This is a genomic window from Streptomyces flaveolus, from assembly GCF_000716535.1.
Taxonomy (GTDB): Bacteria; Actinomycetota; Actinomycetes; order Streptomycetales; family Streptomycetaceae; genus Streptomyces; species Streptomyces flaveolus_A.
In genome coordinates, this window is the sequence record NZ_JNWV01000036.1 from 1 (window position 1) to 56,931 (window position 56,931).

The following is a 56,931-nucleotide window of genomic DNA, read 5'->3' on the forward strand; positions in this document are numbered from 1 at the left end:
AGCCGGTGGCCGTTCTTGTATCCGGACTCTCACTCCGACGCCGGGGCAAACGCCCGGATCAGGTGGGAACCCGTACACCACTTCTCAGGACGCAACCCCCTGAGCGCCCCGCCACTGCCACAGGCTGAATCCCGGAGAATGCGTGTTTTCCAGGCGGTGGGTGACCACGATGATGACGCGGGGGCTGCGGCCATGGCCTCGATCTGTTCGAAGTTCTGGTGCTCGCCGCGCGGGCCCATCTGGAAGGTGGGCTGATTGACGATGAGAAGTTGGGGCTGCCGTTACAAGGCTCTGGCCTGCTGAGCAGCCGTCAGGTGAATCGGTGTCCCGGGTGTCCCCGGCCTCAGGGTACGAAATTTCCTCGGACGCCCCTCTGTACGCCTCTTCCACTCCGGAGTTACGGTCGGGCATCGGCAACGGACTGAAACGATTCAACCCCACCCCCTCGGTGCTCAGGGAGGCTTTCATGGCATCCACGTCCGCTCCACACGACGGCCCGCGCAGACGCTCCGTCGTGGCGGCAGGGGTTCTCGGACTCGGCGTGACCGGCGCGACGAGCTGGCCCGCGTCCGCCGTGACGGGCCTGGCGGAGGCGGCCGAGGCGGGGGAGGCCGCCACGGTGCCCACGCGCGCCGCCACGGACTGGCACCGCTACGTCCAGGCGCCCACGGCGGGCACCGTACGTCCCGTGAGCGTGGTCGCCGTGACCGGCGACGTGACCGACGCGCAGGCCCTGCTGAAGCCCGGCGGCGCAAGGGCGGTGCTGCGCCGCCCGCGGCCCGCCCCGGCACCGCGCTGGCCGGAGGGGACCACGGCCCAGGCCTCCTCCACCCATGCCGGCAACAATGGCAACGACGGCACGCCTCGCACGTACGACGCCGCCCACACGGTCGACGGAGACCCGGACACCTTCTGGAACGACGACACACTCGGCGCCTTCCCGGACACGCTGACCATCACCCTGCCCGGCCCTGCCGAGCTGCCGGGGATCACGGTGCTGTCCAACAGTGACGGCGTACCCACCGACTTCACGGTCGACGTGTGGCGCGACGGCGCGTGGCAGACCGCCGCCACAGTGCGAGACAACGATGTCATCCAGTGTTCCGTACCGTTCGCCACCCCGGTCACCACCGACCGGCTGCGCATCACGGTGACCGGCGTCCAGGACACCCCCCGCGGGGCGTTCACCCGTGTCAACGAGGTCTGGCCCGCGCCGGTGGCCCCGGTCGACGTCCCCGGGGTCACGCTCGACTTCGGCAAAGTCGTCGTCGGACACCCGCGGATCAGGTTCACCCGGGCCTCGCCCGATTCGCCGGGCGTGCGGCTGGCGTTCTCCGAGACGCGCCGATTCCTCACGGACCGCTCCGACTTCACCCGCTCCGATCAGGCGGGTGGGGCCGGCCGGGGCACCGACCAGTTCGCCGTTCCCGCCGCCGGCGCCGACTGGCTCGACCACAAGGGCTACCAGGCCGGGGACAAGGTCTACGCGGACGGCCTGCACGGATTCCGCTACCTGCGGATCACTCTCGACGCACTGCCCTCCGACGCCCCGGCCGCCCAGCCGTGGGGAGAAGTCGAGATCGACTCCGTCAGCCTGGAGTTCAGCGCCTACAGGGGCACGCCCAGCACCTACCGCGGCTGGTTCCTGTGTTCCGACGACGACCTGAACCGCTACTGGTACGGCGCGTCGTACACCAACGAACTCGTCACCGACACCTTCCGGCAGGACGACGTCGACCCGCGCGGTGCCTGGAGCGCCACGCTGGAAGGCAAACTCGTCCTGCACGACGGCGCCAAACGCGACCGTGACCCGTACGTCGGCGACCTGGCGGTGTCCGCGCGCACCCTCTACCTCACGCACGACGACGCCGTCGAGGCGGTGCGCAACGTCCTGGCCGACCTGGCCGACCACCAGCGCGCGGACGGCTGGATCCCCCCGGCCTCCATCGCCGGGTACACCCTGCCCCTGTTCGACTATCCCCTGTGGTGGGTCGTCTGCAGCTGGGACTACGTCCTCTACACCGGCGACCGGGCCTACGCCTCCCGTTACCTGCCGCACCTCGTGAAGGTGCTCGACAGCTGGTACCCGAGCGTCACCGACGACGCAGGCCTGCTCAGCAAGGGCCTCAACGGGACGGCCGGCTACGGTGATTACGCCTTCCTGGGCCGTACCGGCCGCGTCACCTACTACAACGCCCTCTACGTCCAGGCACTGAACGACGCCGCCCGGCTGGCCCGGTTCCTGGGGCGCGACGCGGACGCGGACCGCTGGGTGCGGCGCGCGCAGAAGGTGGCGGCGGCCGTCAACTCGCTCCTGTGGGACAGTACCGCCGGCGCCTACCTCGACTCCGCGACGGGTCCCGTGCGGCACGCGCAGGACGGCAACGCGCTGGCCGTCGTCGCGGGGATCGCCGACGCCGGACGGGCGAAGTCGGCCCTCGCCCATCTGGACGCCACCACCCGACAGCCGTACGGCAACGCGTTCATGGACAACGACACCCTCTTCGCCGGGGCGGCGCAGCGCGTCTACGCCTTCACTTCGTACCCGGAGATCGTGGCCCGGTTCGAGAGCGGGCGGGCCGACTCCGCGCTTGACCAGATACGGCGCACCTACGGGTGGATGGACCGCCACGACCCCGGCATCACCCACTGGGAGGGCATCGGTCCGCAGGGGGAGCCGTACGAGGACGCGTACACCAGCATGGCGCACGGGTGGTCCACCGGCGTTCTTCCGGCGCTCACCCACCAACTCCTGGGAGCCGGGCCGGTCTCACCCGGCTACAGCGCGTGGGAGGTACGCCCCCACCCGGGCGGGATCGCCTGGGCCGCGGGCAGGCTCCCCACGCCGTACGGTCCGCTGACGGTCGAGTGGGAGAACACCGGACGGGCCTTCACCCTCACCGTCCACGCGCCCGAGGGCACCGGCGGCCGGGTGGCCCTGCCCACGGACGGCAGCGCGGTCGTGGTGCGCTCCGGCCGACGCGTGCTGTGGGACGGGCGCCGGGCGACACAGCCCGGTGTGCGGGTCGACGCGGGAAGGGTGACCGTCTCCGGACTGGGCGACGGTACGCACAGCTTCGTCGCCGTGCGCTCGGACTGATGCGGTCCTCCTGGCGGGTGCCGGGATCCGACGCGTCGCTGCCTCGACCCACCTGACACGTTCCCCGCAGGCGGCAGCGGCCGCTCGGCAGCGTCGCGGCCCGGGTATCCCCGACCGGGCCGCGGCGGCACCGGCCGGTGCCCCGGTGGCCGCCGTCCAGCGATCCACCTCGCGGTGGCCCTTCTCTCCTCGAGCAACGGCGACCGCGCCCCGCCTCGCTTTCGCCGATCGTTATGCATATTTAATCTTCTGTTAGCTGGTCGTGAGGCCTACGTCACGGCCCGTGCCGGACCTGGATGGTTTGATGCGCAACCGACTTGTTCTCGCACTGTGAAGAGGGAGCAACGGCCGTGTTCTCGTTATCCGCACATCAGACCCCAGCGGACATGGGCGCGCGATCCGTCGAAACCTTCGCCCAGCAGATCTTCGGATACCTGCCGCGCGCCGATCAACGCCGATGGGCCGGCACCTATCTGAAGGGACTGCTGCTCACCGACGGCAAGAAGTCCGTGCGCCGACTGGCCGGGTCCGTGTCCGACTCGCCGACCGTCTGGTACTCACTGCAGCAGTTCATCAACAGCAGCCCCTGGGACTGGGAGCCGGGCCGCGACGCGCTCGCCAGATGGATCGGACGGCGCTCGTCCGTCCGGGCGTGGACCGTCACCCCGGTGATCCTGCCCAAGCGTGGGGACCAGTCGGTGGGCGTGCACCAGCGTTTCGACCCCTTGTCCGGACGCACCGTCAACTGCCAGATGGCGACGGTCCTCTTCCTGTCGTGCCCGGGGGCCAACTTCCCCGTCGACTGGCGCCTGTTCCTGCCCCGGCAGTGGGCCGACGACCCCGGACTGCGTCGCCGTGCCCGCATCCCCGAGGCCGAGCACTTCCGCCCGCAGTGGCGGCACACCCTGGACCTGATCGCCGACCGGGCCGGCCGCACCGGCTCACCGCAGGTGCCGGTGGTGGCCGACATGACCGAGGCGCCCGACGTGACGGAGCTGACCGAACTGCTCGACGCCACCGGCCGGGACTTCGTCGTGGCCGTTCACCCGCGTGCTCTGTCCGCGGGCACGGGGCGGGCCGGCGAGCGGAGCCCGGCCGGATATCCGCGCGGGGCGCTGCGGGGGCGGCCCCGGCGCGGGCCGGGAGGCGTGGCAGGCGGCGCGGCGGGCGCGGGCGCGCCGCGGATATGGAACCGTCATGCCGCTGCCGTCACCGGCTCCGACGGCCGCTTCCGGCAGGCCCAGGTGCTGTCCGCGCTGATCTGGAGGCCCGTGCGGGAGGGAACGGGGACGAGCGGCGAACGGCGGGCCTACCGGCTGTTCAGCGAACTGGGCCCGGACGGGGCGCCGGATTCCCGGCTCTGGCTCACCAACCTCGTGCACCACCGCCTGGACGAACTCCTTGAGCTGGCCCGCTGTTACGTCAGCTCGCTCGACACGACCGAGTGCCTGGACGGTCGGTACGAACTGCTGGACTTCGCCGGGCGTTCCTTCCCCGCCTGGCACCACCACATGACCATGGTGTCCGCCGCGTACGCCCATCTGCGGCTGGTCGGCTCCGCCCGTCCGTCCGTGCTGGTGCCGACCGGGCGGCGTCCCGCCTGAGCCGGGGCCGCCCGCACCGGATCGTCTCGTCCGCGCCGGCCGCCTGCACCGGACCGTCGGCCCCGCACCGTCCACACCAGGTCGCCGGCAACGCGCCGCCAGCCCGCCGGGCCGGCCGGTCCGACCGCGGGCGGGCGCCGTCAGCGCCGCGCGGCCGCGGAGACGTCCTCGTCCGTCGAGCCCTCGGAGGCGGCCACGCTGCCCAGCAGGCGCAGCGCCGCCTCGGAGGGCGAGCCGGGCTCGGCGGTGTAAGCGATCAGCCGCTGTCCGGACGTACCGGGGATGACGAGGTTCTCGAAGCTGAGGTCCATCGCGCCGACGAGCGGATGGTGCAGCCGCTTCACGCCCGAGGTGCAGGTACGCACCGGGTGCTGAGCCCAGCGGGAGGCGAACTCGTCGCACTGGACGGTGAGCCGGCCGACGAGCTCGGCCAACCCGCGGTCGTCGGGGTGGCGGCCGGCCACCAGGCGCAGGGAGGCGACGGCGAGCTGCGCCTCCTCGTTCCAGTCGGTGTACAGCTCGCGGTACTGCTCGTCCAGGAAGAGCATCCGCGTCAGGTTGGGGCGGCTGCCCGGGGAGTCGGGACTGTCGGACGGCAGGTGCCCGGCGAGCAGGGCGTGGCCGAGTACGTTCCAGGCGAGGACGTCGTTGCGGCGGTCCAGGACGAGCGCCGGCACGTCCGTCATCGCGGCCAGGAGCTGGCGTGCGGAGGCGCTGGCGTGTTCCACCTGCGGCGCTGCCGGGCGGGACGCCTCGGAGGGGCGGGCAAGGTCCTTCAGGTGCGCGGTCTCGTCCTCGGTGAGCCGCAGGGTGCGGGCGATCGCGTCCAGCACGGCGTCCGACGCGCTCGTGACGCGGCCCTGTTCCAGGCGCGTGTAGTGGGTGATGCTGACGCCGGCGAGCATGGCCAGTTCCTCCCTGCGCAGCCCGGTGACGCGGCGGCGGGTCGGATGCGGCGTGATGCCGACGTCCTCGGGCCGTAGTGCGGCACGGCGGGACCTGAGGAAGTCTCCCAGCTCGGACGGAGCGTCCATCGATGCCTCCCGTGTCGTAGGTGCCCGGCCGCACGGCCGCCGGGCAACGGTGCTTGCTGTGGTGAGCGGCTCTCCGTCCATGATGCCCGCAGGTCACGGCAGTCGGGAGCGGTAAGGGTGGTCATGAGATGACCACCCTTGCGCTGACTGTGCGAGACAGGGTTCTGGCTGACCTTCCCGACGCGGACGAGTCTCTTTCCCGAGCGGCGCGCAAGACGCCCGCGCTCGAGAGAAAGGGATATCGACCTCATGTCCATCACCGATGCGGAAACCGCCGGTACGGCCGGTACTGCCGGCGCCCCCGGTGCGGCCGCCGGTACGGCCCCGGCCGTCCTCACCCCCCGGCTGCGGCTGGTGCTGGTGCTGTTGCTCGCGGCCCAGTTCATGCTGGCCGTGGACTTCTCCATCCTGAACGTCGCCCTGCCGGTGATCGGCGAGGGCCTCGGCTTCTCCCTGGCGCACCTGCAGTGGATCGGGACCGCGTTCGCCCTGTGCGCGGCCGGCTTCACCCTGCTGTTCGGACGTGTTGCCGACCTGTTCGGGCGTCGGCGGCTGTTCCTCGGCGGCCTCGCGGTGCTGGGCGTGGCCTCGCTGGTGGGCGGCCTGGCACAGAACCCCGAGGTGCTGATCGCGGCGCGGGTCTTCCAGGGCCTGGCCACCGCGGCGGTCACCCCGGCCGGCCTGTCTCTGCTGACCACGTCGTTCCCCGAGGGGCCGCTGCGTGAGAAGGCCCTCGGCCTGAACGGCGCGCTGATGTCCGCCGGGTTCACCACGGGCGCCATCCTGGGCGGTCTGCTGACCGACCTGCTGTCGTGGCGATGGGCGTTCTTCATCAACGTGCCGGTCGCCCTCGCCGTCCTCCTCGTCGCACCGACCGTCATCAAGGAGTCCCGTCCCGACGAGCGCCCGAAGCTGGACGTGCCCGGCGCCGTCAGCGTCACGCTCGGTCTGCTCGCCATCGTCTTCGGCCTCACACAGGCCGGCGAACACGGCTGGGGCTCGTCCGCGGCGCTGCTGCCCCTGGCCGCCGGTGTCGTGCTGCTCCTGGTCTTCTACGCCGTCGAGCGCAAGGTGACGGCACCCCTGGTGCCGCTCGGTGTGCTCGGCAAGCGGTCGGTGGCCTGGGGCAACCTCGCCGGTCTGATCGCCTTCCTCACCGAGACCTCCCTGGTCTTCCTGCTCACCCTCTACCTCCAGGAGGTCCTGGGCTTCTCGGCGCTGGCCGCGGGCCTGTCGTTCGGCGTGCTGGGCATCGGCACGGTCGTCGGCGGCTCCATCGCCCCGAAGGTCATCGGGAAGATCGGCAGCAAGAGCACGCTGATCACCGGCGGGCTGCTGCAGACGGTGTTCACAGCCGCCCTGCTCGGCCTCGGCGACGACCGCGGGTGGATGTGGCTGCTGCTCGTCGCCACCTTCGCCGGCGGCGTCGGCAACATGCTCGTCATCGTCGGCTTCATGGTCACCGCCACCTCCGGGCTGGCCGACCACGAACAGGGCCTGGCCACCGGGCTCGCCACCATGACGCAGCAGATCGGCATCACCATGGGCACGCCGATCATGAGCGCCATCGCCACCGCCGCGATGACCGGCACCGGCGCCTCGGCCATCCTCGGCGGCCTGAAGGTCGCGATCGCGGTGAACGCCGCGATCGTGCTCCTGGGCGCGCTGACCAGCGCCGTCTTCCTGCGCGGCGCGGCCTCCCGTGCGCAGTAACGCCCGGCGGTACGCGCCGCACGACGACCGTCCGGGCCGCCGCGAGGCCGTCGCGGCCCGCCCGGACGGCCGTCGGCCTGGCGGGCCCGCCTGGGAGGCACTGTGGCTCGACGCCGGGACACACCGCATCCCGGTCCGGGTCTACCGCCCCGGCGCCGACGCCTTCGGCTGGCTCGTCTGGGCCCACGGCGGCAGCTGGCAGGCGGGCTCCCTGGAGCACTGGCACCAGCCGGTCATGGACCTGGCGCGGGTGTCGGGATGCACCGTGGTCAGCACCGGCTACCGCCTCGCCCCCCGCTACCGGCACCCGGCCCAGCTCGACGACCTGCTCACCGCGCTCGCCTGGGCCGAGGAGCAGGCGAACGACCAGCCGCTGGCGGTCGGCGGGGACAGCGCGGGCGGGACGCTGGCCGCCTGCGCCGCCCTGGCCCGGCGCGACCGGGACGAGCCGCTGGCCGCGCAGGTGCTGGCCTACCCGCCGCTGGACCCCGGCTGCACCGCCCCCGCCTACACCCGCGACCCGGGCGCGTTCCCCGCCGCGGACGACCTGCGGCGGGCGTGGCGGATGTACCGCGGCGGCGCGGGTACGGCCGCACGGGGCGGGGTACCGCTGTACAGCACCCCCCTGGAGGCCGACCGGCTCACCGGGCTGGCACCGGCCGTCCTCGCCGTCGGGGACCTCGACCCGGTCCGCGACGACGTGACGGAGTACGCCCGGCGACTGCGCGAGGCGGGCACCTCCGTGCGGCTGCGGGTCTTCCCGCACACCCCGCACGCGGCCTTCCTCGCCGGTGACGGCCCCGGTCAGGGGAACCCACGTCTGCGGCGCTGGCTCGGCACGACCCTGCGCCGGCACCTCACGCCACCGAAGGAGACGACATGACCACCGCACACAGCGAGACCGAGCTGCCCCATCTCGCCGCACTGGCCCGGCACTTCGCGGACCTGCGGGACGGAACCCACGGCGAGGGCGGCGACACGGTCACGCGCCAGGGCAAGGAACGGCACTTCGAGCGCGCCGTGGAACTGCTCCACCCCCACGCCGTCCAGGTCCTCCGGGAGTTCGACACCGCCCTGCTGCTGAACACCGGCGAGGTGACGGCGAGCGGCGTGCGGCGCACCACGGACGGAGGCCTCGCGGCCGAGTGGACGCTGTCCTGGCCCGAACAGCGGGAGGCCGGGATCGCCCCCATCACGCTGCTCGCCTTCTACGGCCGGGGCTTCCACCACCCGCACCTGCGGGGCGCGACCGTCCACGACTGGCCGCTGAACGTGTTCACCCCCGAGCAGGCCGCGGCGGAGGTGTCCACGCTGCGGGCCATCGCCACCGGCGATCTGCACAACCTTGTCTTCCAGCGTGACTACCGGATCGTGCCCGCCGTCGTGCGGGCGGGAGAGTGAGAGGAGGAGCGCCGATGGTCCCGCGGTTGTCGGTGCTGGACCAGTCGCCCGTCGGTGCGGGCTTCACCCCGGCCGACGCCTTGCGGGCCTCGGTCGACCTGGCACAGGCCGCCGAGGAGTGGGGGTTCGTCCGCTACTGGGTGGCCGAACACCACGGATCGCCGGGGTTCGCCGGCAGCGCCCCGGAGGTCCTGGCGGCGGTCCTGCTGGCCCGCACGGGCCGGATGCGGGTGGGCACCGGCGGGGTGCTGCTGCCCCGCTACTCGCCGGTCAAGGTAGCCGAGGTCTTCGGCGTGCTGGCCTCGCTGTACCCGGACCGGGTCGACCTCGGCCTCGGCCGTGCGGGCGGTCCGGCCCACGACTTCCCGGAGCGGGTACGGGCGCTGCGGGTGCTCCTCGGCATGGACGGTGCCGAGCCGGAAGCGGGGGAGGGGGCGGAGGTTCCGCCCGTGCCGCCGCGGATGTGGCTGCTGGGCGCGGGCGGCAGGTCGGCCGCGCTCGCGGGGGAGCTGGGGACGGACTACGCGTTCGCCCACTTCCTCGACCCCCGCCCCGCGCGGGAGTCGCTCGCCGCGTACCGTACGGCCTTCGCCGGGCGGGTGGGCCGGCCCGCACCGGGCGGCGTCCTGGCGGTGCGCGTGGTCACCGCCGAGAGCGAGGACCGGGCCGAGGCGCTCGCGCACAGCGTCCTGCTCTGGCGCAGCCGCAAGGACCTCGGCGAGGACCTTCCGCTGCCCACCCCCGAGGAGGCGGTCGGCCACCGCTGGACCTCCCTGGAGGTGCAGCGGGCCGCCGTCCGCAGGGCATCCCTGGTGTGGGGGACACCGGAGCAGGTGGCACGGCGGCTCGCCGCGCTGGCCGGCGAGCACGGCGTCGACGAGATCATGGTCAACACGCTGACCTGCGACCCGCGGGACCGCTTGGCCTCGTACCGGTTGCTCGCCGAGGTCTCCGCGGCCGGCCTGCTGCCCGCCCCGGCCGACGTCTGAGGGACCGGTCGGGGAACACAGCGTGGGGGACCGGGACGATATCCCGGTCCCCCGCCCGTGTTCCCCAGGGATCAATGGGCGCCGAGCGACGTGGGCCGCGGCTCGGCTGCGTCAGCCGGCGCGGCTGGGGCAGCCTGGGCAGCCGGAGCCGGGCGGACCGCCTTGCGGCTGCGGCTGAAGCGGCGCATGGCCGGCATCTCCACGAACCGGTACAGCAGCCAGCCGCCCAGCAGGGACGTGCAGAAGAACCCGACGACGACCAGCAGCGCCACGGGCACACCGTAGGTGGCGCCGTCCAGCAGCGACCGCAGGTAGAAGATGGACACGCCCTGGACGAGGTAGAACCCGAAGGAGACCTCGCCGAGCCAGACCATCGGCCGGCTGCGCAGCCAGGTGGCGCGCCCGGCGGCGTCGGCCGCCGCCACCGAGGCGATCAGCGCACCGATCGGGACGATCGTCGCGGCGACGAACGTGTACGGGAACGGCACGACGAACCCGGCCGCGTACCCCAGCGCGCACAGCGCGAGCGACACGCCGATGCCCATCCACCGCGGCCAGCGGCCGGCCAGCACGATCCGCGCCAGCAGGATGCCGAGCACGAACTCGAAGAGGCGGCCCGGCGGGAACAGGTAGCCGAACCAGAACTGCTTGTCGGAGATCGGGGTGATCGCCGACTTGGGGGTGTCCGGCACCAGGTACGTCGAGACGAGCTGGACCACCACGGTGCCGGCGACCATGACCGCCGCCCAGCCCCACAGCGCGCCCTCCCGGAGCCTGCGCACCGGCACGATCAGCAGCGGGAACAGCAGGTAGAACAGCAGTTCGCTGCCGAGGGACCAACTCGGCGGGTTCATGCTGAGGTTGATCTCCGGCTGCGGGAAGAAGGTGTGCACCAGCAGCAGGTTGGGCAGCCACTGCCCGACGGACGTGATCGTGGCCCCGGCGAAGAGCACGAGCGAGGCCGTGAACACCACGACGTGGTTCGGGAAGATCTTGGTCATCCGGCGGCGCCAGAAGGCACGTGCGGACTGCCCCGGCCGCGCCGACCAGGTCAGCACGAAACCGGAGAGCACGAAGAAGAACGACACCCCGATGTACCCGGTGTTGAGGAACGCCTTCTCATAGGCGTGCGCGATGCCGGCGTCGGCGAACGGGTTGATCGGGTCGTTGGGCGGGATGGGCGAGTTGGACAGGGAGGTGTGGAAGAGGAAGACGAGCAGCGCCGCGAAGAACCTCAGGCCGGTCAGCGACGGCAGCCGGGCCGGACCCGTGGGTCCGGTGTCCGCGACGGAACGCACTGGGGACATGGTCATGAGATGAAGCTCCTGTGGGGGGCCTTCTCGGTCTCGGAGAACTCCGGTCGTGCGGGAGAAGCGGTCCGGGGCGGCCGGGCGCGGGCCGCCCCGGACCTCCGGCGCGCGCCTTACCCGGCGGTGCCGCCGGCCGTGTCGATCTCGTTGCGGTGGACGACGATCTTCGCGTCCTTGGTCACGTAGTAGTTCTGCACCGAGTACGCGATGGTGGCGAAATCGAGCCGGCCGTCGCCGTTGAAGTCGGCCGTGGCGATGCGCGCGACGGACTCGTCGGACACCCGCCACTTGGTCCAGATGCCCTTGGCCGCGTCGACGGCCTTGTAGTACATGACGCCCTGCCAGGGCCACGGGCCGCGCAGCGCCACCAGGAACTCGTCGTCGCCGTCACCGTCGAAGTCGGCGCACACGATCTGGTGGCCGGGACCCTCGCCGTTCTCGTTCGGGTCGCCGAAGACGTCCAGCAGCGTCCGCTGCCAGCCGGTCCCGCCGTCCCGCTTGGTGTACACGGCCACCGTGTTGCCGTGGAACGGCTCCACCGCGGCGACGTACGCCATGGGGTCGTCCCCCAGCCGCCCGGCGTCCAGGTCACCGCTGCCCCGGAAGCCGGTCCGCTCGAACTGGGTCAGCTCGCCCGCGCCGACGCGTTCGCGGACCCATTCGCCGCGCTCGGCGTCGTAGTACAGCCAGGTGACCCCCTCGTCGGAGGCCAGCAGCAGCGAGTCCCGGTCCGAGCCGGGGATGAGCCCCCGCTTCTTCTCCGCCCCGTGGATCATGCGGAAGCTCGTGTCGTCGATGACCGTCATCGGCCATTCCTCGGCGGTCAGCACGTCGTCGGGCTGGGTGAACAGCACCACCGGCAGCACCGCGTGCACGTCGGCCTCGGCCACGATGGGCAGGCCGATGATCTCCAGCCGCTCCGACTGGGTGAAGTAGCCCGCCCGCAGCCGGTGCATGCCGGTGGCGCGGCCGACGTAGTGCTTCTTCCAGCGCGTGGGGTCCTTGTCGGGCGCGCCAGGGTTCTCCAACCAGGCGATCTTGCCGCCCCGCGGGTCGGGGTCGACGATGGTGCCGATCGGCCCGTACAGCTCGTAGCAGACGATGATGTCGGGCGAGCCGTTGCCGCTGACGTCGGCGAAGTCCGCGCCGACCGGCATGCGGAAGCCGTCGGCCGCCAGGCGCCGGGTCCACTCTCCGTCGTTCTGGTACCAGTAGATCTCGCCCAGGCGCAGCCCGTAGCCGAACAGGTCGGGCCGGCCGTCCCCGTCGATGTCCGGGGCCTCCAGCCAGTAGCCGTCGCGCAGTTGGCCGGCCACCAGCTCCGGGGTGAACTTCGGGATCCTGATGTCGCTCATGTCCTCACTCCGCTGAACGGTCACCGCGCCAGGCGGTGGTACTCGATCGCCAGCCACACGCAGTCGGTGTCGGCGTGGTACTGGTGCCAGGGGTAGACGAAGCCGCCGTCGGACCCGGGCGAGCAGAACGGGTCCGGTGTGGTGTAGCCGGGGCTCATCGGCAGGTCCTGGTAGAGCGTGCCGAGGTCCTGCCGCCGGAACTTCTGCATCCGCCCCCGGCCCACCACCTGCGTGTGGACCTCGATGAACTCGTGCCGGTTGTGGATGAAGCAGTCGGTGCCCGCCGGGGCGAACCACAGGTTCACCCGCACCTCGAAGAGCTCCTCCGGCCCGGGAACCGGGGCCTCGCGCAGGATGTGCGCCGGGTCGAACGCGACCCGTCCGACGGTCTCCTGCGGGCCCCGCCACAGCGGGATCCGCGCGTCGAACGGCACACCGCCGGTGGTGCCGGGCCCGTCCGTGATCCGGTCGCCCAGCAGCTCGCCGAGCCGGGCCCAGCCCGGTGCCCCCGTGATGCCGCCGATGTCCGCCGCTTCCTCGTCGTCCGTGCGCAGCACGAGCAGGAGACCGGCCTCGCCGATCACCGTGTCGGCCACGATCGTCGAGGTCAGCGGGGGGATCGGCCGGCGCGGGGACTCGGCGACGTACGCGTCGCGCGTCCCGCAGTTGACGACGATCGCCCGCCCGTCGACCTGGTACTCGCGCACGTTCGCCACCGCGGTCGCCGTGACGTGGCCGCCGCCGAGGTCCAGGGCGCGCACCGCACCCACGGCACCGGCATCCTTGGTCCGCGTGGTCGTCAGTTCCGTCATGAGCGCGCGAACTCCGCGGTCCGGGCCGGCTCCACGCTCAGCTCGTCGGTCTCGCACTCCGGCACGAACGGTTCGGCCGGCGGGCCGTCGCCGAAGAAGTGCGCGATCGCGTCGACGGTGCGCCGGGTGGCGCGCCCGTCGCCGTACGGGTTGGCGGCGGAGGCCATCCGCACGTACGCCTCCTTGTCCCGCAGCAGCTCGACGGTGTGGGTGTACACACCGTCGTAGGAGGTGCCGACCAGCCGGGCGGTGCCCGCGACCACGGCCTCCGACCTCTCGGTGACATTGCTGATCACCAGCGTCGGCTTGCCCAGCGCCGGACCCTCCTCCTGGGCGCCGCTGCTGTCCGACAGGACGATGTCGGCGCGCCGCATAAGCCGGCAGAAGTTCAGGTACGGCAGCGGGTCGACGACGGTGATGTCCGGGTGACCCTCGATCGCGGGCAGCACCGCCCTGCGCACCGCCGGGTTGCGGTGCAGCGGTACGACGACACGGGTGCCGGGCTCGTCGGCGATGGCGGCGAAGGCGCGGGCGATCTGCGGCAGGTGGGGCCAGGCGTCCCGCCGGTGCGCGGAGGCGAGGACGACCTTGCGGGTGTCGGTGTCCAGGTCCTCCAGCGCCGGGTGGCCGAAACTGTCCGCCTTGTTCCCGGCCCAGTGCAGGGCGTCGATGACCGTGTTGCCGGTCACCGCGATCGTCTCCTCGGCGATGCCCTCGCTCAGCAGGTTCGCCTTGTTGCCCGGCGTGGGGGCCAGGTGCAGCGCCGCGATCTGGGCGATCATGCGGCGGTTGCCCTCCTCCGGGAAGGGCGACCCGAGGAACCCGCTGCGCAGGCCCGCTTCCACATGGATCAACGGGATCCGGTGGTGGAAGGCGGCGAGCGAGCCGGCCAGGGTGGTGGCGGTGTCGCCGTGCACCAGCACGGCCTGAAGCTTCAGGGAGTCGAGCTGTCCCTCCAGTTCGCGCAGCGCACGGTAGGTGGTCTGCGAGAGCGTCTGTCCCGGAACCATGACCGCGAGGTCGATGTCGGGGCTCAGATCGAACTCGCGCATCGTCTCGTCCAGCATCTCCCGGTGCTGGCCGGTCGAGATCACGATCGGCTCGAAGCGGGGGTCCTCCCGCAGAGCGTGTATCACCGGGGCGAGTTTGATGGCCTCCGGGCGGGTGCCCAGGACCACGGCGACGGTTCGCATCAGGTGTCTCCCGATTCGGATGTCGGATCGAGGCGGTGGGGGTCACTTCCCGGCGGGCTCGACGGACAGGGCGTGACGGAAGAAGTTGCCCGGGTCCCAGCGCTTCTTGACCTGCTGCAGCCGGGGGTAGTTGTCCTTGTAGTAGAGGGTGTGCCAGGGGACGCCCGAGCGGTTGTGGCGCGGGTCCGCCATGTCGGTGTCGCAGTAGTTGATGTAGCAGCCGTCCGTACGGCCGCCGATCACCGGAACCCCCTTGGACTCCGCGAAGAACTCGGCGTACAGGCCGCGGATCCAGTCCAAGTAGAAGTCGTCGTCCCGCGCGTCGGGCCAGAAGGTCTGGAAGGTCATCTTGAACACGGAGTCGCGCTGGGCGTTCGCCGTGGCGTCCGGCGCGACCGCGTTGACCCGGCCGCCGAAGGAGAACAGCACCAGCATGGTGTCCGGGTTCTTGAAGTCGGGCCGCGTCATGTACTTGTACAGGGCGGCGATCTGCTGGTCACTGAAGTTGCGGCGCATGTAGCCGGACTTGTGCGCGGCCCGGGACACGGGGTTGGTGATGGTCGGGTTGTTCGTGCCGACCAACCGGGCGGCGTTCAGCCACGGCATCACGCGGGGCTCCGCCAGGTCCGGCAGGTGCGGGATCTCCCCGTTGCCCTTGGCCATCGGCCGTGCCGTCAGGCCGGTGCCGGCGGTGATCGCGGCGAAGTAGTCGTCCAGCAGCTCGCGGGCGCCGGGCACGGTCGCGTCCACCTGGGTGAACATGCCCAGGCTGCCGTGGGCCCGCGAGCTGACGTTGAAGAGGCTGGACAGGTGCCGGTAGGGGGAGTCCGGCGCGCTGTTGGCCTCGTGCCAGGCGCCGAAGTTCTTCAGCAGCCGGGTGAACCTGGCCTCGTCGAGGTCCTCCCAGGGCAGGTCCACCGCGTGGACCAGGACCTTGGAGGGCGGGGACATCAGCTGGTCCTCGGGGGCGGTTCCTCTGGCGTCGGGCGACCGGAACCAATAGCGGGTGACCAGGCCGAAGTTGCCGCCGCCCCCGCCGGTGTGCGCCCACCACAGGTCCCTGTGGGGGTCGTCGGCCTCGCGGGTGGCGACCGTGGTGCGGACCCGGCCCCGCTCGTCGACGGTGACGACCTCGACCGCGTACAGGTGGTCGACGACCAGGCCGTGGGCGCGGGAGAGCAGCCCGTAGCCGCCACCGGCTATGTGGCCGCCGGCTCCGACGCTGTAGCAGATGCCGCCGGGGATGGTGACGCCCCAGCCCTTGTACAGCGCCTCGTAGACGTTGAGCAGCCGGGCGCCGGGCTCCACGTAGAAGGCGCGTCTGGCCGGGTCGTAGCCGACGTCCGTCATCTCCGAGAAGTCCAGGATGACCTCGACCTCCGGGTTGCACACCAGCGGGGCGAAGCAGTGGCCCCCGCTGCGCACGGAGACCCGCTTGCCGGCCCGGTGGGCGGCGCTCAGCGCGCGTTCGGCGTCCCGGGTCGAGCGGATCATCTTCACGTAGTCGGGCCGGGCGACGTACCGCTGGTTGTTCCCCGTGGTCAGCAGCGGGTAGCGAGGGTCGTCGGGGCCGATGAGCGCGCCCGTCTCGTACCGCTCCGCGGCGTGCGCGGGGGAGGCGGCGGCGGTCAGCCCGGCGGCCGCCGCCGTGACACCGCCGGCAAGGGCGGCGCCGCGGGTGAGGAGGGAACGGCGGTCCAGGGGCGCGGCGGTCTTGCGCGTGGATGCCGTGGCAGAGGATGTCATGTACACCTCATTCAGAATCGATGGGTCGGGAAGGGGAAGTGCGGTGCGATTGCTCACCGGGGGTGAGGCGGCGGCGCCGTCGAGGCGTCGTCAGATCTGACGCAGCGCGCCGCCGTCGACGGCCCACTCGGCGCCGGTGACCTGACCGGCCAGGGGCGAGAGCAGATAGGCGACGACCGCGGCCACGTCCCGCGGGTGACCGATGCGCCCGCTCGGCAGCCGGCGCTCCTCGCGGACGAAGCGGTCGACGGCCTCGTCGGGAGAGGTGCCGTAGCGCTGCGCGAGCTGCTCGGCGAAGCCGCCCGGCGCGTCGAACAGTTCGGTGCGGGTCGGACCCGGGGAGACGACGTTGGACCGCACGCCCACGGGCGCGAACTCCGCCGAGAGGGACTTCGAGACCGACAGCAGCGCCGTCTTGGCCGCCGCGTAGTCCAGCAGAGGCGGGGCCGGGAAGCGGGCGGCCTCGCTCGCGATGTGCACGATGCTTCCCGAGCGCTGCCCGACGAGCGTCGGCAGCACCGCGCGGGTCATCCGCACCGCGGCATGCAGATTCAATTCGAAGGAGGCTTTCCAGTCGGCGTCCGTGGTGTCGAGGAAACCCGTACGGGACGTCAGACCGCCGGCGTTGTTCACCAGACCGTCGATACGTCCGAACCGGCTCAGCGCGGCATCGGCAATGCGCTCGGCCGCCCCGGGATCGGTGATGTCCGCGGCGAATGCCCATACGTTTCCGTCAGCCGGGTCGCACCTCTCGGCGCGGCGGGCGACACCGACCACACGGGCTCCCTCGGCGGCGAGCGACTGCGCGACGGCCGCGCCGATCCCGGCCGACGCACCGGTGACGACGTACACCTTTCCGGCGAGTTCGAGGTCCACGGGGACTCCCTTCCGTGTCGCCTTGTGCTCAAGCGGCTTCCAGGCCTTCCGCGGCTGCCGGAAGGCGCGTGTGAGAGGCCACGAATTCGCCGAGCCACCGCCGGAAATCCGGTCCCAGGTCCTCGCGTTCCCAGGCCAGCCGGACCACGGCGCGCAGGTATTCGCCGGGATCGCCGGTGTCGTAGCGGCGCCCGGAGAAGACCACTGCGTGCACCGGGCCCGCGGTCCCGGTCCCGCACATCGCGCCGAGGGCGTCGGTGAGCTGGATCTCGCCCCCGCGCCCCGGCCCGGTGCGGCGCAGGACGCTGAAGACGCCGGGGTCGAGGACGTAGCGGCCCAGCACCGCGTAGCGGCTCGGCGCCCGGTCCGCAGACGGCTTCTCCACCAGCGACGTCACCCGCAGGACGTCGTCCTCGTCCGTCTCGGTCACCGCGGCGCACCCGTACCGGGAGATCTCGTGCGGGGCGACCTCCATCAGGGCCAGCACGCTGCCGCCGTACCGGTGGCGGACCTCGATCATCCGGGCCAGCAGCGGATCCCTGGGGTCGATCAGATCGTCGCCGAGGAGTACCGCGAAGGGGGCGTCGCCGACGTAGGACGCCGCCCGCAGCACCGCGTGGCCGAGCCCTCGCGGGTCTCCCTGGCGCACATAGTGGATGTTCGCGAAGGAAGCGGGAGAGGCGAGCCGGGACAGCTTGGTGTCCTCGCCCCTTTCCCGCAGCATGGTCTCGAGTTCGAATCCGCGGTCGAAGTGGTCCTCGACGGGGCGCTTGTTCCGCCCCGTCACCATCAGGATGTCGGAGAGGCCGGAGGATACAGCCTCTTCCACCACGTACTGAATGGCCGGCCTGTCCACCAGCGGCAGCATTTCCTTCGGCACGGCTTTGGTCGCCGGAAGGAATCGCGTGCCCAGTCCGGCGGCCGGGATGACGGCTTTCACCAAGCGGCGGGAACTGGTCATGCGGCGAATTTATCGACCGGGCGACTGCCCGGGCGAGGAGTTCCGGGCGACGCGGAACCGATTCAGTAGCTCCACCCTTCGTTCGCGCCCGGAAGGGCCGCCGGCCGTGCGGTGAACTGCTGAGTTCGCGCGAGGGGCGGGCTCGCGGAGCAGGAACTTGCCGAAGACGTCGCTCCGGTTTGCGTTCTCCCCTTGGCCCGCTCTCGAAGAGAGCGACGCGTGGCCCCCGGCTTCCCGGTGAGGCGGGACGGTGTGAGCGCGGCGACCGATCGCTCGGGAGCCGGACCGCCTGCGCGTGATCGAGTCCGGCAGCTACCACCGGCTGCTCGAGGGCCGCTTCCGCGCCCGCCCGCGCGCCGACCTCTCCGAGGTCTTCGCCGCCGTCGAACGGGGCGACGTCGTCGCCGAGCACCCGCTCGTCCAGGCACCGACGCGCTACGCCTGGCGGAGTCCGGGACCGTCACGGGAAAGGTCGTCGTGACCGCCCGTCAGGCATCGCCGCCCGCCCGAGCGCCGGTCCTGACCGACTCCGGCCCGTACTCGGGGAGTTCACCCCTCTCGCACCGCAAGCCCTCTTGTCTTGGTGTCATGTCACCGTCATTCTGTATCCGCACGCGTCCGTCTACCCGCATAGATGCGTGCACGGGCTCCACCTGACAGTGCGACACCGACCACTCCCTCCAGGAGGATCGATCCACGTGAGACCCCGTCACTCCCGTCGACGCTGCCTCGGCGCCGTCGCGGCATCCCTGGTCGCCCTGTGCGCCGGCCAGACCCTCAGCGCCCTGCCCGCCACGGCGGCCGTCGAGGCCCCCGCCCCCAGGTCCGCCGTCACGGCCGCGGAGGACCAGGCCGCGCGGGCGATAGCCGGTTCGCTCACCGACTCCGCCTGGCGTGCCCGCGTCCGGTCGGCCGCGCTCACCGCCGACGAGGTGAAGGTCACCGACCTGGCCGGACAGGCCGGCGGCACCTTGCGGTCCACCCTGACCGCGGCCGACCGCCGGATCGCCACGGCCAAGGGCCTGGGCACCGAGGTCGGCACGTTGCTGCGGCTGCGGCTCGGCGACGCGTCCATGCGCACCGCGCTCGCCGCCGGGGCCACGCCCTGGGTGGCCGCGGCCACCCAGGACGAGAACGCCACCACCGTCACCGCCTACGACAGCCACGGCCGGGCCCACACGCTCGACGCCCGTACGGCGCCCGCGCACCCGGTGTACGTCGTCGACATCGACAGCTCCAAGGCACTGGCCGCGGGTCTGGACGTACTGACCGAGGAGCTCTCGCGGTACGGCGTCCACTCCGCCGCGCCCACCGCCGAGCACACCCCTGCGGACCGCCCGCAGGCGCTCACCGCCACCGGGGGCTTCTGGACCACGCGCATCACCGCGGTCGAGCTCTCCGACGACGAGGAACCCTGGGTCAAGGGGGACGCGGAGATCTACACCCTGGTCACCGGCTTCGGCCAGGACGGCAAGGTGCGCGTCGACCCCGTCGACATGCCGTACCTCGACAATGACGGCACGGTCTACCGGCCCAACCAGATCCTGGTCAACTGGTCCTCCTACAAGTACGACCTGGCCGACGCCGTGATGATGGAAGAGGACGGCAGCACCAACTACCACGACCTCGCCCAGGCCATCGCCACCGCGCTGCTCACCATCACCGACCAAGGCGCCTACATCCCGCTGGTGAACGCGGTCCTGGACGCCATCCCGGACGACTGGTGGACCGACGACCCGGACTACGTCGACTCCTGGTACACCCTGGCCCGCAGCGACAACGGCACCCGCTACGGCGCCCGTGGCAACGGCTGGATGACGGTGCAGCCCTACTACGTGTCGGAGTTCTAGCCCGGCGCCGGGCCCCGGTCTGGCTCGTGCTGCATCGTGGCGTGCGCAGGACGCGCCAGGACGGTCATGCGAAGTGAAGTGCCGTCCTCAGCGTGTCCTGTGACGTCGCCGAGGCCGAGAGGCGTCCGGTGGAAAGGCAGCCGTCGAGCGCGTCGGCGCGGGTGCGGTACGGGTTCGGCGTCATCCGGGAGACGAGGAGGAGGGGACGAGTGCGTCGGCGTCGAGGGCTGCCGCGCGGAGGGCGGCCGCCACGCGGGTGACGGACGCTGTGGGCGGGTGGGGGAGACGGGCCAGGAGTAGTCGGCGCTGTTCCTGGGGCCCGCCGCGGACGGGCAGGATGCGGAGGCCCGGTGGTGCCGCCGGGGCGAGGGTGGCGGGCACGGTGGTCAGTCCGAAGCCGGCCGCGACGAGATGGAGCTTGGCGAGCCAGTCACGTGCGGTGTGAGCGATCTCGGGCCGCTCGTCCAGGCCTGGCCATACGCCCATCAGCCGGTCCTCGCCGGAGGTGGAGCCCGCGATCCAGCGTTGCCCGCGCAGGTCGGCCACGTCGACGAAGTCGCCGCGGGCCAGCGGGTGGGTGGCGGGCACCGCGAGGCAGAGGGCCCGTTCAGTGAGGGTGTGCAGGGCGAGCGGGGGCGTCTCGGTGTCCGGCGGCCGGAACGGCGGCGCGGACGCCAGCAGGGCCAGGTCGAGGCTGCCGGCTCGCAGGGCGCGCACCAGCGCCGGCGTGCTGCCCTCCCGGCCGACGACGTGCAGGCCGGGGTCCGTCCGGCGGAGCGCGGTCAGAGCCCGGGGCAGCAGGACGGCTCCCGCGCTGGGGAACCATCCCAGGCGGACCGTCCCGGCTTGTCCGGGCAGGCCGGACAGCTCGCGGGCGGTGGCTTCGATTTCGTCGAGGACGGTCGTCGCGCGGCGCATGACGAGGCGGCCGGCCGCGGTGAGTCGTACTCCCTCGCGCCGCCGTTCCAGCAGCTCGGTGCCTGCCGCCCGTTCGATCGCCGCGATCTGGCGGGAGACCGCCGACTGGGTGTAGCCCAACGAGGCGGCGGCCGCGGTGAAGGTCCCCTGCTCGGCGACGGCGCGGAAGACGCGCAGGGCGGTGAGCGACACGTCCGTGAAGTCCATGACGTTTACGCATACCAGATGTGCCCAAACTTCGTTGGACTCATGGACGTGGCGTTCCTAGCGTGGCGTCCATGAACGCTTCGCGCATCGCCCTCGTCACGGGCGCCAATCAGGGACTCGGCCGCGCTCTCGTCGAAGGGCTGGCGGCCCGCATGCGTCCGGACGACCTCGTCCTGCTCACCGGCCGCGACGACCAGCGGGTGGCGGACGCCGCCTACGAGGTCAGCCGGTCGCCTGGCACGCGGGCCCGCGTCGAAGGCCGGGTCCTGGACGTCACCGACACCGATGCCATCGCCCGTCTCGCCGAGGAGGTGCGGGCCCGGTGCGGAGGGGTCGACGTGGTCGTCTCCAACGCGGTTGCCCGTCTGCTGCCAGAGGAGTCGCAGGCCGAGCGGGCGGACGAGTTCATCGACGTCTCCAACACCGCCACCCATGCGATCCTGCGCTCCTTCGCCCCGGTCCTGCGTCCGGGCGGTCGGCTGCTCGTCGTGGCCAGCAGTCTGGGCACCCTCGGCCACCTCGACGCCGGGCTTCACCACCTGTTCGACGACGCGAGCCTGGACCAGGTCGAGTACGCCGTCGAGTCCTGGCGCAGTGCCCTCCACAACGGCACCGCGCAGGAGGCCGGCTGGCCCCTCTGGTTGAACGTGCCTTCGAAGGTGGCTCAGGTCGCAGCCGTCCGCGCCGTCGCCGCAGGACGCCGCGAGGAGGATCTCGCCGACGGCACGCTGATCGCGGCTGTGTGTCCCGGCATGGTCGACACCGCCACCTCGCGCCCCTGGTTCAGCGACTACAGCCGGGCGCAGTCACCGGCCCAGGCCGCCGAAGCCGTGCTCGACCTGGTCTTCGCCGAACGCGTCGACCCCGCCCTCTACGGCGAACTGGTCCGCTTCGGCGAGGCCCTGGACTGGTACGGCGGCACACCCCCGGTGGAGCAGGACCGCCTGCTCACACCCTGAATGCGCGAAGCCGTCGCGCGCACCTGAAGACGCAGCAAGGAGTTCGCTCATGAGTCCGCTCACCACTCCCTTCGGTTTCTCCAGCACGGCTGCCGAGGTGGCGCAAGGCGTCGATCTCACCGGCCGTCGTGCGGTGGTCACCGGCGCCTCCTCCGGCCTCGGGGCCGAGACGGCCCGGGCCCTGGCCGCCACGGGCGCGGCAGTCACCCTCGCTGTCCGGGACCTTGCGACGGGCGAACGCGTCGCCAAGGACATCACCGCGTCGACGGGCAATCAGGAGGTGCGCGTCGCGCATCTCGACCTGGCCGATGCCGCGTCCGTCACCGCTTTCACCGGCGCCTGGCGGGGCCCGCTGCACATCCTGGTGAACAACGCGGGCGTCATGGCCTGCCCCGAGCAGTACACCGAACAGGGATGGGAATGGCAGTTCGCCACCAACCACCTGGGCCACTTCGCCCTCACCACCGGTCTGCACGAGGCGCTGGCCGCCGACGGCAACGCGCGCGTCGTCATGGTGAGTTCGACCGGCCACCAGCGGTCACCCATCGTGTGGGACGACGTCAACTTCGCCTTCCGCCCCTATGACCCGTGGCTCGCCTACGGCCAGTCCAAGACCGCCAACGTCCTCTTCGCGGTCGAGGCCGCCCGTCGCTGGGCCGCAGACAACATCACCGCCAACGCCTGCATGCCCGGCGCCATTCACACGAACCTGCAACGGCACACCGGCGGCCGCGGCAGCGGCAGGGTCCCCGCCCACCTGATCAAGACCGTTGAACAGGGCGCGGCGACCTCCGTCCTCCTCGCCACCTCGCCCCTCCTCGAAGGCGTCGGTGGCCGCTACTTCGTCGACTGCGCCGAGACCGAGGTCATCGAGCGCCGCTCCGGCACCCTGCACGGCGTCGCCCGGTACGCCGTCGACCCGGACAACGCCCGACGCCTGTGGACCCTGTCGCAGGAACTGCTCGCACCCACCCGCTGAGAAGACCCGCCGGCCGACACCGCAGGCGCTTCCACGTGGTGCTCGCCCGGATCTGAAACCGTCAGCGACTCCTACCGCTGCGGCTGTGTGCGGAGCCCGTCGAGGATGAGCGCGAGCATGCGGGGCGACCGGTCTTCGGGACCGGACGCGGCGCGCCACAGTGCCCCGGTGAGCTGGAGGAAGTCGCCGGGGTCGGCGTCGGTGCGGATGCTTCCGTCCTTCTTGCCGGCGTCGAGCAGCTCCGTGATCGCGGCGATGACCGGTCCGTAGCTCTGCTCGCTGATCGCCTGGTGCGCGCCGGGGCTGAGCGCGTCGCCGAGGCCGTGCTTGCGGCGCATCGCTTCGACGAGGTCGGTCGTCCAGTGGCGGAGCGCTTCGAGGGGCGGCAGCTCGGCGAGCAGCCCCGGCACGCTGCCGACGATGCGTGTGACCTCGTCCTGGTAGACGGCGAGGGCGAGTGCTTCGCGGGTGGGGAAGTTGCGGTACAGGGTGCCCGGGCCGACGCCGGCGCGCTGGGCGATCTGGTTCATCGACGCGCTGCCGTCCTCCGCGAGCGCTTCGCGGGCGGCTTGGAGGATGCGCGCCCTGTTCTCGCGCGCGTCTGAACGGACCACGGGACCTCACCTTGCTAAGTGGAGAGTTCTCCACTACGTTATATGGAGACCTCTCCGCTTACTTTAGAGGAGCATCATGCGGTACATCAAGCTCGGCACCACCGGCTTGGACGTGTCACCGATCGCCATCGGCGCCATGACCTACGGCGAGCCCGACCGGGGCCACCCCGTCTGGTCGAGGGGCGAGGAGGAGGCGCGCCCGCTCATCAGGCACGCGCTGGAGGCGGGGATCAACTTCTTCGACACCGCGAACATGTACTCGAATGGGACCAGCGAGGAGATCCTCGGCCGCGCGCTCAAGGACTTCGCCGACCGCGATGCCGTGGTCGTCGCCACGAAGCTGCGTCATCCGATGCGCCTCGGACCGAACGGACGGGGACTGTCGCGTAAGGCGATCATGACCGAGGTCGACCATTCGCTGCGCCGCCTGGGCACCGACTACATCGACCTCTACCAGATTCACCGCAACGACCACTCCACCCCTTGGGAGGAGACGCTCGAGGCGCTCAGCGACCTCGTGAAGGCCGGCAAGGTCCGCTACCTCGGCGCCTCGTCCATGCACGCGTGGGAGTTCGCGAAGGCACTGCACCTGCAGAAGCAGAACGGCTGGGCGCGTTTCGTCTCGATGCAGAACCACTACAACCTCCTTGCCCGGGAGGAGGAGCGGGAGATGATCCCGCTGTGCCTGGACGAGGGCGTCGGCACGATCATCTGGTCGCCGCTCGCCCGCGGCCGGCTCGCCCGAGGCTGGGACGACGCCAGGTCGACGGTGCGCTCCGAGACGGACGGAGCGTACGCGGACCTGCTCTACTCGCCCGAGCAGGCGGCATCCAACCACGCGATCATCGACGCGGTCGGGCAGGTGGCGGACGCCCACGGCGCCAGCCGTGCGCAGGTCGCGCTCGCCTGGCTGCGACGCCAGCCGGTCGTCACCGCGCCGCTGGTCGGCGCCGGCTCGATCCGGCAGATCGACGAGGCCGTGGGCTCCCTCGACATCGAGCTCACCGACGACGAGGTACGCGCCCTGGAAGCCCCGTACACGCCGCGGTACGACTGGCAGGGCGTCTCGGACGAGGCCGAGATGGAGGCCATCCGCCGGCGCGTCCCCGGCATGGCCCTTTCATGAACCCCATCGTCCGCTCCGGCGTGGCTGCTCGCACCGGAGCCCTCCTCATCCTGCTCGGCCCGCTCGTGTCCTGGCTCGCCGAGTTCGTCACCGCCGCCGCCTGGCAGGACCCGCCGTATGCGCCGCTGTACAACTGGGTCAGCCATCTCGGCCTGACCGGCCCGCCACAGACCGCGTTCGGACAAGTCGCCAACTCCCCCCTCGGCGCCGTCATGGACACCGGCTGGGTGATCTACGGCATCCTCTTGATCGTGGGCGCGTTCCTCGTGTTCGACCCGCGCGAGGGCACCCGCCCGATCATCATCCTGATCCTCGCCGTCGTCGCCGGCGTCGGGGTCTCGCTCGTGGGTGTCTTCCAGGGCTCCGACGCGAACGTCCACAACGGCCTGATCGCGTTCCACACCTTCGGTGCTCAGGGCGTCATGCTCGCCGGCAACATCATGGCGATCGGCGTCGGAGTCAGCGGGACCCGCATCGGCCTCGGGAGGAGCCGGTCGATCGCGAGCATCGCACTCGGCACCGTCGGACTGACCGCGTTCCCCCTCTTCATGGCCGACGTGTTCACCGGCTGGATGTGGGACATCGGCATGCTGGAACGCGCAGTGATCTACCCGATCATGATCGGCCACACCCTCCTCGGAAGCAGCCTGGCCGCCGCCCGGCGACGTCATGCGACGCGCCCGCCGACACCACTCGAAGCACAAATCGCGAACTGAGGAGACACAGATGACACAGGTACTGGTCACCGGAGGGACAGGATTCATCGGCAGCTGGTGCGTCCTGACCCTGCTCGACGCCGGGTACACCGTCCGCACCACAGTCCGCGACCTGCGGCGAGAGCCGGCACTGCGCTCCTGGCTCCACGCAGCCCAGTCGTTCCAGGACGACCGCCTCACGGTCGTACGCGCCGACCTCGAACACCCCGACGACTGGGACGAAGCCGTCGCCGGCTGCGACTTCGTCCTCCACGTCGCCTCGCCGACCCTGCGCAGTGCACCGGCGAACGACGACGAGATGGTGGTCCCAGCGCGCGAGGGCGTCCTGCGGGTGCTGCGCGCCGCCCGCGACGCCGGCGTGGACCGCGTCGTCCTGACGAGCGCCTTCGGAGCCGTCGGGATCGGGCATCCGCCGCGCTCGACCCCGTTCACCGAGGAGGACTGGACCGACATCGACAGCGACATCCCGCCCTACCAGCGGTCCAAAACGCTCGCCGAGCGTGCCGCCTGGCAGTTCATCGAAGACGAAGGCGGTGGCCTGGAACTGGCGGCGGTTCATCCCGTGGGGGTCCTCGGACCACTGCTGGGTCCGGACGACCCGCCATCCCTGCGCCTAGTGCGCAGAATGCTCGAGGGACGGGTTCCCGCGTGCCCTCCCTTCGGGATGGGCTACGTCGACGTGCGCGACGTCGCGGACCTGCATCTGCGCGCGATGACGGATCCGGCGGCCGCCGGCGAGCGTTTCCTCGCGATCGCGGGGCACAGCCTGCGCCTCGTCGACATCGCGCGCATTCTGCGTGACCGCCTGGGCGAGCACGCCGCGAAGGCCCCGACCCGTGAACTGCCCGTGTGGCTCACACACGCGCTGGGCATCGTGAACCCCGAACTGCGACTGCTGAGACACCAGCTCGGCCGGGACCTCGACGCCACGAGCGCCAAGGCGGAACGCCTCCTGGGGTGGCGGGCGCGTCCCATCGAGGACACCATCGCCGAGACGGCAGAGAGCCTCCTCGCCCACGGCATCGGGAAGTGACCGGCTCGGGAGTCGTTCCCCCGGCCCGCTAGCTGGGCCCGGCGGACAGTCCGGGAAGTTCCAAGCCTTGCCACAACGCGCGGCGCACCATCGGCTCGTCCAGCCGGGTCGGGCGGCCTCTAACGGGCGCGGTCAGGTACCGGACAGCGACCGCGGTGCGAGTCACCTCGGGGGGCTGAACGGGTCTTTGACGAGAATGCTGTGCGTCCCGGGCACCTGCGATGCCAGCCCGGGGGGAATGATCTGGACGACGTTGCCCTGGCACCCCGGGACGTTGTGGACGCGGACGGGAACGTCCGTGAAGTTGAGTACGGTGGACAGCTGAGCGACCTCGTAACAGCCCAGTGGGTTGTTGTGGACGATTCCGTCGATGCGGAGGAATCCGTTCGTGGCGAACGCCGATCCGGGAACGGTGAGCGCAAGCATTCCGGCGGCCGCGGATATGGTGAGTGTCGAGCTGATGCGACGCATGGCGCGGCTCCTCATAGGCAGGTCGGAGGGTGTTCCAGCCCTGCAAACGACCGTACGGAAGTGTGCGGGTACTGCATCCCGGTGTCGTCCGGACGGGCGACCTCGGCCCGTGAACCCTCCCGCGCCCGATCGGCGCACCGGTGCGCCGGCACCGACGAATACGAGATCTCTCCGGTTACTGGCCGACCGCTCACAACCCTGCGCCCTGGCGGCGGAGCAGTGCTGACGGCCGACCGGTGCTGAAAGCTGTCGGGACGAAAGGCAGTCGCGGCAGACGAGCGGGGAGAACAGGCGCGTGCGCCCGGGCGCCTGCGCGGCCGATCACGCGGAGGCGATCACACGATCCCGTAGGTCACGCGCCCCCACATCGGTCGCTGCCAGGGCCAGGGTGCTGGTGACCACGCCGCCGAGCCACCGGGGCATACGGACGCCCACCCGCCGTAGCAGCGAGACGCCCGCCTCGGTCCACGACGCCCGACGTCTTGGCTGATCTTTTCGACTACCGTCCCCTGTCGGGGTTGTCCGAGGCGGGCTCGCCGAGACCGGCGGCCGGGGGAGGGGAGGAGCCTGACCGCCGCCCAGCTCACCGGCCGGTCTTCTCGAACATTGCCAGCTGGTCCTTGACCCAGGGGTCGAACACCGCGAGCCGATGCTGGGACGACGGGCAGAAGGTCGCCAGCTGGTCCGCGATCCACGCGTCCATGGGTTGCCGGGCGGCACGGTCGCGGTCGCTGGAGTGGTCGGTGTCACGCGGCACGCCGGCGGCCGGATGGTGCTCGGGCGTCTGGGCCGTGGCCGCCATCGCGGGACCGCCGCCAAGCGCCACGGCGCCTGCGGCGAGAAGCGCCGACGCGCCGACGATCGCGATCCGTCCAGTCATCCGCATGATCTTCTCCTTCGTGCCGGGCCGCGTCGCCCTGTCGGTCTCGGTGGGACAACGCGTGACGGGGTGTTCCGGCAGTGGTGCGACCCCGCCAGGGGGCGCGCATACCCGCTCCGCACGCGCCCCACACTTACCGGGACATCCCGGGCGTCGAAGTTCTGTCCGGCGTCTCGCCAGCGGCACCGACTGCTCACGCAGCGTAAGACCCGCGATGGTCGCGCGCGCCGGCCAACGCAGGAAAGTGCGCAGCTCAGGTCGCGGCGGAACGAGCCCGTTCGTCATGGGCGCCAGGCCATCGCGTCGATGCCGGAGGCGCCGCGCTCTGCGCACACCGGTTCCGAGCCGTCGAAGTACAGCGTCCCAGTGGTACGGGGGAGACCACCGGGACGGCAACGCCCAGCCTAGTCGGCGCGTCGCCGCGTGGTGCTGTTGCCGGCGCGCTCGGTGCGCCACAGGACTGCGGCCGTGTTGGCCAGGGCGCAGGCGGCGACGGCGGCCCCCGTGCTCCCGGGGTGGAGGAAGCCGACGGTCGGTCGGTGGGGCACGGGTCTACTGCGGTTGAACTCGTGGTGTCGTAGGGGCTGATGGCTCGTCGTCCGTGCGGTATCACCGGAGCATGCGATATCCGCAAGGAGGCGGGCTGACTGCCGAACGGCAGAGTTCCGCGAGGAGTTACGGCTCGAGGCGGCCGAGCGGTTCGCCCAGGGCGAGGCGAGCTCGGTCATCGCCAAGGCTCTGCGCGTCAACGTCCGCTCGGTACAACGGTGGCGGCAGAAGTGGGACGAGGGCGGTCCGCGGCCCCTGCGGTCGCAGGGGCCGGCATCGCTGCCGAGGCTGAGCCAGGAGCAGTTCGCGCAGCTGGAGGCGGAGCTGGCCAAGGGGCCGGCCGCGCACGGCTGGGAGGACTAGCGCTGGACACTGGCGCGGATCAAGACGGTGATCGGTCGGCGCTTTCACATGGCCTACACGATCCAGGGCGTGCGGAAACTGCTGGCGCGTAACGGCTGGTCCTGGCAGGTCCCGGCCCGACGGGCCATGGAGCGGGACGACGGGGTGGTGGCCGGGTGGGTCAAGGAGGTGTGGCCCTGCGCGGAAGACTCGCGGCGGCCCGTGGAGCCTGGCTCGTCTTCGAGGACGAAGCCGGATTCTCCATGACGCCGCCGCACGCGAAGACCTGGTCACAGCGCGGCCGGACCCCGGTGGTTCGGGTCCGCGGCCGCTCCCGTAGACGGATCTCCATCGCCGCGCTGACCTGCTACAAACCCGGTCACCGATCCAGGCTCATCTACCGGCCCCGCCATGACGACGGCCGTCGCGATGGGCGCAAGAGCTTCTCCTGGCGCGACTACCGGGACCTGTTGATCGCAGCACACCAGCAGCTCGGCGGCCCGATCGTTCTCGTCTGGGACAACCTCAACGTCCACAAGGCCGCCGACCTGCAAACGTTCGCCGAGGCCCGGGACTGGCTGACCATCTACTATCTGCCGCCCTACGCACCCGACCTCAACCCAGTCGAGGGGATCTGGTCCCTCCTGCGACGCGGCTGGCTCTCCAACGTCGCCTTCAGTACCCCCGAACACCTCGTCCAGCGCATCCGGCGCGGCCTACGGCACATCCAGTACCGCAGCGAACTCATAGACGGCTGCCTCGCCGAGACCGGCCTGACGATCAGACCCACCTGAGCAAGCCGGCCACATCACAAGTTCAACCTCAGTGATGCAGGGCGGCCGCGAGTGCCTCGGCCAGGGTCACGGGCGGGCGGCCGATCAGGCGGCGCAAGTCGCCAGAGTCGGTGTACATCTCGCCGCGGTTCATGCCGCGGTCAGCGTCAGCGAGGACCTCCGCCAGCTCGGCGGGTAGGCCCGCGGCGGCCAGTACCTGGGCGAAGTCGGCCACCGGGAGGTCAGCGTAGGTAACCTGCTTTCCGGCCGCAGCGGAGATCGCGGCGGCGAGCTCAGTCAGGGTGAAGGATTCGTCGCCGCCGAGCTCGTACACGGCGCCGGTGTGGCCTTCAGCGCTGAGGACGACCGCTGCGGCCTCGGCGTAGTCGGCGCGGGACGCGGCGCTGATCCGCCCCTTGCCTGCGGCGCCGACGACCGCGCCGTTCTGCAGGATCTGCGGCAGTTGGCTGGTGTAGTTCTCCAGGTACCAGCCGTTGCGCAGCAGCACGCTGGGGATTCCGCGGTCCCGCAGATACGCCTCGGTCTCGCCGTGCGTGGCACCGATGACGGTGGTGGCCGTGTCCGCGTGCGTCGTGCTCGTGTACGCCACCAGCGACACGCCTGCGGACGCCGCGGCGTCGATCACGCGGCGGTGGTTGGCGACCCGCTCGCCCACGGGGACCGAGGCCGAGATCAGCAGCAGCCTTTCCGCCCCCGCGAATGCCTCGGCCAGGCCGTCGGTGTCCGCGAAGTCCGCGCGGCGTACCGTGATGCCCCGGTCGGCCAAATCATTGATCCCGGCGATGTCCCGGCCGGTCGCGATGATGTCCGCGGCCGGGATCCCGCGCCGCAGCAGTGCCTCGACGGTGAGCCTGCCCAGCTGGCCGGTGGCTCCGGTGACGACGATCGGCATGATGGTCATTCCTTCCTTCCGCGCGTGCCTCGCACGCCTGCCGCGGTCTGTCCGCCGCGGGATGGAACACAGAATGACCTGCACACTCTCTGTTGGGGAGCAGCCACTTCTTGGTAGGGTACTTACCGCAGCGAAAGCATTGAGGTGAGCCGTATGGCTGCTGTCGAGAATGTGACCGGGCCCATGCGGTCATTCGATCCGTACGAGCGCGGCTGCCCGTCGCGGGACCTGCTCGACCAGATCGGCAGCAAGTGGGCGGTCCTCGTGCTCGGCGAACTCGGCCGGAACGGGACCTCCCGGTTCGGCCAGCTCCGGCAGGCGCTGGCGGGCGTGAGCGAGAAGATGCTCACCCAGACGCTGCGCACCCTCGAACGCGACGGGCTGGTCAGCCGGACCGTCTACCCAGAGGTGCCGCCGCACGTGGAGTATGAGCTGACCACGCTCGGCCAGACGCTACGGGAACCGCTGAAGGCGCTTACGGAGTGGTCCGTGCTGCACATCGAAGAAGTCATCACCGCCCGCGAAGAGTACGACGACCGCACTGAGCGCACCAGGTAGTCAGCGGCGGCCAGCGGTCTGGTCATAGACGGCCGCCTCGCCGAGACCGGCCCGACCATCAGACCCGCCTAAGCCACCCGGCGACATCACGAGTTCAACCTCAGTACTCCGGGGAGTGGGTGAGGAGGTAGTCGATGGCCTCGGCGACGTCGTCGACGGTGTGGTGGGGTGTGCGGAGTCCGTCGGGCCAAGTGCGGCCACGGACCCATATGGTGCGCAGACCTGCGTTGTAGCCGCCTGTGATGTCGGTTTCGGGGTTGTCGCCGGTCATCCAGTCGCCGGTGGTGAGTTGGGTGCCGCATCGAGCGGCCGCGAGTTCGAAGAGCCTGGGGTCGGGTTTGCGGACGTCGATGTCGCCGGAGGCGGCGATACCGTCGATCAGGTCGGCAAGTCCAGTGGCCCGTACTTTGGCGCGTTGGATGTCGCTGGCCCCGTTGGTGGCGACTCCGATGCTCCAGCCGGCGTCCTTGAGGCGGGTGAGCGCGGTGAGCACGGCGGGGCGGCAGGTGACGGCGGACGCCATGCGGTCGACGTATACGCGCCAGAGGTGATCGCTGGTCTCGGCGATCGGGAAGGCAGCGCGCAGGCGGTCGAAGTCGGCCCGCTCGGCGCGGTCGGCGAGTTCGGTCAGCAGCCAGTTCTCGATCTCGGGCCCGTAGCGGTGGTCACGGCTGAGGGTGGCTATGGCGTCGGCGAAGGCGCTGGTGCGGTCGACCAGGGTGCCGTCCAAGTCGAAGATCGCGAGTCTCACGAACACGGACCCTACCCGGCCGAGTCCGCCGGCCGCCTTGCTGTCTCATGCTCCGCTGCCTGCACGGGGGAAGAACCGCTCCTCGTATCAGTCGACTTCGGTGCCGCCGGCGGCGTGCATCAGCGCCTGCATGTCGATGTGGTCCAGCGTCACCAGACACAGTCCGGCCGCCGCGGGAGCGGTCACGGTGAGCAGGCGCTGCTCTCGACCGGGACGGTGGGCAGGTGTGACACCGCACGCGTGAGAATCCGACAGGACCCCCGGACCACGGCGCTGAGCCAGGCAACGGTTCGTGCCTGTCTCCCGGGCACGCGAACGCCGCTCTCTCGCTGACCGGGCCTCGCCGATCCTCTCGACTGCGGGACCGGCAGTTCCGAGCGCGAGCGCGAGCGCGGCGGGCCCGAGGAGGTCACTGCAGCTCGATGTCGAGCCGTGTGCGCAGCTGGTCCAAGGTGATGCCGTAGGTTTCCCGCACGTGGACGCCGTCAGGCCGCAGGTCGAAGGTGGCGAGTTCGGTGTAGACACGGCTGACGCACCCGATGCCGGTGAGCGGGTAGGTGCACTGCCGGACCAGTTTGGGCGCACCGGACTTCGTGAAGAGCGTCATCATGACGTAGACGTCCTTGGCTCCGATGGCGAGGTCCATCGCGCCGCCGACGGCGGGAATGTCATCGGGTTCGCCGGTGTGCCAGTTGGCCAGGTCGCCGTGCTCGGAGACCTGGTAGGCGCCGAGTACGCAGACGTCGAGGTGGCCGCCGCGCATCATGGCGAAGGAGTCGGCGTGGTGGAAGTACGCCGCTCCCGGAAGCTCGGTGACCGGGACCTTGCCGGCGTTGGTGAGGTCGGGGTCGATTTGGGCGCCCTCGGCCCTCGGCCCCATGCCCAGCATGCCGTTCTCGGTGTGCAGGACGACGCCGAGTTCCTCGGGCAGGTGGTCGGCGATCCTGGTGGGCCGGCCGATGCCGAGGTTGACGAACGCGCCGGCCGGGATGTCCCGCGCGACCACGGCGGCCACCTCGTCCATGTTGAGCGGACGGCCGGTGGTGACCGGCGCAGCGCTCCCGGACGCCGAGCGTGACGCGTCGGTGGCGTCGGTGGTCATCGTGCCCCCTGAACGGTGTAGTGGCGGGTCTCGACCGGGACGACGCGGTCTACGTAGATGGACGGCGTGACGACCGCCTCCGGGTCCAGTCCGCCGAGCGGGACGAGCTCGTCGACCTGAACGACCGTGGTGGCGGCGGCGGTCGCCATCACTGGGCCGAAGTTGCGGGCGGTCTTGCGGTAGACGAGGTTGCCCATCGGGTCGGACCGGTGTGCGGAGATGAGGGCGTAGTCGCCCTTGATCGGATACTCCAGCAGGTGGTCCCGCCCGTCGATGGTGCGCACCTCCTTGCCTTCGGCGAGCGCGGTGCCGACCGCGGTCGGGCAGTAGAACGCTCCGATCCCGGCGCCGGCGGCCCGCATCCGCTCGGCGAGGGTGCCCTGCGGAACCACCTCCAGCGCGACCTTCCCCTCGCGGTAGAGCGCGTCGAAGACGTAGGAGTCGACCTGCCGCGGGAAGGAGCACACCACCTTGCGGACCCGGCCGGCCGCGAGCAGCGCCGCCAGCCCGACGTCGCCGTTCCCGGCGTTGTTGGACACGATGGTGAGGTCCTTCGCGCCCTGCCGGATGAGGGCCTCGATGAGGTCGAACGGCATCCCTGCGAGACCGAAGCCGCCGACGAGGACCGTGGAACCGTCCTCGATACCGGCGACGGCCTCGTCGGTCGAATCCAGCACGGTCGCGCGGCTCACTTCGCCACCTCCAGGTTCTCCAGGACGACGGCCAGGCCCTGGCCGACGCCGATGCAGATCGCGGCCACGCCGTACCGCTCGCGGCGCTCCCTGAGGACCGCGGCCAGGGCCCCGAGGATCCGGCCACCGGAAGCGCCCAGCGGGTGCCCGATGGCCAGGGCGCCACCACGCTGGTTGACGATCCCGGGATCACGCAGGCCGGCCGTGAGCCAGGCGTCGACGCAGGCCAGCGACTGGACCGCGAATGCCTCGTTGAGCTCGACCGCACCGACCTGGTCCCAGGTGATCCCGGCGCGAGCGAGCGCTCGGTTGGCGGCCTCGACCGGTGCGTAGCCGAATTCCCTCGGGTCCAGTGCCATCGCGCCCCTGCCGACGATCCGGCCGAGCGGGTCGCGGCCGACGGTCGCCGCCGCTGCCTCGCTGCCGAGGAGCACCGCGGAGGCGCCGTCGGAGAGCGGGGAGGCGTTTCCCGCCGTGATGGTGCCGTCCGGCCGGAACGACGGCTTCAGCGCGGCGAGCTTTTCGGGGGTGGAGTCCGCGCGGATGCCCTCGTCGCGGACCAGGTCACCGACCGGGGTGACCAGAGCGTCGTAGAAACCCTCCTCCCACGCGCGGTGCGCGAGGCGGTGGGAGCGGACGGCGAACTCGTCCTGACGCTCGCGGGAGATGCCGAAGCGCTCCTGGAGCTGCTCGTTGCACTCTCCCAGCGAGACGGTCCACTCCTTCGGCATCCGCGGGTTGACCAGCCGCCAGCCCAGAGTCGTGGACACCGCGGTGACGTCGCCCGCGGGGAAGGGCCGCGCCGACTTGGGCAGCACCCACGGCGCCCGCGTCATCGACTCGACACCGCCCACGAGAACGACCTCGGCGTCGCCCGTCTCGATCGATCGGGAGCCGGCCATCGCCGCGTCCAGGCTCGAACCACACAGCCGGTTGACCGTCGTGCCGGGCACGCTGGTCGGCAGGCCGGCCAGCAGCGCGGCCATCCTGCCGACGTTGCGGTTCTCCTCGCCGGCGCCGTTGGCGTTACCCCACACCACCTCGTCGATCGCTGCGGGGTCCAGCGCCGGTGCCTGCGCGAGCACGCCGCTGATCGCCGTGGCGGCCAGGTCGTCGGGCCGGACGCCGGCCAGCGCGCCGTTGAACTTCCCGAACGGCGTCCGCGTGGCGGCGTAGAGGAATGCACTGTTCATGATTCGACGCTAGACCGCGCAGCCCATATGGAGAAGTATCCATATCCCGCTCGATTGATATCCTGAGGCTATGGATCTGCGTCAGTTCCGGTACTTCCTCGCCGTCGCGGAAGAACGCCACTTCGGGCGTGCGGCCGAGCGGCTCCACATGGCCCAACCACCGCTCTCGCAGGCGATCCGGCAGCTCGAGGGCGAGCTCGGCGTCGCCCTGTTCCACCGCACCACACGCCGGGTCGACCTCACCGACGCCGGCCGCGCCTACCTCGACCGGGTGCGAGGCATCCTCGCCGAAGTCGACCAGGCCGCCGACCACGCACGCCGGGTCGCCGCCGGTTCGGTCGGCCACCTCACCCTCGGCTGTGTCGGCTCGGCGACGTACAGCCTGCTGCCTACGCTCTCGCGTCACCTCGCCACCGAACTGCCGGGCATCGACTTCTCCTTCCGCGGGGAGATGCTCGTCCCGGATCAGGTGGAGGCGCTGCGCGGCGGCGCGATCGACGTGGCCCTGCTGCGCCCGCCCGCCGCCGGCCCGCCGCTCGCGGTCCACACCCTGCGCCGGGACCGCCTCGTGGTGGCGCTTCCGGCCGATCATCCACTCGCGGCGAAGAGCCGGGTGCGCGCCGCCGACCTCGCCGGAGTCGACCTGATCACGCACTCGGCGGACCGTCACTCGGTCATGCACGACGTCGTGCTCGGTGTCCTGCGGCGCGCCGGCGTCGAGGCGCACATCCGGCACGAGGTCGGAGAGACCTCGACGCTCATCACCCTCGTCGCCGGTGGCCTCGGAGTCGCGATCGCGCCCGAGCCGGTGACCGCGCTCGCGCTCGACGGTGTCGCCTACCGGCCCCTGGTGCGCCCGGCAGCGGCGGTCGAACTCGCCGTCGCCCACCGTGCCGACCGCCACGAGCCCCACCTGGTTCGCGCGGTCGAGGTCATTCGCCGGCTCTTCTGAGATCCAGCGTTGGCTTTGTCCCACCTGCTGCTCGCGCTGCTGGAGGCGGCGACGGCGGGAATGTGGCGCTTACGGATGCCGCTTTTGTAGGCAATGTCCGCAGGTATTTGTGCGGAGATTATGGACATGGCGTCGCCGTATCCAGGGTGTCCGCCGAGGAATGTCGGCCACTTGTCCATCCCGGCGGACCGACACCCCTTTCCATGGCCCCCCACCTGGCAGCCACCGGCGTACCGCAGATGGGTGATACCGGTCCGCACACCGAGGTCGGAGCGGTGCTGTCCGTCGCATGAACGAGGTATTCGAACGTCGATCACCGACATCACCCAGGGAATTCGTTGACGCGCACGAAAGCATTGCCGACGCTTTCTTCCATAACGGAGGATCGGCGGGACTGGGGAACTTCTCATGAAGACATTCGTGCATCGCGGCCAGGTCACCAAGGTGGTGTTCGGCAGCGGCGCGCGCCGCCGTATCCCCGAAGAGGTCGATGCCCTCGGATGCCGTCGGGTGCTCATCCTGAGCACACCTGGTCAAGTGGACCGGGCGGCGGAGATCCGCGACCTGCTCGGTACCGCGGCCGTGGGGTCCTTCGCCGAAGCGGCACCCCACACCCCTGTCGAGATCACCGAGGAGGCCGTCGCGTACTCCGGGACCGTAAACGCGGACTGCGTGCTCGCCGTGGGCGGTGGATCGACCATCGGCCTCGGCAAGGCGATCGCCGTGCGGACCGGTCTTCCGCAGCTGGGGCTACCCACCACCTATGCCGGCTCGGAGATGACCCCGGTCCTCGGGGAGACCGAAGGCCGCAGAAAGACGACCCGGCGGCTGCCCGAAGCACTGCTCGACACAGTGGTGTACGACGTCGACCTGACGCTCACCCTGCCCGTGGCGGTATCGGTGGTCAGCGGCATCAACGCGATGGCGCACGCAGTGGAGTCGCTCTACGCACAGGACCGGGATCCGGTCGCCTTTCTGCTGGCCGGTGAAGCCCTCGATGCCCTCGCGCGAGCCCTTCCGGTCATCGCTCGGCATCCGGAGGACGGCGAGGCGCGAGCGGATGCGTTGTACGGGGCGTGGCTGGCGGGCATGTGCCTCGGCACGGTGGGCATGGCCCTGCACCACAAGGTGTGCCATGTGCTCGGCGGCACGTTCGGACTTCCGCACGCCGAGACCCACGCGGTCGTCCTGCCGCACGTGGTCGCCTACAACGGGCCGTCGGCCCCGGAAGCCATGGCGCGCGTGACGCGCTCGCTGCCGGGGGAGGACGCCGCGAGCGGTCTCTTCGACTTCGCCGGGCGGCTCGGCGCCCCCAGGGCACTGCGGGACCTCGGCATGCCGGAATCGGGCATCGACCAGGCGGCCGAACTCATCGTGCGGGACGGCTACTGGAATCCGCGACCCGTGGATCGGGCCGCGGTCCGCGCCTTCCTCACCCGCGCCTGGGCAGGGGAGCCGCCGTACACACCACCCGCCGACGAACATCCCCGGTCCCGTTCCAGCACTGAACACTCAACCACCACAGGAGCGCGCCGTGCGTGATCTGACCAGCGACACCATCACCGAGGCTGTGATCTCGACCATGCGGGACACCAAGGACTCCCGTCTCGCGGAGATCCTCGAATCGCTGGTGCGGCATGTCCACTCCTTCGTTCGCGAAGTCCGGCTGACGGAGGAGGAGTGGGCCCGGGGAGTGGACTTCCTGACCCGTACCGGGCAGACGTGCACGCCGACGCGCCAGGAGTTCATCCTCCTGTCCGACGTACTGGGCGTCACGACCCTGGTCGACGCCCTGAACAACCGGCGCCCCGCCGGAGCCACGCAGAACAGTGTCCTCGGCCCCTTCTTCAGGGACGACCGGCCGCAGCACCCCGACGCCGCCGACATCTCCGGAGGCCTGCCGGGTATCCCACTGTTCTTCGAGGGACAGGTCGTGAACCGCGAGGGAGCGCCGGTGGCGGGCGCGGCGGTGGACGTCTGGCACAGTGACGCGGAAGGCCACTACGACGTGGACGTACCCGGCCGGGTCGACCCGGCCATGCGCGCTCTGCTCCGGACGGACGAGACCGGACACTTCAGTTTCCGTTCCATCCGACCGTCCAGCTACCCCATACCCGGTGACGGGCCGGTCGGTGAATACATGAGCGCGACCGGCAGGTCCCTCATGCGTCCCGCACACGTGCACCTCCTGATCGACGCTCCGGACTTCCAGCGCGTGACGACCATGCTCTTCCCTTCGGACGACCCGCACCTGGACGCGGATCCGGTGTTCGGGGTCAAGGAGTCGCTCGTCCAGTCCTTCGACACCTACCCGGCCGACGCCGGACCCCGCCGCGGGCTGACCGACGGGCCGTACACCGTGCTGCGCCACACCTTCGTCCTCGAACCCCGTCCCGCGGACTGATCTCCACGGTCGCCACACGCACCGTCGGGAGGCGGTCATCCATGAGGAGCAGCGACCCTGGTGCAACGAGCGGTGCCCTGCCCCGGTTGCCCAGCCACGTCATTCCCCGACCGAGACTGGTCCACAGGATCCATCAGTTGCTGGACCGGTACCCGGTGCTCGTCATGGCGGCTTCGGCAGGGTCGGGCAAGACGACCGCCGCGGTCCAGGCCGTCCGGGAACTGTCCAGCCCTGTCGCCTGGGTGTCGCTCCCGGGGCTGCCCGGCGATGCCGGCCCCGGCGGCGGTGGCCCCGGCGGCGGTGGCTCCGGCGTCGGCCGGCCGGCACTCACCCGCCTTCTCGAGGCAGCCGTCGAGCCCCATGTGCCGGCCGTGGCGGCCGAACTGACGGCTGCACTGGCGCCAGGGCGTACAGCGGCTGAAGCCGGCGCCCTGCTCGCCAGGCTGCTCGCCGGCAGGGATCTGGTGCTGGTGCTCGACGGCGTGGAGACGATCGGTGGGGACACCGACGCGGCGTGGCTGCTCACCGCACTGGTGGGGAGCCTGCCGGAAGGGCCGCGGCTGGTACTGATCTCCCGACAGGATCTGCCGCGGAGCCTCGGGGGTCTCGGCGATGTCCATCGCGTCGTCTTCCTCGAGGACGAGGATCTCGCCTTCGACGTGGCCGAGGCCGCCGAGTGCCTTCGGGGCATCGGCCGAGACACCGACCCCCGCCGACCGGTCGACACGATGGGGGGCTGGGTCACCGGAGTCCTGTACGACTGGTGGGACGCCGACTCCTCCGTTTCCGCCGTACAGCACGATCGCCTCGCGGTCGAACTGCTGGCTCAGCTCACGGCCGCGGAGGCGTCGCTGCTCGTGCGCACGAGCCTGCTGGACGACGGTGTGACGGCCGAGCAGGCGAACGCCCTCGGACTGCCGTCGCCGGACCGGACGATGGCCGCCCTGCGCGGCCGGCGGCTACCGCTCGCCTGGTCCCCCGACGGCAGCACCATGGTCGCCCTGCCGCGGTTCCGCCGGTATCTCCAACGCGAGGTCCTTCGCCTGGACGAGGACTCTCTGCGTGCGTTGCGGCGGGCCTACGCCACGTTGCTCCAGGGCAGGGGGCGCCACGAGGATGCCGTGGCCGAACTGCTGATGAGCGGCGACACCGACACCGCCCGACGCGCCGCGGAACGCGTCCTGCCCGATGTACTGGGCCGACTCGACCTCGCGACCGCCGAGAGCTGGCTCGACCGCATGCGCCCGGCGCCCCGGCCGCTGACACCGAACTTGGCCGCGGCGGGGCTCCACGTCGCCTTCGGACTCGAACAGTGCTGGCGTGGCGCGCACTTGGCCGAACATCACGGTCGAGCGTGGTGGAGCGAACTCGCCGGACAACCCGGGGGCGCGGAGGACCTGGCCCTGCTGGTGTGGTGTCTGTGGCACGTGGGGAGCACCGACGGGGCGCGCGAGATCCTGCGCGTCATGCCTGCGGGGCACCCGCACGACATCGCCACGGCTCTGCTGGCTCTGGCGGACGGCAGCACGCCCCGGCTTGCCCCGGACCTTCTCGACGGCGTCACAGGACCCCTTGAGGCCATGGCGACACGCATCGCCTTCATGAGCGGGCAGTTGCGCCAACTGCAGGACCACTCGCCCGGCGCCCGGCACAGAGCGGCGGGCGCGCCATGGACGGTCGCCGCGGCTCGCGCCGAGGGACGTGTCTTCCAGGCGGAGCAGGCGCACGCGACGCTCGGAGACGGACAGCGCCCCGTCTGGCTGGCGGCGATCGAGACCGCGGAGCTGATGTCCGATCTCGGACGCCGGGACGAGGCATGGGCCGCACTTCTGGCGGGCCGGGAGCGGATCGCAGCGACCGGTTCCCGCGTGTACGAGATCCTCAGCCTGCTCCTTGAGGCAAAACTCGCCCTGCGCCTGGATCGTGATCTGCCGCGAGCGGCTCGGGCGCTCGCCGAGGCGGAGCGCCGAGGGTGCGCGCGCTACGCGTTCACCGCGGGACTGGCGGGCACCTGGCACGGGCTGGAGCTGCTGCTGGCCGGTCGCGACCACGACGCGGTGCCCCACCTCACCACGGCGGTTTCCGCAATGCGAACGGGCCATGGTGGTCTGGCACTTCCGATGGCGGCCGTCTACTTGAGCGAGGCGTTGTGGCGCACCGGCGACGAGGACGGCGCGGATGCCGCCGCCGACCTGGCTCTGGACGTCGCCACGGCCCAGGGCACCCGCAATCTGCTGGTGCAGGCCCTGGAGGACATGCCCTCCGTCGCCGTGCGCCGGGCCGACGCGCAACCGTCACACACCTCGCGCTGGCACGAACTGGTGTCCGCTCTCTCGACCGCGAGACCGGTGAGTGGGTGCGCTGTCCCCCGACTGACGCTCCAGGACCTCGGCCCGGTGCGGCTGGTCGCCGATGGGCGGGAGCTCCACCCCCGTCTGGCCAAGAGCGTCGAATTGCTCGCCTTCCTCGTGTCCCGGCCCGCGGGGAGCGCGAGGCGCCAGGACCTCCTGCGGGCGCTCTTCCCAGGGCGGAGCGACGCCACGGGGCGCAGCTACCTCAGGCAGGCCGTCTACCGGCTGCGGGAGGTGCTGCCCGACGGATTGTCGCTCCTCCAGGATCGTGATGTGTACACGCTGACGCCGGCGTCCGCGGTCACTAGCGCCTCAGGGACCCTGCAGCGACTGCTGGCAGAAGCGGCACGGCAGGATGGCGAGCACCGGTGGGAGACACTCCAGTACGCGCTGAGCATCGCCGAACGCGGCTCCTACTTCGACTCCCTCTCGACACACTGGCTCGACACCAGGCGCGCCGAACTCGATGCCGCGCTCCTGCAGGCCCGCGTGGACGCGGCGACCGTGGCACTGCACCTGGGCCGCGTCCGGGAGGCCCGTCGGCTCGCCCGTGCCGTACTGGACAGCGATCCCTACCGTGAACAGGCCTGGCGGCTCGCCCTGATCGCTGCGGAGGCGGCCGGATCGGACGATGAACTGCTCGACCTGTACCGCGCTTATCTGCGCGCCATGAAGGAGATCGAAGTGCCGCCGTCCGCGGACCTGAGACGCCTGGTCGACCGACTGCGCCGGTGAGCCGGCAGACCGTGCGGCCGTCCGGTGACGTCCGGCGCACGATGCGATTTCTCCGCCGTTAACAGCTGGCGGTGCACGCTTCCCACAGGCATGAGGGCCCAACTCCCTTCAATGGAGGTCCCGATGATGGAAACCCTTGACACGACAGCCGATTTCCGGGCCACGATGAGCCGGCTCGCCACGGGTGTCAGCGTGATCACCACGTTCTCCGGAAGCAACCCCATCGGCATGACGGCGAGCGCCGTCTCCGCCCTCTCCCTGGACCCGCTCCAGCTGATCGTGTGCATCGCCAACCACCTCTACACGCGGACCGCGATCGCGGAGCACGGCCGCTTCGCCGTCAACGTCCTCGGCGAGGGCGGCGAGGCCCTGGCACGGAACTTCGCCGCGTCCAAGCCGGACAAGTTCGCGGGTGTCGAGACCGTCGGCGACCACGGGGTGCCGGTGTTGCGGGACGCCATCGCGGCTGTCGTGTGCGACGTCGCCGAGGCGCTTCCCGGCGGGGACCACACCATCTTCGTGGGTGACGTCCGCCACTGCGTGCACCAGGCGAACTGCCGGCCGCTGGTCTATTTCGCGGGAGGCTTCGGCGCACTCAGGGATCCCCGATAGCCCATGGCCGGAGCGTGGTGAGGAACCGGAGTTCATCGAGCCGTTCCTGCCGACCGGCAGGAACGCCGAGGACGGAACTCTCCGGCACCTGTGGCAGCGGCCCGAAGGCGGCCGCTGCCAGCCCTCGGCCAGGCCTACCACCGCGATGCCCCCACTCCGCGAGACGAGTCATGACCCTGGATTGCCCGCTCGTCCCAACGACCCCACGGAAGGTGCCATGACCAGCGCCGTGCCGACGTTCAAGCTGTGTCCTCCGGCCCAGCCCCCGCATCTCCTGACACGCCCGCGTCTGCTGCGCCGGCTCGAGGCTGCGACCGAACCCGTGGTGGTGGTCTCCGGTCCGGCCGGTGCCGGGAAGACGGTTCTGCTGGCCGAGTGGTCACAAGGCCGGGCGGCTCGCGGAGAGTGCGCCTGGCTCAGCCTGGACGCCCACGACAACGCACCGGGCCGGCTCTGGGCCGGCATCCTGCGCGCACTGCACCACGTACGGCCGACATTGTCCGCCCGTCTGCACAGCGACGAATGGACACTTGACGCATGGCTCGAGGAGATCCTGCCGAGCCTTGTGACCGGCCTGGACACGGAGGAACCGCTCACACTGATCCTCGACGGGCTGGAATCCATCACGGACGCCGGCGCGGTCGGCAGCCTGGCGGACTTCCTCACGAGGATCCCCCGAGGCTTCCGCGTCATTCTGTCGACCCGGCACGTCCCCGGAAGTCCCCTTCCGGTGCTGCGCGCCCGTGGACTCGTCTCCGAGCTCGCCCCGCACGACCTGGCCTTCACCGCCGACGAAGCACAGGCGGTGCTCACCGATCTGCTCGGTTCCGCTCCGACCGCCGACACCGCGAACGCGCTGTACGAGGCCACCGAGGGATGGGCGGCGGGACTGTGCATCATGGGGCGTGCCCTCGCCCGTCCGGCGAACGGGGCTGACGGGGAAGGGAGTCCGGTCCGTGGCAGTCAGGCGGTCAGCGAGTACCTGGCCACCGAGGTGCTCCACCAGCTCACCACCGAACAGCGCGAGTTCCTGCTGCGCACCAGTGTGCTCGACGAGCTGAGTGTCGGACCGTGCCAGGCCCTCGCCGGTGACCGGGCGGGCGTGCTGCTGCGCGAGCTGGCCCGGACCGTGCAGCTGCTCGTGCCCCTCGCCGGCGACCCGTCGGCGTTCCGGCATCACCGAGCACTGTCCGCGCTGCTGTCCGAGGTGCTGATGCTCCAAGGACCCGACACCGTCGCATCCCTGCACCGGTCCGCGGCCCAGTGGTACTCCCGGCAGGGGGAGACGACTGCGGCCGTACGGCACTGGGTGCTGGGCGGCGACGAGTCCGCGGCCGTCGCGTCGATTCTCGACGGCTGGCAGAAGGCGATCTCACCCGGCCGGGGTGCCGACATCTCGCATTGGCTGGAGCTCCTGCCGCCCCGCATGGTCGCCGCCGACGCCAGGTTGTGCGTCGTGGCCGCGATGGCGGCTCTCTCGCAAGGCGCCCCGGAAAAGGCCCTGCGCTGGCTGGACGTGGCGCAGCTCCGTCAGAGGGGACCGCAGACGGTCGGCGAAGGCAGCTCGGTGTCCGATGCGGCGGCCGTCGCCGAGGCACTGGCCTGTTGTCTCAAGGGCGAGGTCCTGACCGCCGACCGCCTCGGCGAACTCGCCGTCGCCGCCACCACGCCGTTGACCTCATGGCGTGCCCTGGCCTGTACGGTCCGGGGCACGGCGCTGCTGTGGAGCCGCCGGTACGAGGAGGCGGAGGCGTTGCTCGGCGAGGCGACCCGTGACGCGCATGCCGCAGGGCACGGTCTGTCGCTCGTCCGCGCACTGGGTCTGCGGGCGATGTGCGCGCTGCTGGCCGGACAGCACGAGCAGGCACGCATGCTGAGCGACGAGGCCCTCCAGGCGGTCGCGACGGCCGGTCTGGACGGGCACTTCGTCGCTGCGCCCGCCTACGTCGGCCGGGCCGGCCTGCTCATCGAAGAGGGACGTATCGAGGAGGCCGCTCGGGTTCTGGCCGGTGCGGAAGCGGCGCTGGCGGGCTCGCCCCGGTTCGGAGGCGAGCCTCACGTACGCGCCCTGTGCCACTTCGCCCGGGCGCGACTCGAGAGCGCCCGGCACAACGCCGACGCGGCGCGGGCGGCCCGCGACGCAGCCGAGCGGGCAGCGGCTCGGTGCGAGTCGCCAGGGGTTCTGACGGATCTGCTGGAGCGAGTCGGCCGGGACACGGTCGTGAAGCCCGCCGTGCCCGGCCCCCAGGACCTGTCGGCGAGGGAGCGCCGGGTTCTGCGTGCCCTGTGCGGGCCGCTGACGCTGCGCGAGATAGCTTCCGAACTCTACGTGTCCCACAACACGGTCAAGACACAGGTACGAGCGATCTTCCGCAAACTCGACGCCCACGACAGAGACGGAGCGGTCGCACGGGCCCGGGAGTGCGGCATGCTCTGACCCGGGCCCGCGCCGTCTGGCTAGGAGGCGTCCTGACGACGGGCGTAGTCCGCCTGAGCCGTGTACGCGGTCTCCTTCTGCTCGTCGCCCGCACGCTCGATGCCGCAGACCTTGCGCGCGAGGTCCGCCATGCTGCCGCTCGGCGACATCTCCGCGCGCTTCATGGTGAGGGTGCGGATGGCCAGCAGGGGCGTGCCGTTGAAGTTCTCGAAGGTGCTGATGCGGTCGCCCCAGTCGGACAGGAACAGGTCGCGGATCACACGGCTGATCTTCAGCCGGTCATGCGGCCTCCCGACCGGCCCGGTCTGCAACGCCTCGAGCCAGGGCCGTAGTTCAGGCCGCTGCCACTGCCCCTCGGTCGGGAAGATGAGCGAGGCACGACCGGCCAGGTCGATGACCTCGTGCACCAGGCCGGCGATGTTCTCGAGGTAGAACGCCCGCCCGAAGTCGAACATCAGGACGTTCGGCTTGTAGAGGCCGCCGGGCGTGGTGAACCCCTCGTCCTCCGAAGCGATCACGTGCGCCTTGAGCGTCTGGTGGAAGCCGGCGAACCGGGCGATCCGGGTTTGCACAGGGGGCAGTTGGTAGGTCCCGATGTGCTCGGTGATCAGCAGGGTCAGACCGAGCATCAGTTCGGCGCGCACCATCTGCCGGACCAGGGCCTGGTAGTGGAGCCAGTCGAAGACACGCTGCGGGTACAGCGACGCGTGCTGGGGGTTGCCGATGTGGAACACACGGTTCCAAGGGATGAACACGTCCTCGAACACGATGACGCTGTCCAGTTCGTCACCCTGGGAGGCCAGCGGGTGCTCGACGTCCTCGCCGTCCCGGACGTTGCTCTCCCGGCAGATGATGGTGACCCCGGGGGTGCTGGGCGGCACCGCCGCGAAGATGATCTGCTCGGGCAGGATGCCGGGACGGTAGAAGACGCCGATGTGGATCCAGTCCCCGAAGGCCGCTCCGGTGCTGATCGCCTTCACGCCCCGCACGGTGATGCCCTCGTCCGAGGTGCCGACCACCTGCAGCGCAGGGGACTCGGCCTGCGCGGACTCGCGTGAGCGGTCCGTCTGCGGGTCGACGAACGCCGGCGTCGTGTTGAGGTCGCCCTCGCGCACCAGGTTCCAGAAGTCGAGGATGCCCTCGGTCAGGTCCCTGCCGTCCGTGCCGACGGACTGGCTGCTCCAGGGCTCCGGATCGTCCACATAGGTCAGCAGCACGTAGTTGTTGACATCCGGTGTCCGCGGGGTCGCCCCGCCGCCGAGCTCCCGCAGCACCGTCTCCATGTAGCGGCGCTTGCGCCTCAGGTCCTCCTTGGTGCGGTGCTGGAACCACGTCATGGAGCGCCTGACGCCGTCTTCGTCCACGAACGTCATGACGTCCTGGAGTTCCGGACGGTGGTGCAGGTCGTAGAACTCCGCGAGCCTGTGGGCGTACGCCCGGGTCTTGGGGTGCGTGGCCACGTTCTCCACGAGCTCGTCACCCACCCATACCGTGCGGCCGTCGTTCAGCGCCGCCAGGTATTCCTTGCCTGTACGCACGTCGTGCTCCTCTCCAGGGGCAAGAGAACCGGATGGCAGCGACCATGCCTCGCGGCAGGGTGAGAGGAGGGCGCGGAGCCGAGGATCACCCGGGTGAAAGCACCGGTCACCCAGCGGTGTGCGTTGAGGGCGCTGGTGGCGGTACGGCATCCTGGCACCATGGGCAGGACAGACCCCGCAGGCGCCCCGGTCCGTGGCCGCGGGAGCCGGGCCACGACCCGGCTGCGCCTCAGGGGACGGGAGCGCGAGATCACGGCTTTCCGTGAGGCTCTGCGAACGGTGCGTGGCGGACGGGGCGCCTGTGTCGTCGTAGAAGGCGCGCCCGGCGTCGGCAAGAGCCGGCTGCTCGCCGAGCTCGACGAGCTGGCGCGGCGGTTCGGGTTCGACGTGGTGTCCGTACGGGCCGACGAACTCGACCAGTACGCGGCAGGAGCCGCCCTGCAGTCCGCCTTGCAGGCCTCCGACGCCGCCGGGCGAGCCGCCGCGACGACCGAGGACCAGCGGCTGTGGCTGTTGGACAGCATCACGGACGCTCTCGAGGACCGGGCCCAGCGCGCCCCGGTAGCGGTGCTCGTGGACGACGCACAGTGGGCCGATCCCGCTACCCTCTTCCTGCTCCGCACCCTGCCCGGACGACTGGCCGCCCTGCGGATCCTGTGGGTGCTGGCGGTACGGTCGGAGACGGCGCGGCCGACCGTGGCCAGGGTGCGGGCGGACCTCGAACGCCTCGGAGCCCGTTGGCTGACGCTCGGCCCCCTGCCGCGGCAGGAGCTGCAGCACATCGCGTCCGACGTGCTCGGCGCCAGGCCGTCACCGGATCTGGTCAGGCTGCTGCGCGGCGTCGCGGGCAATCCTTTCCTGGCGATCGAACTGGTGCGCTCCTTCGCCGAGACGGATGCCGTCAAAGTGGAGGCGGGCGTGGCGAACCTGCTGGACCACGACATCCCCGTCGCTTTCCGGCTGAGTGTCGCCGCGCGCCTGGAGCGGCTCCCGGAGGACGCCGTGCGGCTGCTCCAGATCGGGTCCGTCCTCGGCCGCGAATTCGACCTCGGCCCGGCCGCCCGACTGCTCGGCAGACAGGTCGGCAGCCTGCTGTCGGGCGTCGAGGCCGCCCTGAACGCCGGTCTGCTCTCGGCCGACGGCCCGCGACTCGCGTTCCGTCACGACCTCATACGGCAGGCTGTCCACGACAACCTGCCGCCGGCCGTACGGACCGCTCTGCACCGGGAAGCCGCCGACAGCCTGCGCGACGCCGGGGCACGTCCGGCGGAGGTGGCCTGGCACGTCGTCATGGCGGGCGGCCCGGTCGACGACGAAGCCGTGACCACGCTGCACACCGCCATACGGGAACTGTCGTCGACGGCCCCTGACGCGGCTGCGGACTTCGCTCAGCGGATCGCCGACCTGCTGCCCCGGCACGACCGGCGCCGCATCACCTTGCTGACCGACGCCGCCGGGTACCTCGGCCGGACTCGCTGGGTCCACGAGGCGCTCGACCTGGTCGACGCCACCCTGGCAGAGGGTCCTGAGCCGCCGCAGGAGGCACGCCTGCGCCTGGTGGCCGCCGAGATCCACCAGGCCGCGGGCGACGACACCGCCGCCATGGCACACCTCCGGCAGGCACTGGACCTTCCCGCGCTGCCGCCCGATCTGCGCATCCGGCTCCTGAAGACCAAGGCGACGGGGCACGTGTACCTCGGGGACATCACCGGTGCCGAGCGGACGGACACCGGGCTCGTCGACGCCGCCTACCGCAGCCACGATCCGGCTCTGGTCGTCAGCGCCATGATTTTCCAGTCGCAGACGTCGTTCTACCGCGGACGCCTGGCCCGCGCAGTGGAACTCGCCGAAGAGGCCACCCGACGTGCCCGCACGGAGTCCGCCGTGCTCCACCTGCGGCCCCCGCGGATTCCGGCCCTGTGGCTGGCCACGGTGCTCACCGCGACCGACCGGCTGGCGGACACCGAGCGGATCCTGCGAGAGGGACAGCGTGAAGCGGAGGCGATGGGCCTCGGCTGGTCACTCCCGAACTGGCATGCCGCCCGTGCCTGCGCGCTCCTCGAGCGGGGAGCGCTGGACGACGCGGCCGTGGAGGCCGAGGCCAGTCTGACGGTGGCGGACGAACTCGAGATCGTTCAAGTGCACCCGCAGGCCCGCTCCCTGCTGGCACTGGTGGAGATCAGACGCGGTGACCACGCCGCGGCCAAGGGCCATCTCCGTGCCGCCGAAGCCGGTTCCGGGACGGCCACGCAGCGGTACGGCCTGTGGGTGTCGCTCGCGCGCGCCTGCCTGGCCGACGCGGAGGGCCGCCATGCCACCGCGGCAGCGGCACTCGCAGGCGGCTTCGCGGACCGCGAGCCGACACGGCTGCTGGCGGTACCTCCGTCCCACTGGCCCGGGATCGTGCGTATCGCACTGCGCGGCGAGGACCCGTCTGTCGCGCAGGCCGTGTCCGACGCACTGCGCGGCCTGTCCGCACGGGACGACAGCCAGCAGATCGTCGGGGCAGCCCGCGCCCACGTGGACGGCCTGCTCCACAGCGACCCCGCCGCACTGGCGTCCGCCATCACCGGCTACCGGAGCTCCGGCAGGCCGCTGGCCCTCGCCGCGGCCTGCGAGGACCTCGGCGAGCTCATGACCGCATCGGCCGATCAGGCGTCGGCCATCCCCTACTTCGAAGAGGCGGGTCGACTGGCGTCGGCCTCAGGAGCCCTGGGCGACCACGAACGGATCAGACGGCGCCTTCGGCAGCTCGGCGTGCGCACCGAGGCCCCACGGCACCACACGACCAGCCCGCCGGAGTGGGGAAACCTGACCGAATCCGAGCGGAAACTGATCCCGCTCGTCGTGGAAGGCCTCACCAACAGGGCCATCGCCGACCGGCTCTACGTGTCCGTGCACACCGTCAACACGCACATGAAGCACATCTTCGCCAAGCTCGGCATCAACACGAGAGTAGAACTCACCAGGTTGGCGATCGAACAGGGTGGTGTCACCACCGACGGAGCGGACTGAGCGATGCCCCGACCGGCATGGTCCGGCGGCGATAATCCCTTGAATGGGCGATGTCGGCTCAGGCCGTACCGAAGATGCTGGTCACGACGGCCTGGCCACCGGAACGGCACCGTCCTTCATCAGGAAGTGACCGCATCATGAACGCGATCCGCGCAGTACGCGCACATCCACGCGGAAGCCCCGAACGACTGCTTCCCGGGACCGCACCGCGCCGAGCCCTGACACGGCGACGCGGCGGCCGCGGTCCTTGCCGGGCCCGTCGCGAGCCCGGCCTGGGCACGAACTGGAACCGCGCCCCGCGCGGAGTCCTCCTGATCGTCGAACCGGACCGCAACGGATTCGACCCCATCAGCGAGTCGGTCACGCGCGGACGGCGCGGTCCGGGGACCGACCGGGTCACCCCCCTCGCGCGGACCGAAGCCGCGTGCGAGGAGCCGGTGGAGGAGCACAGACGTGGCGAGGTCGTCACCCACATCGCGGAGGCATAGCCAACCGAGGCCCGGTCCTGCCAGGTCGGTTGCGCGTACGGGCCCTCAAGCGCACGGATACCGCGGCCGGCTCCGCGCCACTGTGGCCGCGAGTGCGGCCCCGCACGGATACACGCTGGCGCTGTGGGCCGCCAGCGCGATGACGTCGACCGAGCGGGGCGGCCCTGGGACGGCCGACGTCCTGGCCCTCCTCGCCGGTGCGACGCTCGCCTTCGTCGCGTTGGGCGCCGTCGCCCACAGCGGCGCCCCCATGGCGTCGGACAGGCCCTCCGTCGACGCGCGGATATGGGCCGCCTTCCATCTGCCCACGGCGGCATTCGCCGCACTGGCCGGCCTGTTGCTCGCACAGTGTTGTTCCGGACCCCTGCTCTGGGGGCTCGTCGGGGCGACCACCACAGCCGTGTACCTGCTGGGTGTCAGCGCCCAGTTCCTCTGTTTCGCAGCCTCAAGCCACCGAACAACCAAAGACACTCACCCGTAAGAGGTTCACATGTCTCTCATCCTCGACCACGCAGCCCAGGACCTTCTGTTCCGTGAGGCACGGACCGCCAACACCTTCACCGACGAACCGGTGACGGACGACCAGATGGAAGCCATCTACGACCTGGTCAAGTACGGCCCCACCTCGATGAACCAGCAGCCCTTGCGTATCGTGCTGGTCCGCTCCGCCGAGGCTCGCGAGCGCCTGGTCGGGCACCTGGCCGAGGGAAACCGGAAGAAGACCGCGCAAGCCCCGCTCGTCGCCATCCTCGCCGCGGACAACGAGTTCCACGAGGAACTGCCCAGCCAGTTCCCGCACTTCCCTCAGGCCAAGGACCTCTTCGCCGAACGTGCGGTGCGTGAGCGGTCCGCGAGGCTCAACGCGCTCATCCAGGTCGGGTACTTCATCATCGGCGTCCGTGCCGCCGGCCTGGCCGCGGGACCGATGACCGGCTTCGACGCCGACGGCATCGACAAGGACTTCTTCGGCGACGGCGAGCACTCGGTTCTCGCCGTGATCAACATCGGCAGGCCGGGTGAGAACGCGTGGTTCCCGCGCTCTCCGCGTCTGACATACGAGCAAGTCGTCAGGACGGTCTGAAGCCGGCCGTCCGGCTGCCCGCTGGGATCGTCAGCCGGCACGACGGTGACTTCGACGCGTTCGCCCACCGGCGCGCGGTGGATTCCGGAGCTGCGGCACACGGCCATCGCGATGGCCAGGCCGTGTTCACCGCCCCGGTGCGGATCGCTTCCTGGGACATTGGCGGGGCCGGTGGGTGACGCGCGGTCGAAGCTGCCTGGCTGGCGCGGGCCGAGCAGGGGAGCCCGTTCCTTCAGCTCCTCCTCGAGGTCGTCCACCGGTCACGAACAGTCGAACCAGTGCCCGACGGGGCGGTCGGGGCAGGCACGGCATTCGAAGACGTAGACGCTTCCGGCGTCGCCGAGGCACAGGCCCGCGGGGTTGTCCGCGGTTTCGGCCCAACCACTGTCGGTCCGGTCCTCCACCGGCAGCCACGTACGCCAGGACTCTCCGTCGAACTCCCAGCTCGCGACGGTCAGAAGGTGTTCCATGCGCCCACCGCACGCTTCGCAATCGGGGTACTCGGTCACCTGCTCCGGGTGGACCACACACGGGTCCGGATACCAGTCCTTCGGAAGCCCTTCCACCGGTGCCGGAGTAGGCAGTATGTCTCCGATGGCACCAGTGTTCCTCCAGTGCACCCGCGGCAGGGGATAGCAGTACTCGCCGTGCGCGTAGGGGCACCACAGCACCTGCAACAGGTCGGTCCCCTCGGGGAAGGGCACACCGGGCGCGTCGGCCTGGCGGACTTGGACGATGGGAACCATGGGCACGTCACCCTGGAGCTCGCTCACAGTGTCAGGGTCGTAGTGCTCCTCCGTACAAACCGGCCATGGCTCTGCTGCAGGCCACAGCAGCGGTCCTCCAACGGAACTGTCCTGGCAGGAAGGGGAGCCGGCGCGCGGGTGCAGGCGGACGGCCCCACGACGGAAGGGGATCAGCTCAGGGAAAAGCTTCTCCACGTCCACTGGGCGGGCGGGGGTGCGACGGGTCATACATCGGACTCTAGGGCCGGGGTACGACAGCCAACCCACCCGGCCCCGCGAACCCCATTCCCGACTTCTCCCGTCGCCCCCCATGACCCAGCGGCCCGTCACCACCGTCCACCTCACCGTCTCGGCTGCCCACGCCATCACCACCGAACTGCTCACGGCTGGCTCTGTCCGCGATCCGCGAGAACGGGCTGCGGATGTAGACCGGTTCGGGAGGCAGCCGCCGCCCGAGAGGGAATCGAAAAGTTCACGGATTTCGACAGCACCACTGGCATGGAGAGTTACTGCTGGGGGTGCGATAGCCGACGCCGTTGGATAACGGATGGTCGGGGCGAGCGTGACGAGGCAGGATGCTCCGCATGACGTTGCCCACCCCCGAGCTGCACACCGCCCGCCTGCGACTGCGGCCGTTCACCGACGCCGACGCGGCACCGCTCTACGCGCTGCACAGCAGTGCCCACGTGCTGCGTTACTGGGACTCCCCGCCGTGGACCGAACCGGCCCGCGCCCAGCGCTTCATCGCGACCTGCCGGACCATCGAGGCGGAAGGCACGGGAGCGCGGGTGGCCGTCGACCGCCTCTCAGACGGCGCGTTCATCGGCTGGTGCGGCCTGACCAGCTGGAACCCGGACTTTCGCAGCGCGTCCCTGGGCTACGTCTTCGACGCCGCCGCGTGGGGCCACGGCTACGCCACGGAGGCCGCGCACGCCGTCCTGCGGTGGGCGTTCGACACCCTGGACCTGAACCGCGTCCAAGCCGAGACCGACACTCGCAACGTGGCGTCCGCCCGGGTCCTGGAGAAGCTCGGCTTCGTCCGCGAAGGCACCCTCCGCGAGGACTGCGTCGTCAACGGCGACGTCTCCGACTCCTGGGTCTTCGGCCTCCTCCGCCGCGAGTGGCACCCGACGGCCACACCGACGGCCGGCCGCTAGGACCCGGACCTACCGGTTCGCTTGCCCACCGATCCCGACCATCCGCACCGTGGAGCATCCAGTAGCTCGTAGGGTCGGCCTGGAGCGGCAACATTCTCATCGGCGTGCGCGGGTGCTGGCGCATCTCGTGAACATCGGACACGCCGCGTCCCGGGGTGCCTCCCGAAGCACTGGACAACCGCTGTCGAAACCGGGGTTCTGGCACGACTTCCGTGAAGCGGTCACGATCAGTGATCGGCGGATGCTTCGAGTGCCTGGAGGATCTGTCGCACTTCCTCGCGCCACTGATCGGCGTCGGCGCTGTCCACCCAGCCGGTTGCCATCTCTGATCCGTCCTGGAGTACCCGGTTCAGTGCGAGTTTCGCTGACGCGCGAAGCGAGGCCGGCAGTTCGGGCAGTGGTTCCCCGGGGCCGTCATCGGGGTCAATCACGATGGGGCTGCCCGGGAGGGTGCTGGCGACAAGAGCGCCAGCGGCAACGGCTTCGGCCCCGTCTCCGCCGTCGACGCGCTCTCCGGAGTTGGCTACTCGCTGGAACGCCCGCTCCAGCACGTCGATGACCTGCTGGGGGTTGAGTCCCTCGAGTTCATCGACGAAGTCTGCGGCGAGGTCGCTGTCGAACGGGCCGGTTCCCCACGTTCCCATGCACGGCTCCTGATACGACTGTCTTGGACGAAGTCATGGTTCCAGGAGCCACTGACATCGGTCACAGTGCGAGCAGGACCCGCTTGCGGAGCAGTGCGAAGCCGGTGCGTCCGAACATCTGGCCCTTGAGCATCTTGATCCGGTTGACGTTCCTTCGACGACACCGGAGTTCCAGGGCAGGGTCAGGCCGGCGATGACCGCATCGCGGTCTCGGTCGATGCCGGCCCCGAAAGTGTGGAGGCTGGGAAGGTCGTCCTGGCGGACGGCATCGAGCCACTGCGGGAGTCGTTCGCCCTGGCGCTCGGTGAGCATGTGGGCGAAGGACCGGACGTGACCAGTGAGGGCATCGAGTTCAGGGCAGTTGGCCAGGATGGTCCCGAAGCCTGATCGGAGCAGCAGCCGTTACTCAGTGTGCGCGCTTCACGAAAAGCGAGCCAGAACCGAAACCGGCGAACAAAGCCACACGCGCCCGACCACACCACGGAAACCGGAGACATCCTGCCGGGACACCACGCCCACGACACCGTTACCGTCCACCACGCCGGAACCCCGCCCCGCCGCCGCGCGCACACCTACCTACTTCCTGCGCGACCTCGGGCAGGCCCAGGCCCTCACCGATTTCGAGCCTTCGCAGCCGACGGCAGTATCCGGGTCGGCGAATGGCACACCCACAGCCGCTCGCGGCGGCGCGGCCCGAAGGGCACATCAGCCCCGAGCGTCATCTCCCGGTGCGGTACGCTCGCGCGGCCCACGGCCGGCGACGGCGTCCGTGGGGGTCGTAGCCAGGTTTCCGTTGTATGTAGTGTGCGGAAATGACAAGAAGCGAGCGGCTCGCGGACCAGCTGGACCGGCACTGGCACAACAACCTGCGGCCGCGGCTGCACGGTCTTGCCGATGAGGAGTACTTCTGGGAGCCGGTGCGCGGCTGCTGGAGCATCCGCCCACGTGGCACGTCGGCCGCACCGATGTCGGCAGGTTCGGGGGAATGGACGATGGACTTCGCGTCCCCTGGCCCGGTGCCGGCGCCGGTGACCACGATTGCCTGGCGGCTGGCGCACATCATCGTCTCCTGCCTGGGCTATCGGGTCGGATGGCACTTCGGCGGCCAGGACGTCGACTCCCGGACATTCGCCTACGCGGGGACCGCTGACGAGGCGCTGAAGCAGCTCGATGAGATGTATGGGAGGTGGAACGCCGGGGTCCGCGACCTCTCTGACGCCGACCTGGAGAATCCGCCCATGGTGGGTCCCGAGCGGTTTCCCATGGAGGGCATCGTCCTGCACGTCAACAGGGAGCTGATCCATCACGGTGCCGAGATTTCCCTGCTGCGCGACCTCTACCGCTGGCAGGACGAAGCCGTACCGCGCCGAATATGACGTGTGGGGCAGAGGTCTCGGGTGTAGATCATCTGTCAGCGGATTCTTTCGAGGTTGGTCAGGACGAACAGGGCGCACAGCAGGCCGGTCGCGCGGGCGGGATCGGTGCGGAACTTGGTGGCATGGTGAAGGCCCCCTTGTGACGGTTGGTCCGGAAGTAGATCCAAGCGAGGTCACGCCCAGCAAAACGGACCATGTCGTCGAGGCTCGTGAAACAGATCGGGTAGCCGGACCGGCAGGCCGCGACCGCGAGAGCCGCAGCGATGTGTGTCTTCCCGACCCGGGGCGGCCCGAACAGGGCAGCGTTCGCCTTCCCTTCGACGCACGAGAGGGTGGCCAGGTCCTGACCCTTCGTGGGTCGAGGTCGGGCTGGAAGCACAAGTTGTACTCGCCGAGCGTCTCTTCGTGCGGCAGCCGGGAGAGCCGCAGGCCCTGACGGAAGCGGCGGTCGTCACGGTTCCTGGCGCCTGAACCGAGGCGGAGCGACCGCCTGGACTGGCTGACCAACGGCTTGGCCCCCGCCGTTCCCCAGGGTTCCCCCTCCGCCCGGCGCGATTCTGACACGACCTCTCCATCCTGCGGCAGCGTGGTCGCTGAGGTGTTTCAGTGGCGAAGCATCCGGGAGCCGGAGATCGCGACGAGGATCGCGGCGAGAGTGACAAGTCCGAAGAGCACGGCGACTGTAGGCCAGACCCTGAGCGCGGCGGCGGTGAGTAGCGGCGGGATGGTCATGCCGGCGTAGGCGATGAGGAAGATGCCGGAGAGCGCCTCACCTCGACGCTCCGCGTCCGCGACCGCGGCGACGGTCCCGAGGGCGGCTCGGAACAGGATGCCGATCCCTGCGCCCGCGACCCCGCCGCCGATGAGGAAGAGCGGAAGCGAGGCGACGATGGCGGCAACGCCGATGCTCACGAGCCCGATCGCGGCGAGCGCGATGGCGTACCCGATCTGAGGGCGCATCGCCAGCCGCACGGTGGCCGTCTGCGCGAGGGCTGCCGCCATGAAAACGACGAATGGCGCCAGGCCGGCGAGCAGGTGCGAGTGCAGCCCGAGGAGACCGACGAGAAAGGTCGAGGAAAGACCCATGAAGGTGCCGAACACTGCGAACGCCCCGAACGCCGCCGCTCCGGCCGCCCAGAACGCGCCCCTCCCTGCCGCCGGCACTGCGACGCGCTGCGGCCGGTAGGCAGGGCGCTCCTCACGGCGCTCGACCGTCTCGGGAACGAAGGCGACCAGAATCCCTTCGACGACCAGGAGGACGGCGAAGGCCACGTAGGGCGCGATGAGGGGGCGCGTGGACCATGTCGCGATGAGCCCGCCGATCAGAGGGCCGAGGCCGATGCCGCCGAGGTTCGCGAACGTCGACACCAGGGCGACCCGGCCTTTGGCGTGGTTGGCCGCCGCGCCGAGCTCGGAGAGGTGTGCGGTCGCCGTGGCGGTGAGGATGCCGATGCCGAGTCCGCTGGTGAAGCGGGCGACGATGAGGCCGGCGACGTTGTTCCAGAGCAGGAAGAGGATCGCGGCCAGCAGATTGATGAGCAGCGAGCCGAGGATCACACGTCGGCGTCCGAGCCAGTCGGAGACATGGCCCGCGAGATACAGGCTCAACATGACCCCGACCGCGTATGCGGCGAAGATGACGGTGAGGACGATCGTGGGGAAGCCGTCGCGCTGCTGGTAGATCGCGTAGAGGGGCGTCGGGACGGCGCAGAACGCGAGCTCGGTGCCGAAGGCGAGCGCGATGATCCAGAACCCCGGCCCATGCGGGAGTCGTGCGGTGGCTGGAGTCTGGGCGGGAGCCGCTGTTGTCGTCATTCCTCCATGCTTGACGCCTCTTGTCATCGCGTCCAACGCATACTCTTGGTCATAGTTATCGACGCGGACGATGGAGTGGTAGGCAGAGACATGGAAACCCGACTGGTCGAGTACGCGATCGCGGTCGCCGACGAGCTGAGCTTCACCCGTGCCGCGCAACGGGTCTACGCAGCACAGTCGACCGTCTCCGCCGGCGTTCGGGCGCTGGAACGAGAGCTCGGTACTGCGCTCTTCGAACGAGACCAGCGAGGGGTCCGGATCACCGCCGCCGGAGAGGCGGTGCTGCCTGCGCTTCGCGCACTCGCCGACGCCGAGGCGCGCGCCCGCACCGCAGCCGACCCGCGAGGCGAACTGCGGGGCGAGCTGCGCATCGGGGTGTTCTCCAGCGTGAGCTACCTCGCGATCCCGCGCGTCATCGGCGCTTTCCACCGCGAACACCCGCTCGTCGACCTCCGGCTGCGCGCGTCTTCGTCCGGCTCGGCGGAGCTCGCCGACGCCGTCCGGCGAGGGCGGCTCGACCTCAGCTTGTACGGGCTTCCGGCGGCCACCGCCCCGGACCTTGCCGTGCACCGGCTCGCCACAACGCCCTACGCGGTCATCGTCGCGGCCGACCATCACCTCGCATCGCGCGCGGGAGTGGCGCTGAGAGACCTCGCCGACGAGCGCTTCGTGGACGCGCCTGTCGGTTTCGGCAACCGGGACGTCCTCGACGCCGCGCTCAGCGCACGCGGGGTAGTGCGCGACGTCAGAGCCGAGGTCACCGAGACCAACTCGATTCCGGTCTTCGTCGCCAACGGCCTCGGCATCGCGCTGCTTCCCGAACTGCTGATCCCGCCAAGCGAAGGCGTCACAGTCGTCCC

At 70.8% G+C, this 56,931-nt stretch carries 48 protein-coding genes and 3 pseudogenes (1 of these 51 only partly in view); 27 read left to right on the plus strand and 24 right to left on the minus strand.

What is annotated here, in order from left to right:
* Nucleotides 1-466 precede the first annotated feature (466 nt).
* Entirely contained in the window at nucleotides 467-3,100 is a 2,634-nt protein-coding gene (locus OO52_RS33635) for an alpha-L-rhamnosidase C-terminal domain-containing protein (RefSeq protein ID WP_030938737.1), read from the plus strand.
* Nucleotides 3,101-3,486: 386 nt separating this feature from the next.
* Entirely contained in the window at nucleotides 3,487-4,704 is a 1,218-nt protein-coding gene (locus OO52_RS33640; protein ID WP_051847877.1) for an IS701 family transposase, read from the plus strand.
* A 140-nt stretch (nucleotides 4,705-4,844) separates the two neighbouring features.
* Here OO52_RS33640 and OO52_RS33645 read toward each other — a convergent pair whose 3' ends face one another.
* Nucleotides 4,845-5,738 (minus strand): helix-turn-helix transcriptional regulator, encoded by an 894-nt coding sequence (locus OO52_RS33645; protein ID WP_030938743.1) that lies wholly within the window; start codon nucleotides 5,736-5,738, stop codon nucleotides 4,845-4,847.
* Nucleotides 5,739-5,987: 249 nt separating this feature from the next.
* Here OO52_RS33645 and OO52_RS33650 point away from each other — a divergent pair, with 249 nt between their 5' ends.
* Genes OO52_RS33650 through OO52_RS33665 form a run of 4 tightly spaced genes read left to right on the plus strand, consistent with a single transcriptional unit; the run spans nucleotide 5,988 to nucleotide 9,841 of the window.
* Entirely contained in the window at nucleotides 5,988-7,451 is a 1,464-nt protein-coding gene (locus tag OO52_RS33650; protein ID WP_030938746.1) for an MFS transporter, read from the plus strand.
* Nucleotides 7,441-8,334, plus strand: coding sequence for an alpha/beta hydrolase (locus OO52_RS33655; protein WP_234339821.1), 894 nt, complete (start codon nucleotides 7,441-7,443; stop codon nucleotides 8,332-8,334). Before OO52_RS33650 ends, OO52_RS33655 begins: the two co-directional genes overlap by 11 nt.
* Nucleotides 8,331-8,852, plus strand: a complete 522-nt coding sequence (locus OO52_RS33660; protein WP_030938754.1) for a hypothetical protein — start codon at nucleotides 8,331-8,333, stop codon at nucleotides 8,850-8,852. Before OO52_RS33655 ends, OO52_RS33660 begins: the two co-directional genes overlap by 4 nt.
* Before the next feature lie 14 nt (nucleotides 8,853-8,866).
* On the plus strand, nucleotides 8,867-9,841 hold the full coding sequence (locus tag OO52_RS33665) for an LLM class flavin-dependent oxidoreductase (RefSeq protein WP_030938757.1): 975 nt from the start codon (nucleotides 8,867-8,869) through the stop codon (nucleotides 9,839-9,841).
* Nucleotides 9,842-9,912: 71 nt separating this feature from the next.
* On the opposite strand, the gene OO52_RS33670 is transcribed toward OO52_RS33665, so the two are convergent.
* The 7 genes from OO52_RS33670 to OO52_RS33700 form a co-directional block, all read right to left on the minus strand.
* Complete coding sequence (locus OO52_RS33670; protein ID WP_051847879.1) at nucleotides 9,913-11,154, minus strand: acyltransferase family protein; 1,242 nt, start codon at nucleotides 11,152-11,154, stop codon at nucleotides 9,913-9,915.
* A gap of 110 nt (nucleotides 11,155-11,264) precedes the next feature.
* The gene (locus OO52_RS33675) at nucleotides 11,265-12,506 is read right to left on the minus strand and encodes an FG-GAP repeat domain-containing protein (protein WP_030938762.1); all 1,242 of its coding nucleotides are present in this window, start codon (nucleotides 12,504-12,506) and stop codon (nucleotides 11,265-11,267) included.
* 20 nt (nucleotides 12,507-12,526) lie between these two features.
* The gene (locus OO52_RS33680) at nucleotides 12,527-13,318 is read right to left on the minus strand and encodes a hypothetical protein (RefSeq protein ID WP_051847882.1); all 792 of its coding nucleotides are present in this window, start codon (nucleotides 13,316-13,318) and stop codon (nucleotides 12,527-12,529) included.
* Nucleotides 13,315-14,511 (minus strand): non-hydrolyzing UDP-N-acetylglucosamine 2-epimerase, encoded by a 1,197-nt coding sequence (gene wecB, locus OO52_RS33685; protein ID WP_030938768.1) that lies wholly within the window; start codon nucleotides 14,509-14,511, stop codon nucleotides 13,315-13,317. The genes OO52_RS33680 and wecB overlap by 4 nt, the downstream gene beginning before the upstream one ends.
* Nucleotides 14,512-14,553: 42 nt before the next feature.
* Nucleotides 14,554-16,257: an FAD-dependent oxidoreductase gene (locus tag OO52_RS33690; RefSeq protein ID WP_051847884.1), complete on the minus strand. Its 1,704-nt coding sequence runs from the start codon at nucleotides 16,255-16,257 to the stop codon at nucleotides 14,554-14,556.
* A gap of 90 nt (nucleotides 16,258-16,347) precedes the next feature.
* On the minus strand, nucleotides 16,348-17,133 hold the full coding sequence (locus OO52_RS33695; RefSeq protein WP_030938774.1) for an SDR family NAD(P)-dependent oxidoreductase: 786 nt from the start codon (nucleotides 17,131-17,133) through the stop codon (nucleotides 16,348-16,350).
* A 28-nt stretch (nucleotides 17,134-17,161) separates the two neighbouring features.
* Nucleotides 17,162-18,094: a UTP--glucose-1-phosphate uridylyltransferase gene (locus OO52_RS33700; RefSeq protein WP_063738822.1), complete on the minus strand. Its 933-nt coding sequence runs from the start codon at nucleotides 18,092-18,094 to the stop codon at nucleotides 17,162-17,164.
* 295 nt (nucleotides 18,095-18,389) lie between these two features.
* On the opposite strand from OO52_RS33700, the gene OO52_RS33705 reads away from it, so the two are divergent.
* Together OO52_RS33705 and OO52_RS33710 are read left to right on the plus strand one after the other, a co-directional pair.
* Complete coding sequence (locus OO52_RS33705; RefSeq protein WP_030938780.1) at nucleotides 18,390-18,575, plus strand: hypothetical protein; 186 nt, start codon at nucleotides 18,390-18,392, stop codon at nucleotides 18,573-18,575.
* A gap of 217 nt (nucleotides 18,576-18,792) precedes the next feature.
* Nucleotides 18,793-19,944 (plus strand): DUF3103 family protein, encoded by a 1,152-nt coding sequence (locus OO52_RS33710; RefSeq protein ID WP_030938783.1) that lies wholly within the window; start codon nucleotides 18,793-18,795, stop codon nucleotides 19,942-19,944.
* Nucleotides 19,945-20,124: 180 nt separating this feature from the next.
* Here OO52_RS33710 and OO52_RS33715 read toward each other — a convergent pair whose 3' ends face one another.
* Nucleotides 20,125-21,069 (minus strand): LysR family transcriptional regulator, encoded by a 945-nt coding sequence (locus tag OO52_RS33715; RefSeq protein WP_030938786.1) that lies wholly within the window; start codon nucleotides 21,067-21,069, stop codon nucleotides 20,125-20,127.
* 71 nt (nucleotides 21,070-21,140) lie between these two features.
* Here OO52_RS33715 and OO52_RS33720 point away from each other — a divergent pair, with 71 nt between their 5' ends.
* Both OO52_RS33720 and OO52_RS33725 read left to right on the plus strand, forming a co-directional pair.
* On the plus strand, nucleotides 21,141-22,028 hold the full coding sequence (locus OO52_RS33720; protein ID WP_030938789.1) for an SDR family NAD(P)-dependent oxidoreductase: 888 nt from the start codon (nucleotides 21,141-21,143) through the stop codon (nucleotides 22,026-22,028).
* A gap of 49 nt (nucleotides 22,029-22,077) precedes the next feature.
* The gene (locus OO52_RS33725) at nucleotides 22,078-23,007 is read left to right on the plus strand and encodes an SDR family NAD(P)-dependent oxidoreductase (protein WP_030938792.1); all 930 of its coding nucleotides are present in this window, start codon (nucleotides 22,078-22,080) and stop codon (nucleotides 23,005-23,007) included.
* A gap of 71 nt (nucleotides 23,008-23,078) precedes the next feature.
* Here OO52_RS33725 and OO52_RS33730 read toward each other — a convergent pair whose 3' ends face one another.
* A complete protein-coding gene (locus OO52_RS33730; protein WP_030938796.1) occupies nucleotides 23,079-23,621 on the minus strand; it encodes a TetR/AcrR family transcriptional regulator in 543 nt (180 codons plus the stop codon).
* Nucleotides 23,622-23,697: 76 nt separating this feature from the next.
* Here OO52_RS33730 and OO52_RS33735 point away from each other — a divergent pair, with 76 nt between their 5' ends.
* Genes OO52_RS33735 through OO52_RS33745 form a run of 3 tightly spaced genes read left to right on the plus strand, consistent with a single transcriptional unit; the run spans nucleotide 23,698 to nucleotide 26,496 of the window.
* Complete coding sequence (locus OO52_RS33735) at nucleotides 23,698-24,747, plus strand: aldo/keto reductase (RefSeq protein ID WP_030938798.1); 1,050 nt, start codon at nucleotides 23,698-23,700, stop codon at nucleotides 24,745-24,747.
* On the plus strand, nucleotides 24,744-25,463 hold the full coding sequence (locus OO52_RS48190) for a DUF998 domain-containing protein (protein WP_030938800.1): 720 nt from the start codon (nucleotides 24,744-24,746) through the stop codon (nucleotides 25,461-25,463). The genes OO52_RS33735 and OO52_RS48190 overlap by 4 nt, the downstream gene beginning before the upstream one ends.
* Nucleotides 25,464-25,473: 10 nt before the next feature.
* Nucleotides 25,474-26,496 carry an SDR family oxidoreductase gene (locus OO52_RS33745; RefSeq protein WP_030938802.1) on the plus strand — a complete coding sequence of 341 codons (1,023 nt, stop codon included), beginning with the start codon at nucleotides 25,474-25,476 and terminating at the stop codon, nucleotides 26,494-26,496.
* 162 nt (nucleotides 26,497-26,658) lie between these two features.
* Here the strand turns inward: OO52_RS33745 and OO52_RS33750 are convergent, their stop codons facing one another.
* From OO52_RS33750 to OO52_RS50085, 3 genes are all read right to left on the minus strand, one after another.
* Nucleotides 26,659-26,967, minus strand: a complete 309-nt coding sequence (locus OO52_RS33750; protein WP_030938804.1) for a hypothetical protein — start codon at nucleotides 26,965-26,967, stop codon at nucleotides 26,659-26,661.
* A gap of 583 nt (nucleotides 26,968-27,550) precedes the next feature.
* On the minus strand, nucleotides 27,551-27,853 hold the full coding sequence (locus tag OO52_RS33755) for a hypothetical protein (RefSeq protein ID WP_051847887.1): 303 nt from the start codon (nucleotides 27,851-27,853) through the stop codon (nucleotides 27,551-27,553).
* A gap of 398 nt (nucleotides 27,854-28,251) precedes the next feature.
* Nucleotides 28,252-28,395: a hypothetical protein gene (locus OO52_RS50085; protein ID WP_231406380.1), complete on the minus strand. Its 144-nt coding sequence runs from the start codon at nucleotides 28,393-28,395 to the stop codon at nucleotides 28,252-28,254.
* A gap of 71 nt (nucleotides 28,396-28,466) precedes the next feature.
* Between OO52_RS50085 and OO52_RS54730 the strand changes: the two are divergent.
* Nucleotides 28,467-29,532 (plus strand): annotated as a pseudogene (locus tag OO52_RS54730) (IS630 family transposase).
* Between the two features lie 28 nt (nucleotides 29,533-29,560).
* Here OO52_RS54730 and OO52_RS33765 read toward each other — a convergent pair.
* Nucleotides 29,561-30,433 (minus strand): SDR family oxidoreductase, encoded by an 873-nt coding sequence (locus tag OO52_RS33765; RefSeq protein WP_078877121.1) that lies wholly within the window; start codon nucleotides 30,431-30,433, stop codon nucleotides 29,561-29,563.
* Nucleotides 30,434-30,577: 144 nt separating this feature from the next.
* Between OO52_RS33765 and OO52_RS33770 the strand changes: the two genes are divergently transcribed.
* Nucleotides 30,578-30,982, plus strand: coding sequence for a winged helix-turn-helix transcriptional regulator (locus OO52_RS33770; protein ID WP_030938812.1), 405 nt, complete (start codon nucleotides 30,578-30,580; stop codon nucleotides 30,980-30,982).
* Between the two features lie 100 nt (nucleotides 30,983-31,082).
* Here the strand turns inward: OO52_RS33770 and OO52_RS33775 are convergent, their stop codons facing one another.
* From OO52_RS33775 to OO52_RS33790, 4 genes are all read right to left on the minus strand, one after another.
* Nucleotides 31,083-31,733 carry an HAD family hydrolase gene (locus OO52_RS33775; RefSeq protein WP_030938814.1) on the minus strand — a complete coding sequence of 217 codons (651 nt, stop codon included), beginning with the start codon at nucleotides 31,731-31,733 and terminating at the stop codon, nucleotides 31,083-31,085.
* A 409-nt stretch (nucleotides 31,734-32,142) separates the two neighbouring features.
* Nucleotides 32,143-32,835 (minus strand): 3-oxoacid CoA-transferase subunit B, encoded by a 693-nt coding sequence (locus OO52_RS33780; RefSeq protein WP_030938817.1) that lies wholly within the window; start codon nucleotides 32,833-32,835, stop codon nucleotides 32,143-32,145.
* Entirely contained in the window at nucleotides 32,832-33,527 is a 696-nt protein-coding gene (locus tag OO52_RS33785) for a 3-oxoacid CoA-transferase subunit A (RefSeq protein WP_030938818.1), read from the minus strand. The genes OO52_RS33780 and OO52_RS33785 overlap by 4 nt, the downstream gene beginning before the upstream one ends.
* The gene (locus OO52_RS33790; RefSeq protein WP_030938820.1) at nucleotides 33,524-34,720 is read right to left on the minus strand and encodes a thiolase family protein; all 1,197 of its coding nucleotides are present in this window, start codon (nucleotides 34,718-34,720) and stop codon (nucleotides 33,524-33,526) included. The genes OO52_RS33785 and OO52_RS33790 overlap by 4 nt, the downstream gene beginning before the upstream one ends.
* A 70-nt stretch (nucleotides 34,721-34,790) precedes the next feature.
* Here OO52_RS33790 and OO52_RS33795 point away from each other — a divergent pair, with 70 nt between their 5' ends.
* From OO52_RS33795 to OO52_RS33820, 6 genes are all read left to right on the plus strand, one after another.
* Nucleotides 34,791-35,672: a LysR substrate-binding domain-containing protein gene (locus OO52_RS33795; RefSeq protein ID WP_030938822.1), complete on the plus strand. Its 882-nt coding sequence runs from the start codon at nucleotides 34,791-34,793 to the stop codon at nucleotides 35,670-35,672.
* Between the two features lie 408 nt (nucleotides 35,673-36,080).
* Complete coding sequence (locus OO52_RS33800) at nucleotides 36,081-37,214, plus strand: maleylacetate reductase (RefSeq protein WP_078877123.1); 1,134 nt, start codon at nucleotides 36,081-36,083, stop codon at nucleotides 37,212-37,214.
* Nucleotides 37,207-38,076, plus strand: coding sequence for a dioxygenase (locus OO52_RS33805; protein WP_030938826.1), 870 nt, complete (start codon nucleotides 37,207-37,209; stop codon nucleotides 38,074-38,076). The genes OO52_RS33800 and OO52_RS33805 overlap by 8 nt, the downstream gene beginning before the upstream one ends.
* A 137-nt stretch (nucleotides 38,077-38,213) precedes the next feature.
* On the plus strand, nucleotides 38,214-41,162 hold the full coding sequence (locus OO52_RS54055) for a BTAD domain-containing putative transcriptional regulator (RefSeq protein WP_051847889.1): 2,949 nt from the start codon (nucleotides 38,214-38,216) through the stop codon (nucleotides 41,160-41,162).
* 123 nt (nucleotides 41,163-41,285) lie between these two features.
* Complete coding sequence (locus tag OO52_RS33815; protein ID WP_030938831.1) at nucleotides 41,286-41,774, plus strand: flavin reductase family protein; 489 nt, start codon at nucleotides 41,286-41,288, stop codon at nucleotides 41,772-41,774.
* Nucleotides 41,775-41,991: 217 nt separating this feature from the next.
* Entirely contained in the window at nucleotides 41,992-44,211 is a 2,220-nt protein-coding gene (locus OO52_RS33820) for a helix-turn-helix transcriptional regulator (RefSeq protein ID WP_030938834.1), read from the plus strand.
* A 20-nt stretch (nucleotides 44,212-44,231) separates the two neighbouring features.
* On the opposite strand, the gene OO52_RS33825 is transcribed toward OO52_RS33820, so the two are convergent.
* Complete coding sequence (locus OO52_RS33825; protein ID WP_030938837.1) at nucleotides 44,232-45,749, minus strand: 4-hydroxyphenylacetate 3-hydroxylase family protein; 1,518 nt, start codon at nucleotides 45,747-45,749, stop codon at nucleotides 44,232-44,234.
* 159 nt (nucleotides 45,750-45,908) lie between these two features.
* On the opposite strand from OO52_RS33825, the gene OO52_RS33830 reads away from it, so the two are divergent.
* The 3 genes from OO52_RS33830 (at nucleotide 45,909) to OO52_RS33845 (ending at nucleotide 50,333) form a co-directional block, all read left to right on the plus strand.
* Nucleotides 45,909-48,764 carry a helix-turn-helix transcriptional regulator gene (locus OO52_RS33830; protein WP_078877129.1) on the plus strand — a complete coding sequence of 952 codons (2,856 nt, stop codon included), beginning with the start codon at nucleotides 45,909-45,911 and terminating at the stop codon, nucleotides 48,762-48,764.
* 570 nt (nucleotides 48,765-49,334) lie between these two features.
* Nucleotides 49,335-49,733, plus strand: coding sequence for a hypothetical protein (locus OO52_RS33840; protein WP_030938847.1), 399 nt, complete (start codon nucleotides 49,335-49,337; stop codon nucleotides 49,731-49,733).
* A 9-nt stretch (nucleotides 49,734-49,742) separates the two neighbouring features.
* Nucleotides 49,743-50,333 (plus strand): malonic semialdehyde reductase, encoded by a 591-nt coding sequence (locus OO52_RS33845; RefSeq protein ID WP_030938850.1) that lies wholly within the window; start codon nucleotides 49,743-49,745, stop codon nucleotides 50,331-50,333.
* Between the two features lie 260 nt (nucleotides 50,334-50,593).
* On the opposite strand, the gene OO52_RS33850 is transcribed toward OO52_RS33845, so the two are convergent.
* Nucleotides 50,594-51,106, minus strand: coding sequence for a hypothetical protein (locus OO52_RS33850; protein ID WP_051847892.1), 513 nt, complete (start codon nucleotides 51,104-51,106; stop codon nucleotides 50,594-50,596).
* A gap of 557 nt (nucleotides 51,107-51,663) precedes the next feature.
* On the opposite strand from OO52_RS33850, the gene OO52_RS33855 reads away from it, so the two are divergent.
* On the plus strand, nucleotides 51,664-52,236 hold the full coding sequence (locus tag OO52_RS33855) for a GNAT family N-acetyltransferase (protein ID WP_037671070.1): 573 nt from the start codon (nucleotides 51,664-51,666) through the stop codon (nucleotides 52,234-52,236).
* 227 nt (nucleotides 52,237-52,463) lie between these two features.
* Here OO52_RS33855 and OO52_RS33860 read toward each other — a convergent pair whose 3' ends face one another.
* Both OO52_RS33860 and OO52_RS54735 read right to left on the minus strand, forming a co-directional pair.
* Nucleotides 52,464-52,880, minus strand: a complete 417-nt coding sequence (locus OO52_RS33860) for a DUF4259 domain-containing protein (RefSeq protein ID WP_030938858.1) — start codon at nucleotides 52,878-52,880, stop codon at nucleotides 52,464-52,466.
* Between the two features lie 61 nt (nucleotides 52,881-52,941).
* Nucleotides 52,942-53,252, minus strand: a pseudogene (locus OO52_RS54735) (transposase); the annotation flags it as partial.
* Between the two features lie 440 nt (nucleotides 53,253-53,692).
* Here OO52_RS54735 and OO52_RS33865 point away from each other — a divergent pair.
* A complete protein-coding gene (locus tag OO52_RS33865) occupies nucleotides 53,693-54,256 on the plus strand; it encodes a DinB family protein (RefSeq protein ID WP_030938860.1) in 564 nt (187 codons plus the stop codon).
* A 187-nt stretch (nucleotides 54,257-54,443) separates the two neighbouring features.
* Here OO52_RS33865 and OO52_RS54325 read toward each other — a convergent pair.
* A pseudogene (locus OO52_RS54325) lies at nucleotides 54,444-54,841 on the minus strand (ATP-binding protein); the annotation flags it as partial.
* Nucleotides 54,842-54,859: 18 nt separating this feature from the next.
* Nucleotides 54,860-56,230 (minus strand): MFS transporter, encoded by a 1,371-nt coding sequence (locus OO52_RS51060; protein WP_158712589.1) that lies wholly within the window; start codon nucleotides 56,228-56,230, stop codon nucleotides 54,860-54,862.
* Between OO52_RS51060 and OO52_RS51065 the strand changes: the two genes are divergently transcribed.
* Nucleotides 56,162-56,931, plus strand: the 5' portion of a protein-coding gene (locus OO52_RS51065) for a LysR family transcriptional regulator (protein ID WP_030938866.1). Its footprint extends 100 nt past the window's final position; the window shows 770 of its 870 coding nt (coding positions 1-770); it begins with the start codon at nucleotides 56,162-56,164; the stop codon falls past the right edge of the window. The two genes, OO52_RS51060 and OO52_RS51065, sit on opposite strands and share 69 nt — an antisense overlap.

Bases quoted from the DNA above. Each gene is read 5' to 3' on its own strand.
- wecB (WP_030938768.1), bottom strand. From the start codon at position 14,511: ATGCGAACCGTCGCCGTGGTCCTGGGCACCCGCCCGGAGGCCATCAAA.
- OO52_RS33650 (WP_030938746.1), top strand. From the start codon at position 5,988: ATGTCCATCACCGATGCGGAAACCGCCGGTACGGCCGGTACTGCCGGC.
- OO52_RS33680 (WP_051847882.1), bottom strand. From the start codon at position 13,318: ATGACGGAACTGACGACCACGCGGACCAAGGATGCCGGTGCCGTGGGT.
- OO52_RS33670 (WP_051847879.1), bottom strand. From the start codon at position 11,154: ATGACCATGTCCCCAGTGCGTTCCGTCGCGGACACCGGACCCACGGGT.
- OO52_RS33795 (WP_030938822.1), top strand. From the start codon at position 34,791: ATGGATCTGCGTCAGTTCCGGTACTTCCTCGCCGTCGCGGAAGAACGC.
- OO52_RS33800 (WP_078877123.1), top strand. From the start codon at position 36,081: ATGAAGACATTCGTGCATCGCGGCCAGGTCACCAAGGTGGTGTTCGGC.
- OO52_RS33770 (WP_030938812.1), top strand. From the start codon at position 30,578: ATGGCTGCTGTCGAGAATGTGACCGGGCCCATGCGGTCATTCGATCCG.
- OO52_RS33780 (WP_030938817.1), bottom strand. From the start codon at position 32,835: ATGACCACCGACGCCACCGACGCGTCACGCTCGGCGTCCGGGAGCGCT.
- OO52_RS33820 (WP_030938834.1), top strand. From the start codon at position 41,992: ATGACCAGCGCCGTGCCGACGTTCAAGCTGTGTCCTCCGGCCCAGCCC.
- OO52_RS33765 (WP_078877121.1), bottom strand. From the start codon at position 30,433: ATGACCATCATGCCGATCGTCGTCACCGGAGCCACCGGCCAGCTGGGC.
- OO52_RS33750 (WP_030938804.1), bottom strand. From the start codon at position 26,967: ATGCGTCGCATCAGCTCGACACTCACCATATCCGCGGCCGCCGGAATG.
- OO52_RS48190 (WP_030938800.1), top strand. From the start codon at position 24,744: ATGAACCCCATCGTCCGCTCCGGCGTGGCTGCTCGCACCGGAGCCCTC.
- OO52_RS33700 (WP_063738822.1), bottom strand. From the start codon at position 18,094: ATGACCAGTTCCCGCCGCTTGGTGAAAGCCGTCATCCCGGCCGCCGGA.
- OO52_RS33745 (WP_030938802.1), top strand. From the start codon at position 25,474: ATGACACAGGTACTGGTCACCGGAGGGACAGGATTCATCGGCAGCTGG.
- OO52_RS33735 (WP_030938798.1), top strand. From the start codon at position 23,698: ATGCGGTACATCAAGCTCGGCACCACCGGCTTGGACGTGTCACCGATC.
- OO52_RS33865 (WP_030938860.1), top strand. From the start codon at position 53,693: ATGACAAGAAGCGAGCGGCTCGCGGACCAGCTGGACCGGCACTGGCAC.
- OO52_RS33860 (WP_030938858.1), bottom strand. From the start codon at position 52,880: ATGGGAACGTGGGGAACCGGCCCGTTCGACAGCGACCTCGCCGCAGAC.
- OO52_RS33830 (WP_078877129.1), top strand. From the start codon at position 45,909: ATGGGCAGGACAGACCCCGCAGGCGCCCCGGTCCGTGGCCGCGGGAGC.
- OO52_RS33725 (WP_030938792.1), top strand. From the start codon at position 22,078: ATGAGTCCGCTCACCACTCCCTTCGGTTTCTCCAGCACGGCTGCCGAG.
- OO52_RS33715 (WP_030938786.1), bottom strand. From the start codon at position 21,069: ATGGACTTCACGGACGTGTCGCTCACCGCCCTGCGCGTCTTCCGCGCC.
- OO52_RS33755 (WP_051847887.1), bottom strand. From the start codon at position 27,853: ATGCGGATGACTGGACGGATCGCGATCGTCGGCGCGTCGGCGCTTCTC.
- OO52_RS33660 (WP_030938754.1), top strand. From the start codon at position 8,331: ATGACCACCGCACACAGCGAGACCGAGCTGCCCCATCTCGCCGCACTG.
- OO52_RS33720 (WP_030938789.1), top strand. From the start codon at position 21,141: ATGAACGCTTCGCGCATCGCCCTCGTCACGGGCGCCAATCAGGGACTC.
- OO52_RS33815 (WP_030938831.1), top strand. From the start codon at position 41,286: ATGATGGAAACCCTTGACACGACAGCCGATTTCCGGGCCACGATGAGC.
- OO52_RS33645 (WP_030938743.1), bottom strand. From the start codon at position 5,738: ATGGACGCTCCGTCCGAGCTGGGAGACTTCCTCAGGTCCCGCCGTGCC.
- OO52_RS33790 (WP_030938820.1), bottom strand. From the start codon at position 34,720: ATGAACAGTGCATTCCTCTACGCCGCCACGCGGACGCCGTTCGGGAAG.
- OO52_RS33855 (WP_037671070.1), top strand. From the start codon at position 51,664: ATGACGTTGCCCACCCCCGAGCTGCACACCGCCCGCCTGCGACTGCGG.
- OO52_RS33845 (WP_030938850.1), top strand. From the start codon at position 49,743: ATGTCTCTCATCCTCGACCACGCAGCCCAGGACCTTCTGTTCCGTGAG.
- OO52_RS33640 (WP_051847877.1), top strand. From the start codon at position 3,487: ATGGGCGCGCGATCCGTCGAAACCTTCGCCCAGCAGATCTTCGGATAC.
- OO52_RS33665 (WP_030938757.1), top strand. From the start codon at position 8,867: ATGGTCCCGCGGTTGTCGGTGCTGGACCAGTCGCCCGTCGGTGCGGGC.
- OO52_RS33690 (WP_051847884.1), bottom strand. From the start codon at position 16,257: ATGACATCCTCTGCCACGGCATCCACGCGCAAGACCGCCGCGCCCCTG.
- OO52_RS33635 (WP_030938737.1), top strand. From the start codon at position 467: ATGGCATCCACGTCCGCTCCACACGACGGCCCGCGCAGACGCTCCGTC.
- OO52_RS33675 (WP_030938762.1), bottom strand. From the start codon at position 12,506: ATGAGCGACATCAGGATCCCGAAGTTCACCCCGGAGCTGGTGGCCGGC.